The following is a 57,671-nucleotide window of genomic DNA, read 5'->3' on the forward strand; positions in this document are numbered from 1 at the left end:
CCAGTTCCTCGACCTGCTGGGAGTACTCGCGGGCGCGGGGCTGTGACTGGGCCTCGCGTTCGAGGACGATACGGGCCGAGTCGAGTTGGCGGAGCCGGTCACGGCGTCTGACGATCTCCGCGTCCATGTCGCGCACCCGCGTGTCCAGGCCGCGCAGGTGGGAGCGCAGTTCGGCGCGGGCCGCGCGCTCACTGGGCGCCACCTTCTGCAGTCCGGCCCAGGTCAGCGGGTCCGCCCAGGAGCGGCGGATGGTGCCGTCGCGTTCGTAGCGGGGACCGCTGGGAGCACGCTCACCGTCGAAGAAGTCACGGGTGTCGCGCCCCCACAGTCCGCGGAAGCCGTGCACCCAGGGGGTGTCGTCGTCGATGAGGACGGCGTTCCACTCCCGGTCGCCTCCGGGGCCGAGCCGTTCGCCGTCGCCGCGCGCGTAGTCGACGAAGGGGACGCCGATGCCGTGCCGGTTGATGGCGCTGTCTGCCCGGAAGAGGCGCTGGGTGATCCGTCGCCAGAAGCGGACGAGTCCGCGCAGTACCGCGGGGTCGACCTGGATGAGGTAGTCGCCGGCGAGCATCTGGTGCGAGTGCGATCCCGCACCGACGTAGACCACCGGGTGGGGGCCGTCCCGACGCAGCTCGGGGTCGGCCCAGGAGCGGCGCAGGTCGTCACCCTGGTACTCGTGCGAGGAGGCGCCGACCCATACCGGGCGGGTGCCGCCGTCGGGGTTCTCCACCGCGTAGACGGTGACGCGCTCCCAGTCGGCCTCGTGGTCGTTGACCCCGCCGTAGATGGTGCGCCAGTCGTTCATCGCGTAGAAGAACCAGTACTGGAGGATGATGTAGCCGCCCTCGCGGGTGACGCGCCCGTAGTAGGTGGCGCCGCCGTTGTCGACGCGCTCCCGGTAGCGGGTCACCGCGGCGAAGGTGACGCCTCCGGGGACCGCTCCGCGGATGAGCAGTGAGAGCTTCATCAGGATGTCGAGGACGCGGCCGAGCACGCCCACGGCGGCCAGGCGCCCGCTCTTGGGGATCACCGAGCGGGCGATGCCCTTGAACCGGCGGGCCTCCTCGCGCAGCGTCTCCTCCTGCACGAAGCGCAGGTGCTTGTGCCGCCCGGGCCACTCCTCCTCGGCCCGGGCGAGCCTGTCGAGGGTGAGCTCGCCGACCGGGACGATGACGCTCTCGCGTCCGCCGGGCTCCTCGATCCAGAGGCTGCAGTTGCGTACGTAGGCGTCCACGTCGGCAGGGAAGAAGAGTTCCCCCTCGGTGCACATGAGCACCGGTTCGTGGGCGCGCAGGAGTTCGATGTCAGATTTGGCCGCCATGATTCGGACCAAGTTAGTGCATGCGGGGCCGGTGCCGTGCCTGGAAGGGACCCTGGTCGGAGTGGGCCCTGTCATGCCGGTCGACGCCCGGCCCGGGAACCTTACCCTGAAATCACTTGCCAACATGGAAAGTGAGTGCAACTATAGAAAAACATTGACAGAGAGGAATCCTCGAATGCACAGCGAAGAGGCCCAGGACGCCCTGGAGCGGGCCCGGGCGATGCAGGCGAAGGTAGGCCCGAGGGGGCGCTGGTACGCGGTATACGGTTTCGGGTTCGGCCTGACCAGCATGGTGCTCCTGCTGATCATCGGGATCAGCGGCACCGTCACGGGCGTGCTCGTGGGCCTGGCGTTCTACCTGGTCATGCTCACCGCGCTCATCCTCTACAGCCGCCGCCAGCCGGTGCAGCCCCTCGGCTACGCCAAGCTGCACAACTGGGGCACAGGCGTGTGGGCCCCCGTCTACGCCACGGCCGTCGTGGCCGGAAGTATCTTCTTCCAGGGGGAGCCGGCCTGGTGGGTGCCGATGGCGGTGCTGAGCGCGGTCCCCACGTCCGTGGCGGCCCTCGTCGTCCTGCGCCGCAGCAGGAGCGCTCAGTGAACCATCCACGCAGCCGCCTGGACGAGGTCATCCACTCCCCGGTCCGGTTCTCCATCGTCGCGGCGCTGGCCTCGGCCCACCAGATCGAGTTCCGGGTCCTGCGGGACACCGTGGAGGTCAGCGACTCCGCGCTGTCCAAGCAGATCGCGACCCTGGAGGAGGCCGGGTACGTGGTCGTGCACAAGTTCCGCGTGGGGCGGCGCACCCGCACCTCCCTCCTGCTCAGCACGGAGGGACGCAAGGCCTTCGAGCAGCACGTGCGGGCCCTGCGCGACATCGCCTCCGGCGTCGATCTGCCCCCGTCCGCCCCCGACTGATCCTCCGGCGGCCACCGGCCGACGAACCTGCGGTGACACCACGGGAACGAGAACGGCAAGAGTACGGCCGCGCACTCGCGTACGCGGCCTGGGCCCGTCCCGCCGCCCCGAGGGGCGCCGGGACGGGCCCGAGGACCCTCCGGTGCGTGCGTCCGCCCTCCCGGGGGCCGCACCGGAGGGCCGGTTCAGGCGGCCTGCGCCGGCGCGAGGCGGCCGCGCTGCCTGCGCACGGTCCTGGGGACCGCGGGCCCGGCGCCCCGGTCCCCTCGGGCGGCGCCGATCCCGGCGATCACCACCAGTCCCATTCCGACCAGCTGCACGGCGACCGGTGCCTGACCGATGACGACCAGTCCCATCACCAGGGCGACGGCGGGTTCCAGGCTGGAGAAGGTGCTGTAGGCGGTCCGGCTCATCCGCTGCAGGGCGACCATCTCCAGCAGGAACGGCACCATCGGGAAGAGCAGCGCGATGAGCAGCGTGAACATGATGAGCCCGGGGTCGGGGTCGGCGATCGCGGCCGGGGCGCCCAGCGGAGCGGTGACCAGGGCTGCGACGGTCATCGCCAGGGCGAGGCCGTGCACGGCGTTGAACCCGGCGCCGACCCGCTGGGTCAGCACGATGTAGCCGACCACGCAGACCGCCCCGGCCAGGGCGAAGCCGATCCCCGCCAGGTCGAGCTCGCCCTGCCAGGGGCGGGTCAGGCAGACCACGCCGACCACGGCCGCGACGATCCACACCAGTTCGCGGCGGCGACGCATGGCAGCGACGGCTACCACCAGGGTGCCGAGGAACTCGATGGAGGTGGCCGTACCGAGTTCGATTCGGGCCGTCGCCTCGGAGTAGAACAGCATCATCCCCGCGCTCGCTGTGCCCAGGATCACCACGGCCCCCAGCTCACGTGGCTTCGCCGCACGCACGGCCCGCCACAGGGAGCGACCACCGAGCGCTAGGAGGAGCAGCGCGGCCCAGCTCAGCCGGAGCCAGGTGACCGTGGCCGGACTGGCCTGCTCGAAGGCGGTCACGGCCAGAGCGCTGCCCGTGTGCAGCGTGAACATGCCGACGAGCAGCATCAACGGAGCCGGGATCGGGGTCCGGGCACGGCGGAGCGAGGGAAGGAAGGAGCGGATCACCCGACCATTGGACCTACATGGTTCGTTTCTGTCCACGGACTCATGGTTGATGGACCATGTAGTTTTGGTGGATGGATTTCACTCGGCTCCGCCTACTCGTGGAACTGGAACGACTCGGCACGATGTCCGCTGTGTCCGAGGTCACAGGCATGAGTACCTCCGCGGTGTCCAAACACTTCGCCGTCCTGGAGAAGGAGGCGGATGTTCCGCTGATCGTCCCGGACGGGCGACGGGTACGGCTCACCCCGGCAGGACGGCGGCTCGCCGAACACGCCGTGGACATCCTCGCCCGGGTGGAGGCCGCCCAGGCCGAATTCGACGGTGAGACGGCCCCCGTCGGCCGTGTCGACCTGGTGATGTACACGTCAGCGGCGCCGATCGTGCTCCCCGCGGTGCGCCGTCTGAGACGCGACCACCCCGGGATGGACATCCGCCTGACCGAGTACGAGTCGGACCAGGCGCTGGATCTCCTCCAGGACGGGGGCGCGGATCTGGGGGTGGTCTACCAGTACAGTCTGCTCCCCCGGAAATTCCCGGGGACGCTCACGGTTCACCCGGTGGGAAGCGAGGCGCTGCTGCTCTCCCAGCCCTCCGAGGGCGCGGACAGCAGGACGCTCACCCGGCGCCGCCTGCGCGAACTGTCGGAAGCCTCCTGGATCGCCAGCCCCTACCGGGGCGACGAGGAGGCCCTGCTGCAGCGGATGTGCGCCGACGCCGGATTCACCCCCCGGATCACGCACCGCATCGACACGCTGGACCTGTTCGAGGAACTGGTGGCCACCGGGGTCGGCGTGGGCGTGGTGCCCCGCCTGTCGACCACCACACGGCGCGGGGTCGCCCACGCCCCGCTGGGCGAACTGGGCGGGGTCCGCCGGGTCTACCTGGCCGGACGCACCGGCGGCTGGGCCTGGCGGCCGATCCGGCTGGCCGCCGCCTACCTGCACCAGGCCGCTTCGGAGGTGCTCGACGACGTCCCGCCGTCCCCGTTCTGAACGGCGACCGCAACGGTGGTGGGAGAAGTCGCCCCCGACCGGGACGGCCCGGGCCCGGTGCCCGGGGTCAGCCCGCGACGGCGAAGGGGCCCACGGAGGGGACCGGGACCTTGCTGGCGGCCTCGCGAACGGCGGTGAGCAGGGGCTCTGGGGTCGAACCCGCCCGGGACAGGGTGATGATGTGGCGCCGGGCGGTCTCCCGCACCCCGCGGACCACGATCTGGGGCTTGTTCAGCCCGGTCCAGGCCAGCCTCGGCATCAGGGCGACCCCCAGGCCCGCCTGCACCATGGAGAAGACGGCACTGAAGTCGTCGACGGTGTGCACCACCCGGGGCTGGAACCCCGCCTGGTTGGCGGCGGCGGTCACACAGGAGTGCCAGGCCGTACCCGGGGCGGACATGATCCAGTCCTGCGCGGCCAGGTCGTCGGCCAGGTGCAGGCTCGTACGGGTGGCCAGGGGGTGCTGGTAGGGCAGGATCGCATCGAACAGCTCGACCATGACCGGGTCCGCGCGGAAGTCGGGGTCCCCGGTGGCGGGCATGTGCGCGGTGGACATGGTCAGGGCCACGTCCAGCTGGCCCGACCGCACCATCTCGGCGCTCTCCTCGGGCTCGGCCTGCACGACCTCGAAGGTCCAGCCGGGGTGGCTGGTGCGCAGGCGGGCCAGGGCCGGGGCGAGGAGGTCGCTGATGCCGGTGGAGAAGGAACCGACCCGGACCACCCCCCGGTCGCCGTCCGCGTACTCGGCCAGGTCCGCGGTGGCGCGTTCCATCTCCGCGAAGATGACGTGCGCGCGCTTGAGCAGGACCCGGGCGGCACCGGTCAGCAGGAATCGGCGGCCCTGGCGTTCGACGAGGGGGACCCCGGCTTCCCTGGCCAGGGCGGCGAGCTGTTGGGAGACCGCCGACGGGGTGACGTTGAGCGCCTCCGCGGTGGCTGCCACCGTGCGGTGGTGGTCAAGGGCCTGAAGGAGCTGCAACCGCCGAACGTCGATCATGGATCCCAATTTATGGCAGAACGCCCAGGTTTCTAGATGGTTTCGGTCGGATCACCCACTCTTTGTGAGTGATTCCGTGCACACCGTCCAGCCCCCCGCTACCCCCTCGGGAGAACCCCCGAGAGAAACATTCGAAGTTTTTCTCACTGAGAGATGTGGTGTGTGGTTTTTCCTCGTGTCGGACCTGTTCCCGCCGATACCGGCACGTACAGTCAGACTCACAGCTCAACCACGGGCCCGCAGAGTGCGGCCCGCAGGGGATCAGCACCCAATGCTGGTGGAACGGGTGAGAAGAAAATGCAAACTTCGCTGATGACCAAACCTCGTTCAACGAACGTCGGCGTCCTTGGCTTCCGCTACCTCGGAGCCCACGAGGTGGAGGAGCTCGCTGACCTGTGGGGTGCGCTGCACCAGCAGCACACGGTGACCGCCCCGCACCTTGAGGAGATCATCAGCGCGGTGAGCCTGGACGAGTCCTGGCGCCGGCGCCGCGCCCAGTACCTGGAGTGGCTCGCCGACCCCGACACCATGGCCATCCTCGCCGAGCACGAGGGCGACCTGGCCGGATATGCGATGGTCACCATCCGCGAGAACGCCCAGGGCAGCTGGGACCGCGGTGAACGGGTCGCCGTCGTGCAGACCTTCGCCATCGACCCGGAGTACACCGGCTCCGGTGTCGGCTCCAAGCTCCTGGAGGAGGTGCGCCGCCAGCTCGCCGCCATGGGCATCCGGGACATCGAGTTCTCCGCGCTGGCCACCGCCTCCGAGGACATCAGCTTCCTGGAGCAGGAGGGCTTCCGCCCCTTCGTCACCACCATGGTCTGCCGCGTCGACGGCTTCGGCGCCCACGACTGACGGCTGACACCCGGCCGGGAACCGGCTCGAGATCGACCAGGAACCAGCCCCCGTGCGGTCATACCCACGTCCCGCACGGGGGCTTCCCGCTGCCCGGCCCCGGGCGACACACCCCGGCGGCGACGGGCCCCGAGACGCTACGCTCGGCCCGTGGCCTCCTCCGACTCCAGCACCTGCATCTTCCCCGGCTGTACCCGACCCGTGCCCCGCGGCTCCTCCCCCGGGCGCCCTCCCCAGTACTGCGACCTGCCCGAGCACACACGCTGGCGGGCGTGGAAGGAACGCCAGCGGCTGGCCCAGGAGGCGGAGCACGCCGAGGAGGCGGCCCGCGCCGACAGGAACGAGAACACACCCTCCGCGACGACCGGCCGGGAGGCCGAACCCGTCACCACGGCCCGGCTGCGCGCGGACGACCTGCTCACCCGCTTCGCCGTCCAGGCAGAACAACTCAGCGCGACCCTGAACTCGGCCACCGAGGCCTTCACCACCATGACCGACCCGGCAGCCGCCGAGTCCCAGGTCGAGGCGGCCCGGCTCGCCGCCTCCCGCCAGGTCTCGGAGGCCGACTCCGCCCGGTTGGAGGCGGAGAACCGCCGCCGGGAGGCCGAGACGGCCCGCCGTGCGGCGGAGGAGACCACCGCCGCCGCCGTGACCGCGACCCAGGACGCCGAGCGCATGGCCGAGGAGGCCCTGCACCGCCGCGAGGCGGCCGAGGCAGAACGCGACCGGCAGGCGGAACTGGCCCGGGTCGCGGCCGAGGAGCGCGACGCGGCCACCGCCGAGGCCAACGCCGGGCTGGCCGCGGCCGAACGCAGAATCACCGAGACCGCTGACCGTGCCCGCGCGGAACTGGAACGCGAGCGAGCCGAGGCCGAGCGGCGTCTGGAGCTGGCCCGGGCACAGACCGAACGCCTGCGCACGGAACTGGCCGAACAGTCACGCCGACGGGACGAGGCGGAACTGGCCGAACGCGGCGCCCTGGCCCGAGCCGAACGCGCCGAGGAGCAGGGCCGCCGCGACGCCGCGGCCCTGGAATCCGAGCGCTCCCGTCTGGGCACCGAACTGGAGCGCGCCCACCAGCGCCTGGAGTCCGACCGGGCGGCCGCCGAGTCCGAACGCGCCCGTCTCACCGCGGAACTGGACCGTCTGACGGCGGACCGCGAACGCCTGACCGGTGAACTCGACGCCCAGCGCCGCAACGCGGAACTCACCCTGGCGGAGGCCCGCGAGGCCGCGTCCGCCCGCCTGTCGGTGGCCGAGGAGGCCCGGGACCGGGCTCTGGAGCGGGCCGCACGGGCGGAGGCGGCGCTGGAGGAGACATCCGCGCAGGCGGCCGCCGGGGGGTCCTGACCGGAGACGGCCGCGCCCGCCCGGAGACCGACGTCCTGTTCGTCCCGTTCGGCTTAGGATGGGGCCCGTGCGAGATCTGGGAACCACTGGTGAGACCGGCCCGATGAACCTGGGCGAGGACGACTCCGCCAAGGGCCCGGAACGCGTCACCGTGGGTGAGCGGCCACGGCCGCGGGTCGACCTCAGGGCCGTGTTCGGTCTGGAGGCGGGCGCCTGGGCCTGGACGACCGCCGTGCAGGCGACCGTCGCGATGACGGTGTCCTTCGCCCTGGCGGCGCTGGCCTTCGGCCCCCAGGTCGGCACTCTCGCCGCGTTGGGGTCCATGACCGTCCTGTACGAGAAGAAGACCCCCTACTCCTACCGTGCGGCGGCCCTGGCCCTGGTGGGTCTGGGCTTCGTCGCGGCGGTGGCCGTCAACTCCCTGGCCGCGTCCCTCTCCCCGTGGGCGGCGGTGGTCTCCATCGGCCTGACCGCCGGGCTGGCCACCTGGGTCTGTGCGGCCTGGCGGGTGGACAAACCCGGGACGATGTTCTTCGTCCTGGTCGCCAGCATCTCCACGATCGCCCCCGGAGGCCTGGCCGACGTGCCCCTGCACGCGCTGGTCGCCGCCACGGGCGCGGCTGTGGGGTGGGCGGTGTCGATGTCGGGCGCCCCGGTGCGCGCCCGTCACCCCGAGTACCGGGCGGTGGCCGGGGCCTACCGTGCTCTGGCCACACTGCTCCGGGCCGTGGGCAGCCCCGAACTCGACCACGCCCAGCACAGGGCGTCGGTGGCCGTCGCCGAGGCGTGGCGGATCGTGCTCCTGGGACAGACCCGCGGTTACCGCACCACCTCCGAGGCGGCCCGGCTGCGCGCCCTGCTGCGCTGGGTGTCCGACATCCACCTGGCCGCGACCCAGGTGTGCATGACACGGCCCACGGCGCTGCCCGAACAGGCTGCGGAGTTCGCCGACCGGATGGCCCTGGCGGTCGCCGAGCCGGACCGGGCGCCCGACCCGGACTCCCTGGACGAGCTGCGCCGGGGCATGCGCCCGCGGTCGCTGGAGGCACGCCTGTACAACCTGCTGTCGCGGGCCTCCCAGGCCGCGCACCGGAGCGCCCAGGACGACGGGGAGGAGGACGACAAGCGCAGCGCCGACCTGCACGACGACCGCTACCCCGCGCTGTGGGGCTCACTGCGTTCCAGTCTGAGCGCCGACTCCCTGATCCGCCCCACCGCGCTGCGCATGTGGTTGACCGTGACCCTCGCGGGCGCGTTCGGGCTGTGGCTGGGCCTGGAGCACTACTACTGGGTGGCGCTGACCACGACCGCCGTCCTGCAGGGCGGCAACGTGGTGCTGACCCTGAACCGTTCGGTGCAGCGGTCGCTGGGTACCCTGCTGGGTGTGCTGGTCGGGGTCGCACTGCTCACGACCGACCTGCCGCTGGCCGCGGTCATCGTCCTGGCCGGGCTGTTCCAGGGCGGCACGCAACTGGTGGTGGGCCGTAACTTCTTCTACGCCTCAGTCCTGCTGACACCGATGGCGTTGCTGCTGTCCTACACCGCCAACCCCTACCCCGCCGCCGAGCTGGCGGGGTCGAGGATCATCGACACGCTGGTCGGTGCGGCCTTCGGCATGGCGGGGTCGCTGCTGCTCTGGCGCAGGGCGTCGGCGACCCGGCTTCCGCAGGCCATCGCGGGCGTGCTGGAGAGGACCCGCCAGTGCATGATGGCGGTGCTGGACCAGGACGTGGAGCTCACCGAGGAGCGCCGCTACCGGCTGCGCCGGGACATGCGGGCGGCTCTGGTGAGCCTGCGCGGCGTGTACGAGAGCGCGATCGGGGACGTGCCGCGGGCCGCTTCCACCCGCCCGCTGTGGCCGGTGGTGGTGGCCACCCAGCGCATCGGGTACCTCGCCCTGGCGGCGCTGTCCCAGGACCGCAGCCCCGATCCGGCGGGCACGATCACGCTCCAACGGGTGGACCTGGCCTTCCACGAGCTCATCCTGGCGATGGAGGAGCGGCGCACCCCCAGGCTGGGTGCTCTGCCCCGGTTGCCCGCCTACCCGCGGATCAACATGGAGCTGCGTGCGCTGGCCAACTCGATGACCAGCGCGGTGGCTCAGGACGAGCGCTCCGCCCAGCAGGAGGCCGAGCGCCGGGCCCAGCGCGAACGGCGCCGGGCCCAGAAGGACGTGGACGCCGACCTGTAGGCCCCCTTTTTCGCGGTGATCTTGCTACCAGGGGCGATTTCGGCGCCGAAGTTGCCCCTGGTAGCAAGATCACCGCGGTTGGGCCGGTGGTACTAGGCGAGCACGGCGAAGGCCCGGACGGGGAAGGCCGCCATGCCGCGGACCTTGGCGGGGACCGCGTAGAACGAGAAGCCCTCGGCGGGGAGCTGGTCGAGCAGGCACAGGTGCGTGACGATCGGGATGCCCGCGGCGAGCAGGGCGGCCTGCGCCGGGCGGGCGCCCTCGGCCGCGGGAGAGGTGTCGTCGACGCTGACCGAGTCGATGCCGACCAGGGTGGCTCCGGACTCGACCAGGGCCTTGGCCGCCGTCTCGGTCAGGTGGGGGTGGTCGGACCGCCCGTAGGCCTCGGTGCGCCAGTGCCGGTCCCAGCCCGTGCGTACCAGGACGGCGCGCCCGCGCAGGTCCAGACCGGAGAAGGCTTCGGGGCCGATCTGACGGCCCTCGGCCGCGTGGACCACGGCTCCGGGCAGGTCAGCGACCCTCTCCAGGTCCAGGTCGGCCGGGTCCGCCCCGTCCCGGTAACGGTGGGCGGGCATTTCGACGTGGGTTCCGGTCGCCCCGACCATGGTGACCCGTCCGCTGCTGTTCCCGTGTCCGGGAACACCGCCCGCGACGGTGGTGCTCTCCTCGATCACCGGTTCCGGCAGGCCCGGCCAGGTGGTCATTCCGTCGGTGATCTGGTGGCTGACATCGACCAGTTTCGGCATGGCTGTCTTCCTCGCTCGCGTCCGGAGAAGCCTCTGACCCGGGCCAGAGGTCTAGACCATAACCCTAGCGCGTGTGGTGCACGTCACGGCAGGGGTCGGGGAGTTCTCTTCGGCCGCCTCGGCCAGACAGCCACCCGCCGGACCCCGCTAAGCTCGGAGGGCACACCCACGGGTCGAGGCCCCGTCCGGTGCGTGCGAACCCCGCGAGCATCAGCGACCCACCGAGAAGGGGCGACTTCATAGTGTCACTGTACGGAGCAGCCAAGGCCGTCGTCGCGCCCGCCAGCCGCGTGGCGTGGCCGCAGAAGGTGGAGGGCACGCACCACGTCCCCGCGCAGGGCCCGGTGATCCTGGCCGCCAACCACCTGGCGCTCATCGACCCCCTCTTCATCGGGGTGGCCTGCCCCAGACCGGTGCGTTTCATCGCCAAGCAGGAGCTCTTCGACGAGAGCACACTGCCCAGGAAGGCGCTCTCACGGGTGCTGCGGGCGCTGGGCCCGCTGTCGGTGGACCGCCGCCCGGGCCAGAGCTCCCAGGAGGCGATGAACAACAGCCTGGAGGTCATCACCGGCGGAGAGGTCTTCGGGATCTTCCCCGAGGGCACCCGCTCCCCCGACGGCCGCCTGTACAAGGGGCAGACCGGCCTGGCCTGGCTGGCCCTGACGACGGGGGCGCCCGTGGTCCCGGTGGCGCTCGCCGGCACCGGGCGCATCCTGCCGCCCGGCCGCAGGATCCCCTCGCTCAACCGTGTCGGCGTGCGCTTCGGTGAGCCGGTCGACCTCTCCCCCTGGGCGGGGCAGGCCGGACGGGCCAAGCCGCGCCGGGAGGCGACCGACGCCATCATGAGTGCGATCGCCAAGCTGTCCGGCCAGGAGCAGGTGTCCCGGTACGCCGCCTCCGTCAAGGCCGAGCTCGAGCAGCAGTGACTTTCCCCACATTCATCTCGGGGCTGATTCTTCCTTGGCGGGGCGTTGACCCCACACTGAAGGCCCTTCCGGCGGACCCGGATCCGGCCCCCCACCTGGACTGTCGGCGCCGGGCGGACTTCGGGGCGTTTCCCCCCACCCGGCGGGGAGGGCAGAATTCCCTACCCTTATAGTGGGTTTTTCCGGTGGCGACATCGGATAGATTAGGCAAGCCTTACCTATGGCGTCCGACCCTGGCGCGAAGACTTGGAGCTGTGCGATGACGCGACCACTGCGAGTGGGAATCGTGGGTGCGGGCCCGGCGGGAATCTACGCCGCGGACCTGCTCACCAAGGACGAGACCCTGTCCGCGTGCGGCACGTCCGTCAGCATCGACATCCTCGACAAGCTGCCCTCCCCCTACGGCCTGGTCCGCTACGGGGTGGCCCCGGACCACCCCCGGATCAAGCAGATCCAGGGGGCCCTGCACAAGATCCTCGACAAGCCGGAGATCACCTTCTACGGCAACGTCGAGTACGGCGTGGACCTCAAACTGGAGGACCTGCGCCGTCACTACGACGCGGTCATCTTCGCCACCGGCAGCGACCGCGACCGCCAGCTGGACGTCCCCGGCGTCGACCTGCCCGGCAGTCACGGCGCCGCCGACTTCGTCTTCTGGTACGACTCCCACCCCGACGTCAACCCCTCCTGGCACGTCGACGGCACCAGCGTCGCCGTCATCGGCGCGGGCAACGTGGCCGTGGACGTCGCGCGCATCCTGGCCAAGGACGCCGACGACCTGCTGGCCACCGACATCACCGACAACGTCTACGAGGGCCTGCGCGCCAAGCAGATCACCGACGTGCACGTGTTCGCCCGGCGCGGCATCGCCCAGTGCAAGGCCACCCCGATGGAGCTGCGCGAGCTGGACAAGCAGCCCGGCGTCGAGGTCCTGGTCTACGCCGAGGACTTCGAGATGGACGAGGGCAGCCTCCGGGCCTGCGAGGAGTCCAACCAGGTCAAGACCAACGTCAAGGTCCTGCAGAACTGGGCGATCCGGGACGAGCGCGGCGCCGAACGCCGCCTGCACCTGCACTTCCTGCACTCACCCGTGGAAATCCTGGGAGAGGACAGGGTCACCGGCCTGCGGACCGAGCGCATGGAGCTGACCGGCGACGGCAACGTCAGGGGCACCGGCGAGTACGTCGAGACCGAGGTGCAGGCCGTCTACCGCGCCATCGGCTACCTGGGTTCCCCCCTGGCCGACCTGCCCTTCGACGAGGAGCGGGGCGTGGTGCCCAACTCCGGGGGCCGGGTCCTGGACCTGGACGAGGAGCACGTCGACGGGGTCTACGCCACCGGATGGATCAAGCGCGGCCCGGTCGGCCTCATCGGCCACACCAAGGGCGACGCACTGGAGACCGTGACCAACCTGGTCGCCGACCGTGAGTCCTTCACGCCGGCCGCCGAGCCCGACCCGGTCTCCTTCCGGGCCCTGCTCACCGAGCGCGGTGTCCAGTACACCACCTGGGAGGGCTGGAAGCGGATCGAGGCCAAGGAGGAGGAGCTGGGCGCCGAGCGCGGACGCAAGCGCCTCAAGCTGCTCTCCCGCGCGGAACAGACCAGCGTCGCACGCCAGGCCTAGGCCTTCGTGTGAGCTTCCCGGCCGGTCCCGTACCCCTTTGCGGGACCGGCCCCTTGTCTTTACCCGATCTGTGCCTTCTGTCACCGTGAGATTGCGCATGCGGCTGTCTCAGGGTTCGTGGAACAACTCCCCGGACTGATGGGTTAGAGTCACTGTTGGTCGGTGTGGTAGCAAGTGTCCCCCGGGCCTCAACTATTGCCTTCGCGGAATACCGCGTCCGGCACCCGCCCTCCGAGGCGGGCTGATCGGACGGCCAGGAGCCCCGTTGTGCCCCGCGCCGAGAGGCGACCGCCATGCCGACCATCATCCTCGTGCCCCGCTCCCACCGAGGTGGGAGCGGGGCATCGTGGTATCTCCTGAAAACGTAACGAAGGACGGTCAGGCGTGGACGAACGGTCCCCCCGGCAGCCGGATTCCTCCGGGCCGCCCGAGGATTCGGACGGCACAGAGGCACATCGGCCGCGCCCGGAGAACCCCTACCGCATCCCCCAACGGCCTCCCGGGGCCCGCCCCGTGGACACCGGAGACTTCAGGTTCGATCACCCGCGCCCCGCGGACCCCGTGGCGCCCCCCGCTCCCGTACCCGAAGCCCCGCCCGCGGACCCGAACGAGGCACCACGGGGCCCCGGGCAGCAGTGGGGGCAGCCAGCACAGGGCGCCGACCGCGGCTGGGACGCCCCGGAGGGCACCCCGGCCGCAGGCACGCCCGAGCCCTCGGGCGCCTGGGACGCTCCCGGCCGGGGCGACCAGCCGTCCTGGGGCAGTCCCGTCGACCCCTCCGCCGCCCCTGCCCCCGCTGAGGAACCGTGGGGCACCCCCGTGCAGCCCCGGCCCCCGCAGGCCGAGGGCTGGAGCGCGCCCGCCGAGCCGCAGGGCCCGCAGGAGGCCTGGGGCGGCCCCGCCCGCTCCCCACAGGACTGGAGCGCCCCGCTGGAGCCCCAGCCCTCGCACGAGAGCTGGAGCGCACCGGCCGAACCGCAGGGCCCGCAGGAGGCCTGGGGCGGCCCCGCCCACTCCCAGCGCGACTGGAGCGCACCGGCCGAGCCGCAGGGCCCGCCGCCGGGCTGGAACGACCCCGCCGGCGCCCAACCCCCGCAGGAGGGCTGGAGCGCTCCGGGGACCGGCCCGCAGCCCGGCTGGGGGCAGGCCGCCCAGAACCAGGGGAACCCCGGGACCTCCCCCGAAGCTTGGGGCACCCCGTACGCGGGGCAACCCGCCTATGCGGGCGACACGCCCTACCCCGGTACCGCACCCGCGCCTTACGGCGGAACGGAGTCCGGCCCGTACGAACCCGGCCAGGGAGAACCCGGGCCGTCGGCCGGGGAGAACCAGAGCGACAGCTACGGGTTCCTCTACGGCGGCGGTGACCGGGGCGCTCCCTCAGGTCCGCAGGGCCCGGACGGGCCGGACGAGCCCTACGGATACGAGGACGACGCCTACGACCCCGGGCCCCCGCCGCCCCGGCGCAGATCCCGCCGCGGGCTGGTCATCGGCCTGGTCGCGAGCGTGGTCGTGCTGGCGCTGATCGGCGCCGGGGCGGGCTGGTACGTCTACACACTGCCCCAGCCCGAGGAGGCCACGGCCGAGTACGAGGCCGCCTGGGAGGAGCAGGACTACGCACGTCTGGCCGCCGTCACCACCGGTGAGGACGCCGAGACGGTCATGGGAGGGATCGACACCGGTCTGGGCGTCGAGGCCGTCGACGTCGAGGTCGGAACGCCCGTCACGGAGGGCGGCACCGGCAGCGCCCCCTACGAGGTGACCGTGTCCCTGACCAACGCCGACGACTGGGGTTGGGAGGGCGAGCTTCCGCTGCTGCGCGAGGACGGGGAGTGGTGGGTCGAGTTCTCCCCCGAGGTCGCCTTCCCCGGGCTGGGCGAGGGCCAGGTGCTGGCCCGTACCGCGGTGTGGGGCGAGCGCGGCCGGATCCTGGCCGCTGACGGCACCCGGTTGGACACCCCGGACGTGGCCGGTTCCCTGCAGATGATCGTGGGCGCCCTGGGCGAGGCCGACGAGGAGGACGCCGAGCGACTGGGCCCGGCCTACGACGTCGGCGACACCGTCGGTGTGAGCGGGCTCCAGCGCACCTACGAGGAGCACCTGGCCGGCGAGGCCGCGACCACCATCCTGATGGTGGACGCCGCCGAGGCCGAGGACCTGGCGTCCGTGGAGGTCACCGAGGAGAACACGGTCGCGGCCCTGGACGGCTCCGACGGCGCGGACATCACCACCAGCATCGACATGGGCGTCCAGAACGCGGCCGCCAACGCCATCATCAAGGCCGACGACCCCGCCGGTCTGGTGGCGGTGCGCCCCTCCACCGGGGAGATCCTGGCTGCGGTGAACGTTCCCGGCGGGTTCAACCGGGCCTTCGAGGGCCAGTACCCGCCCGGGTCCGCCTTCAAGATCATCACCTACAGCTCGCTGTTGGACAACGGCCTCTCGGTGGACGCCACCATGGAGTGCCCCGAGGAGTACGACCTGGGCGGTTGGCCGTTCCGCAACGCGGGCGGCGCCGAGTACGGCGCGCAGACGGTGACCGAGGCGTTCGCGACCTCCTGCAACACCTCCCTGGTACAGGAGGTCGACCAGTACCTGAATCCGGAGACCCTGCAGGCCAGCGCCGAGCAGTTCGGCATGAACGCCCCGCTGGACATCGGTGTGCCCACCCACGAGCCGAGCTTCCCGCCCGTGGACAGCTCCACCATGATGGGCGCCCAGGGCATCGGCCAGGGCCAGATCCTCACCTCGCCGCTGCACATGGCGACGGTGCCCGCAGCGGTCGCCGACGGTTCCTGGCGACACCCGGTGCTGGTCACCGAACCCGCCCAGGAGGACCTGCCCGGACCCAACCCGATCGGTAACGCCGAGGCGCTGCGTCCGATGATGCGCGCGGTGGTCACCGAGGGCACGGCCAAGGACGTCGCCTTCCAGGGCGAGGTGTACGGCAAGACCGGCAGCGCCGAGTTCGGCACCCCCGAGGAGGACGAGGAACTTCCCACCCACGCCTGGATGGTCGGTTACAAGGGCGATGTCGCCTTCGCCGTCGTGGTCGACGGCGGTGGCGGCGGCGGATCCGTGGCCGGACCGCTGGCAGCCGACTTCACGAACGCGCTCTAGCGGCACCCGGAGCGGTAGCGGCCGGACCGGCCGTCGGGCCCCGCCCGGGAGAGGTGATCTCCCGGGCGGGGCCCTTGTCGTGGGGAAGCGCTCCGGCTATCCGACCGGTTCGGCGGGCTCGGGCGGTCCGTCCGCCGGCTCGCCCTCCGGTGCCGGCCCGGGGACGCTCTCCTGTGAGGTCTCGGCCGGGGCGGGCGCCTCGGGCTGCGGGGCGCTCGGGGTGAGGACGAACAGCATCACCAACAGTCCCGCGGTCACCGCGGCGATCAGGCCGCAGGCGACCCACGGCTTCCAGCTCCGCAGCCCCGGATCAACCGGGGCGTCGGGATCATCGCTCCCGAAGGCCTCAAGGCGGCCGGCAAGGTCCGGCGCGTCCTCGCTGAGCTGCCGCTCGATCTGCGCGAGGACTCTGCGCTCATGCTCTCTCAGGGACATGGAACCCTCCTCAGCCGCAGGGGCAAGGACTGTCGTCACCGGGTGTTCTACAGTCTCCCCCAGGTGGGGCCCGGATATCCAAGCGCGCACAGGATTTCCACTCGTTTTTCGCGAACGGCACCAAAAAGGCACATCTCGTTCCGACATGTGAGAGCCGTGTGTCACCACGATCCGGGCCCCCGGACCCGTAGCGGGGCGCACGGCCCACACCCTGCCCCGACCCGCGCGAGGCCCCGGCTCAACCCGGATAACACTCGACCTCGGAGGCCTTGACCCCCGCCCAGACCGTGTCCCCACGGGACAGACCGAGTTCGGCCAGGGCCGCGGGGGTGATGTCCGCGGCCAGGGAGGGCGGGCCGAGCAGATGCACACGGACCTGGTCGCCGAAGCGTTCGATCCCGTCCACGGTCAGCCGCCACACGTTGCGCGTGCTGCCGTGGGGGTGTTCCGGGTACAGGGCCACCGCACGCGGCGGGAAGGCCACCAGGGCCGGCCCCCGGCAGGGCTCGCGCACCGAAACCCGGACCCGGCCCCCGGGGGCCGGGTCGGCGAGCTCCACCACCTCCCCGGCCCCCTCCCCCCGGAACAGGTTCAGACCCACCAGGCGCGCCACGTAGGAGGTGCGCGGCCGCCGCGCCACCTCGGCGGGTTCGCCCCGCTGCACCACCCGGCCCGACTCGACCACCGCGATGCGGTCGGCCAGCACCATCGCGTCCAGCGGGTCGTGGGTGACCAGCACCGTCACCCCGTCGAAGTCCTCCAACAGGCGGCGCAGGCGGGCCCGGACGTCGATGCGGGTGCTGGCGTCCAGCGCCGCCATCGGTTCGTCCAGCAGCAGCAGCCGGGGGCGTACCGCCAGGGCACGGGCCAGGGCGACCCGCTGGGCCTGGCCGCCGGAGAGCTCTCGCGGGCGCGCGCGGGCGTGGTCGGCCAGGTCCATGTGGTCGAGCAGCTCGGCCGCGCGGGAGCGCGCCTCGGCCCTGGCCGCACCCTGGCAGCGCGGTCCGAAGGCGACGTTGTCCAGGGCGCTCAGGTGCTCGAAGAGCAGATAGTCCTGGAAGACCATGCCGATGGGGCGGTGTTCGACGGCCGTGGTGGTCTCGTCCGATCCGTCCACGAACACGTGTCCCCCGGCGAGGGGTGCCAGCCCGGCCAGGGCGCGCAGTGCCGAGGACTTGCCCGCACCGTTGGGACCCAGCAGCGCGAGGACCTCCCCCGGTTCGGCGGTCAGCGCCACGTCGAGGGTGAAGTCGCCCCGGCGCAGGCGCAGCTCGGCGTCGAGCGCGGGGCCGGCCGTGGACGCGGGAACGGAGGCCCCGGATCGGGTCCCGGAGGCACGCTCCGGCGGCCTCATGCGGCCCTCACCCACCTCTCGCGCAGAGTGGCCAGGACGGCCAGGGACACCAGGAGCAGGACGAGGCTGAGCACGACTGCGGCCTCAGGGTCGCGCTGCATGGCCATGTACACCGCCAACGGCATGGTCTGGGTGGTACCGGGGAAGTTCCCGGCGAAGGTGATGGTCGCGCCGAACTCACCGAGGGCTCGCGCCCAGCACAGCACCGCCCCGGCGGCGATACCGGGAAGGACCATGGGCAGGGTGACCCGGGCGAAGATCGTGACGCGGCTGGCGCCGAGGGTGGCGGCGGCCTCCTCGTAGCGCCGGTCGGCCCCGCGCAGGGCCCCCTCCACACTGATGACCAGGAAGGGCATGGCCACGAAGACCTGGGCGATGACCACGGCGGCGGAGGTGAAGGGCAGGGTCAGGCCGAACCAGGCGTCCAGGTACCGGCCGATCACTCCGTTGCGGCCCAGGACCATCAGCAGGGCCACCCCGCCCACGACCGGCGGGATCACCAGGGGGACGGTGACCAGCGCCCGCACGAGTCGGCGGCCGGGGAACTCGGTGCGGGCCAGCAGCCAGGCCAGGGGGACGCCGAACAGCAGGGAGACGGCGGTGGCCGCGGTGGCGGTGGACAGTGACAGCCACAGGGCCGCCACCACGTCGGGATCGGTGACGCGGGCGCCCATGGCGGGCCAGGGCGCCCGGAGGAGCATCCCCGCGAAGGGGAGGACCAGGAAGAGGACGCCGGCCACTGCGGGGACGAGGAGGATCCAGGGCACCCGCCCCGAGCGGGGGCGCGGGGCGCGTCGGCTCGCGCGCGTCACGACGGCGGTCACGGTGTACCGAACCCCGCCTCCCGCAGGACCGGGGCGCCCTCGGTGGCGACGAACCCGGCCCAGTCGGCGGCCAGGTCCGGGTCGGCGGCTCCGGCGAGGACAGCGATCGGGTAGTCGTTGGCGGCCTCCTCGGCCCCGGGGAACTCCAGGCCCTCGACGCGGCCCCCGGCGGAGGCGACGTCGGTGGCGTAGACCAGGCCCGCGTCGACCTCGTCGAGTTCGACCTTGGTGAGCACCGCCCGCACGTCCTCCTCCAGGGTGACCGGGGTGACCTCCAGACCCGCCGCTTCCAGGGCGGTCGCGGTGGCGGAGCCGCAGGGCACCTCCTGCGCGCAGAAGGCGACCGAGACGTCGTCCTCGGCCAGGTCGGCGAGCCCGCCGACCCCGGCCGGGTTGTCCGGAGGCACGGCGATCCGCAGGGTGTTGGTGGCGAAGACCAGCGCGTCCCCGCCGTGCTCGGCGGCCCAGTCGGCGTCCAGGCCCTCACCGTCGACGACCTGCCCCATGGTGGCGGTGTCGGCGGCGGCGAAGACATCGGCGGGGGCGCCGGAGTTGATCTGCTGGGCGAGTTCGCTGCTGCCCGCGAAGTTGAGGGTGACCGTGACCCCCGGCCGCTCCTGCTCGAAGGAGCCCGCGATCTCCTCGAAGACGTCGATCAGGGAGGCCGCGGCGAAAACGGTGAGCTCCCCGCCGGCCCCGGAACCGTCACCCCCTCCTCCGGCACCCGGGCCGGAGGCGCAGGCTGTCGCCCCCAGGACCAGGGCCGTCAGCGCGGCGGCCCGTCCGCGAAAGGGGCCGTCCGGGCGCGGGCGGCGGCCCCGGATGTGCTCACGCATGCCGGCCTCCGGCGGTCTCGACGACGACGTTGGTGGACTTGACGACCGCCGTCGCCACGGTCCCGACCCGGAGTCCGAGCTCGTCGGCGGCCTCCCGGCTCATCAGGGAGACCACCCGGTGCGGCCCGGCCTGGATCTCGACCCCGGCCATCACCCGGTCGCGGACGACGTTGGTGACCAGCCCCCGGAAGCGGTTGCGGGCGGAGGAGACGCTGCGGCCGGGGTCCTCGTCCGCTCCGGCGCGCATGAAGGCGGCGAGTTCGGCGCCGTCGAGCCGACGGCGCCCGGAGGTGTCGCGCTCGGCGGGCAGCCGACCGGAGTCCACCCAGCGGCGCACGGTGTCGGCGCTGACGCCGAGCAGCTCGGCGGCCTCACTGATCTGAAAGGTCGGCATGGGACGAACCTACTAGTCTCATCTGCGATGACGTCATGGACGTTCTGCTAGCAGATCATAACTTCCTCACGGATTTACTGTGGTTTTTGCCAGACCGCGGACATGCGAACGGGCCCGCCCCCTTCGTGGGGGGCGGGCCCGCAGGTCCCGCTGGAGCGGCGGCCCCGGCCGGACGCCGCCGCTCCGGTGCGGCCCGGGTCAGCTGCGCGGGTCCGCGATCTCGCTGACCGGTCCCTCCGCCCGGTAGTCGTCCAGAGCGGTGACCACGTAACCGGCACCGTCCTCCAGGGGCTCGGTGTCGGTCAGCGTGGAGCCGCCGGTCATCCCGACCAGGTTCTCCGGTGCCAGCGCGGCGCAGTAGGCCTGGTCGTCACCGTCCTCCAGGGCCTGGGCCGCGTCGGCCGGAAGACGGTAGACCGCGTAGAAGCGGGCGTCCTCGATCTGCTGCCACTCGACCTCGACCGTGCCGTCGCCCTCCTGGGCGGAGACGCCGGTGGGCGCGTCGGTCAGGGGCCCCTCGTCCCCGGGCGAGTCGATCACCGGGGGCAGCGCGGGCCCGGCGTAGTGGGTTTCGATCAGGTGCTCGACCGCGCCGCCGTTCTCCCGCAGGCTCCTGATGGAGAAGTAGATGTCTCCGGAGACCTGGTCGAGCTCACCCGAGAAGTCGAGTTGGCTGCTCAGCGCGTCGTCGTCGGTCCAGCCGTCATCACCGAGACGGTAGGCGGCCTGGCCCACGTACAGGTCGACGCCGGTTCCCTCGACCTCGTTGGCCCACCACTCGGTCAGAGCTTCGTAGTCGGCCGTGGCGAAACCCCGCTCCCAGTACAGCTGCGGAGCGACGTAGTCGACGGTGCCCTCCTCGATCCAGGTACGGGTGTCCGCGTACTGGGCGTCGTAGGACTGCAGCCCCGAGCTGGGCGAACCGGTGGGGTCGGTGCTGTCGTTGCGCCAGATGCCGAACGGGGAGACACCGAAGCTCACCCAGGGCTTGGTCTCCTGGATCTGGCCGTGCACGTCACGCATGAGCTGGTTGACGTTCTCGCGCCGCCAGTCGCCGCGGTCGTCGAAGTCGCCGCCGTGCGCCTCCCAGCTGGCGTCGTCGTCGAAGGTAGCGCCGTCCTTCGGGTACGGGTAGAAGAAGTCGTCGAAGTGCATGCCGTCGATGTCGTAGCGCTCGACCACGTCCATGATGACGGAGGTGACCCACTCCCGGACCTCGGGGTTGCCGGGGTCGACGTAGGCCTCGGTGCCGAAGTCGACCAGCCACTCCGGGTTCTGTCTGACGGGGTGGTCGTCGGCGAGGTTCTCCACGTCGGGGTCCTGGAGCCCCACCCGGTAGGGGTTGAACCAGGCGTGCATCTCCAGGCCGCGCTCGTGCGCCTCCTCGACCGCGTACTCCAGCGGGTCGTAGCCCGGGTCGCCGCCCTGTTCCCCGGTGAGGTAGCGGGCCCAGGGTTCGAGATCGGACTCGTACACGGCGTCGGCGGTGGGCCGAGCGTGCAGGAAGACGGCGTTCAGCCCCATTTCGACCGACTCGTCGAGCCACGCGTCGAGTTCGGCCTTCTGCTCCTCGGCGGACAGGCCGGGTTCGGAGGGCCAGTCGATGTTGCGGACCGTGGTGAGCCAGGTGCCGCGCATCTGGCGCTTGTCGCCGTCGGCGGTGCAGGCGGCGGGGGCCGCCAGCCCCTCGCCTCCGGCCACGGGGTCCCCGGCCCCGGAGTCGCTCCCGTTCGCGGAACACCCGGCCAACAGCACCGTGGTCGCGGCGGCGGCCGCCGCCCACCGTGTTCCGGCGCGCGGCGTGGTCACGGCCCGTGCCATCGAACGCATCAACAATTCCCTCCGGCCTGTCCGCGCACCGCCGTCCCCCTGGCGTCGCGCCGCGACCCAGATTAAAGCAAGATGTCAATTTTTGGACACGATCCGACCAATGTGTGGATAACATCGCACAGTGTGATCGCCGGGAATCTTGTCCCAGGTCAGCGAAACACCGCGGGGCGGGCGCCGGAAACGGCCGGGTGCCCCGGCCCTGCCGCCCGTCTCCGGCCCCCGGCGCAGCCCCCGGAGGAGGCGGGGACACGGATCTCCCGGGCCCGCCGTACGCGCCGGACCAGGGGCACGGCGTGCCGGACCGGGACCTAGACTTTCCTGCTGTGAACGCCGTGCTGAGCCCACCGAAACTGTTCGTCCGCACCGTCCCCCTGCGCGACCGCGCCGGCAGCCTCGTCCGTCGGCTGCCCGAGGGAGCGGCCCTGGCCTGGTTGTCCGGGGACGACGGGATCGTGGGCTGGGGCGAGGCGGCACGGTTGGAGCCCGAAGCCGCCCCCGCCGGGACTCCGCCCACCGACAACTCCCGTATCGCCCAGGCGGCCCGCTGGTTCACCGGACTGCTGGAGCACGCCGAGGTCGAGGACGAGGTGGGCCTGCCCGGCACCGGCCTGGTCACCTTCGGCACGTTCACCTTCGCTCCCACCTCCCCGGGGTCGGCGCTCGTCGTGCCCCGGGTACTCGTGGGCCGCCGCGGCGACCGCGCCTGGCTGACCACCGTCACCGACGAGCCCGTCGAGCATCCCGAGGAGCTGCTGCGCCCCGCCACCGAGCCGCGCCCGGTCGGGCCCCTGGAGTGGCGGCCCGGTTCACTGACCCGTCAGGAGTGGATGGACGCGGTCGCCGGGACTGTCGGGCGCATCCGGGCGGGGGAACTGGAGAAGGCCGTACTGGCCCGGGACGCCATCGCCCGGGCGCAGTCCCCCGTGGACGTGCGCGTCCTGCTGGAGCGGCTGCGCACCCGGTTCCCGTCCTGCTTCACCTTCTCCGTCGCCGGCATGGTCGGGGCCACCCCCGAGTTGCTGCTGCGCCGGGAGGGTGACCAGCTCACCTCGCTGGTGCTGGCCGGGACCCGCCCCCGCGGCGAGGACGCCGAGTCCGACCGGCGCCTGGGCCAGGAGATGATGGCATCGGCCAAGGACGTCGAGGAACACGGGCTGGCGGTGGACTCGCTGCGCGCCGCGCTGGAACCGCTCGCCGCGGAGCTGGCCGTCCCCGCCTGGCCGCACCTGCTCGGACTCGCCAACGTCCAGCACCTGGCCACCCGCGTCCACGCCCGCCTCGCCCCCGGGGTCTCGGCACTGGACGCGGTGGCGGCCCTGCACCCCACCGCGGCCGTGGGCGGGACCCCCACCGAAACGGCGATGCGGCTGATCGGTGAGGTCGAGGGGATGGACCGGGGCGGTTACACCGGGCCGGTCGGCTGGCTGGACGGCGCGGGCAACTCCGAATGGGGGATCGCGCTGCGCTGCGCCCGCGTGGACGGTTCAAGCGCGCGCCTGTACGCCGGCGGGGGGATCGTGGCCGGTTCGGACCCCGCCGCGGAGGCCGCCGAGACCGAGTCGAAGTTCCGGGTGATGCGCGAGGCCCTCGCCGACCCGCGGGGCTGAGTGCCCCGGAGACCCCCGGGGGCCGGGGCCGAGGTGGGGCGGACACGGGGTTCCGCGCCCGAAACGGGTTCTTGACATCCTGGAAACACCGCTGCGGCATCTTCGTGCCGTGAACGTCGAACTGGTCCCCTGGGACGACCCCGAGGCCGCCGCGCTGCGCTCCGGACAGCGGCGGGAGATCGCCGAACGGTACGGCACTCCCGACTCCGAGCCCGGAACCCCGCCCTCCGCCGCCGACATCGCCGTGTTCGCGGTGGTGCGCGACGGCGCCGACAGGGCCGTGGGCTGTGGCGGCCTGCGCGACCTCGGTGAGGGAGCCGGTGAGGTCAAACGCATGTACGTGCTGCCCGAGCACCGAGGTTCGGGGGCGGCGGCGGTGTTGTTGAACGCCCTGGAGGAGTGGGCGCGCGATCGGGGGTGGAAGTGCCTGCGGCTGGAGACCGGTGACCGCCAGCCAGATGCGGTGCGCTTCTACACCCGTTCCGGCTACACGCCCGTGCCCGCCTTCGGCGCCTACGCGGACTCCCCCGGTTCCCTGTGCTTCGAGCGGACCCTCTAGCGGCAACTGATTCTCGACTCCGGGGCCGGGAAGAGGACCGGCCCCGGTCCCTCCCCCACGACGGAGAGGACCGGGGCCGGGGCCTGCGCCGGGCCCGTGGGGCCCGACCGGGTCAGGTCACCGCTGTCGCGGCCGGTTCACTGGCCGACGTCGCGGCCGGCCTGGTGCCAGATGCACGCCACGGACGGGCGGGGGAAGTCGCCGTCGGGCCAGGTGCTGGTCGGCGACTCGAAGGTGCCGTTGTCGCCCGGGTGCTGCGGCGCGAGGAAGACGGTCTTGTTGTCCTCGCTGATGAAGGGGCCGCAGGCCTCCGCGCGCACCGGCACCGTGGCGAAGGTCTTGAGCTCGCCGCGGAAGCGGCCCTCGACCGGCATGACGTGCAGGGCGTCGGCCGTGCCCAGCGAGCCGGGCTGGCCGTCGGTGGAGATCCACAGGTTGCCGTGCTTGTCGAAGGCCAGGTTGTCCGGCGACGAGATCGGCATCACCTTGGACTTGTCGAAGCCCGCGTAGTAGGTGTCGTCGTCCTCGGGGTCGCCGCACACCAGCGGCACGTTCCAGCCGAAGGACGTGGCGGCGTTGTCCTCGCCGTCCTCGATGATCTCCAGGATGTGGCCGTAGCGGTTGGGGCCGCGCGGGTTGGGCTCGTCGGCCTGGCCCGGCTCGCGGGCGGAGTTGTTGGTCAGGGCGCAGTAGACCTTGCCGGTGACCGGGCTGGGCTCGAAGTCCTCGGGGCGGTCCATCTTGGTGGCGCCCGCGGCGTCGGCCGCCAGCCGGGTGTGGACCAGCACCTCCTCGACGCTGAAGCCACGGACGAAGCTCTTGGTGGAGTTGCACAGGGCGATCCACTCGCCGGTGCCGTCGAACTCCCCGTCGGCGGGCAGGGCGCCGGAGCCGTCGATCTCCTCGGCCGGGCTGTTGCCGGTGAGCCTGGCGACGTAGAGCGTGCCCGAGTCCAGCAGCGTCAGGTTCTGGCGGCGCGACCCCTCGACGTACCGGCCGTCACTGACGAACTTGTACATGTAGTCGAAGCGCTCGTCGTCGCCCAGGTACACCACGACCCGCCCGTCGGCGGCCAGGATGGTGTTGGCGCCCTCGTGCTTGAAGCGGCCCAGCATGGTGCGCTTGACCGGCTTGGCCTGGGGGTCGAGGGGGTCGATCTCGACGACGTAGCCGAACCGGTTGGCCTCGTTGGGGTGCTTGGACAGGTCGAAGCGCTCGTCGACCCGGTCCCACCGGCGACCGGAGGCACGGGTGCTCAGGCCGTAGCGGTTGGTCTCGGCGGTGCCGGGCGCGTTGCTGAAGTACTGGTGGAAGTTCTCCTCCCCGCTGAGGAAGGTCCCCCAGGGGGTCATACCGCCCGCGCAGTTGTTGAGCATGCCCAGGACCTCGGTGCCCGTGGGGTCGGCCTCGGTCCTGAGCAGGTCGCTGCCGGCGGCGGGGCCCGAGAGGGTCACGGGGGTGGAGGTGTGGATGCGCCGGTTGAAGGAGCGCTCGCCCTCCGACAGCTTCCACTGGCCGGTCCCGCCGACGCGCTCCAGCTCGACCAGGGAGCCGCCGTGCGCGGCCATGACGACGCGGAGCTGCTCGGGGTCGGCGTTGGCTCCGCCGTTCCAGCCCGCGAACATGATGCTCTCGTTGGTGTACTCGTGGTTCACCCAGAGCAGGCCGTGGTCGTCGTCGAGCTGGTGGAAGCCGACGTAGTCGCAGTTGTAGCCGAACTGCTGGGCCTGGGCCTCGGCGGTCTGGGCGTTGACGTCGAACTCGGGGGCGCCGGGCAGGACGGGGTCGCCCCAGCGGATGATGACGTGCTGCTCGTAGTGCTTGGGCACGGTGAGCGCGTCGTCGTTGTTGGGCAGCACGCTCTTGAAGGTGAGGCGGGGCGCGGGGTGGGGGCGGTTCGGGCCGCGCTCGGCCGCCGCCGGGGTGAGGGAGGCCAGGCCGAAGGCGCTGGCCCCGGCGGTCACCGCGCCGGCGCGCAGCGCGGAGCGGCGGGAGAGGACGCCCTGGAAGATGTCGCCGAAGTAGGAGTTGGAGCTGGTGTTGGGCGCGGGGTGGAAACAGGCGTCGCCGCAGCGGTAGTGGCACGTCGCGCGGGATCTGCCGCCGCCCACGAGGTCGAGGAGGGGAAGCCGACGGCGCGGGGTCGCGGATTCGGGCACGCGTTACTCCTTGGGGATCGTGACCGCTCACACGCCCCGGGAGGAGCTGCGGGGCTCCGCCCGGGGTGCGGAGGCGATCGTGCAGGAGGTCTCCTGCCTGGTCGCTCACGACCTTGGCCGAGGTTTCACACGCTCCGGTGAAACCCGGGTGAACGCACCTACAACTCCCCCCACATGTCGGGGGTGCTCACTCCGCACAGTCGTACGAACACTCAACGTGTGACCCTAGGCTGATCCTCGACTACCCCCGGGCTCCCGTCCACCAGCCTCGCCCCGGCGGGTCGCGCTCCGAGCGGCCCCGGGCCTCAGTCGTACGTTCTGCCCAGCAGGGCTCCCTGACCGGACTGCAGCACGTGTGCGGACTCCAGCGGGATCCAGAAGCACTCGAACCGGACCGGTTCCCCGGCCCCGTCGTCGTCCTCGGCGGAGAACCAGCGCCGGGGTACCGGTCCCTCCACCGCCAGCAGGAAGAAGTGTCGGCGCTGGAGCTCGAACCGGTACGGGGCGAGGTCGTGCTCGGCGGTCCCCAGCTCGCGCACCACGCGCAGGCCCGCCGGTCCGGTCTCCTCCCGGGCCTCCCGCAGGGCCGCCTCCTCCGGGGACTCGCCCGGGCGCACACCGCCGCCCGGGACCTGCAGCCCGACTTCCTCCGGCGGGTGGTCGACGTGGCGGAACACCAGCAGCCGTCCCGCACGGACGACGTAGCAGAGCGCCTTGTCGCGGACCGTCCGGACGGTCACACGGCTCCCGTGCTGCGGCCGACGGGGACGATGAGCGGACCGCCGGTGACCGGGTCCTCGGTGACCACGGCCTCCAGGTCGAAGGCCTTCCGCAGGAGTTCGGGGGTGAGCACCTCGGCGGGGCTCCCGCTGGCCACCACCCGGCCCTCGCGCATGGTGATGACGGTGTCGGCGTAGCGCGCGGCCAGGTTCAGGTCGTGCAGCACCATCACGATCGTCCGCCCGCCCTGCCGGTGCAGTTCCTGGACCAGGTCCAGGACGTCGACCTGGTGCACCAGGTCCAGGAACGTGGTGGGTTCGTCCAGCAGCAGCAGGTCCGTGCCCTGGGCCAGCACCATCGAGATCCACGCGCGCTGGCGCTGGCCTCCGGACAGTTCCTGGATCGGGGTGTCGGCCAGCTCCAGCAGGCCGGTCTGTGCGAGGGCCCGGGAGACCGCCTGGTGGTCGTCGCCCGACCACTGCCGGTACCACCGCTGGGACGGGTGACGGCCCCGGGCGACCAGGTCGGCGACGGTGAGGCCGTCAGGGGCGACCGGCTGCTGCGGAAGGACCCCCAGCACCTGTGCCACCTCGCGGGTGGGCACCCGGTGGATGTCGCGGCCGTCGAGCTCGACCACGCCCGACTTCGGACGCATGAGGCGGCCCAGGGCGCGCAGCATAGTGGACTTCCCGCAACCGTTGGGCCCGATCACGCAGGTGATGGTGCCCTCGACGATGTCGGCGTCCAGGCCGTCGACGACGGTGTGGTCGTCGTAGGCCAGGGTGAGGCCGCGGGCGCTCAGCCGGGAGGGTGCGCGGTCGGTGGCGGGGCCCTCGGCCTGAGCGGCTGGACTGGGTGAAGTGGTCACGCTTGGGCCTTTCGGTTGCCGCGGACGAGCAGGTAGATGAGGTAGAGGGCGCCCAGGCAGCCGGTGACCACACCGACCGGGAGCTGGATGTTGGTCAGCAGGTTGCGGGCGATGAGGTCGGCGCCGCAGGTCAGTGTGGCCCCCACCAGGGCGGACAGCAGGACCGGCGGCCTGGGTGCGCGGGCCAGGCGCAGGGCGATCTGCGGGCAGGCCAGGGAGACGAACAGGATCGGCCCGGCGGCCGAGGTCCCGAAGGCGGCCAGCAGCACGGCCAGCACCAGCATCGAGGTGCGGGCCCGTTCCAGGGGCAGGCCCAGGCCCCGGGCCACGTCGTCGCTGTAGGAGAGCGTGTCCAGGGTGCGCGCGGCCACCAGGGCCAGCGGCAGCAGCACAGCCAGGGCCAGGGCGGTGGGCAGGGCGTTGGTCCAGGTCCGCATGGTCAGGCTGCCCGCGATCCACACCATGGCGCGGCCGGTGTCGGTGACCTCGCCGAGGGTGAGCATCCACAGGGTGATGTTCATCAGGACCGCCGACATGCCCACGCCCACCAGCAGCAGCCGGTAGCCGTCGATGCCGCCGCGACGGGCCAGGGCGTAGCAGAGCAGGCCGGAGGCCAGTCCGCTCACGAGGGCGACGGCGGGGATGCCGAAGGAGGCCGTGGTGCCGCTGACGATGCCGTAGCTGCCGCCGAACGCCAGGACCGCGACCACGCCGGCGCTGGCTCCGTGGGTGACGCCGAGCAGGTCGGGGCTGGCCAGGGGGTTGCGCATGATGGTCTGGGTGACGGCCCCGGCCGCGGCCAGGGCGGCTCCGGCCAGCAGACCGACCACCACGCGGGGCATTCGCACCCGCCAGAGCGTGAAGTAGTGCTCGTAGTCGGTGCCGATGATGTGCGCCCACACCTGGCCGGGGGTCAGGACGGTCTCCCCGATCATGAGGTTGAGCCACACCAGCACGGCCATGACCAGTGTCGTCACGGCGCCGGCCAGGACGAAGCGCGGCCGCCACGGGAGCGCCACGGGCCCCAGGCGCAGGACCCGGTACCGCAGTGCCAGGCGGGCCAGGGCGCGCTCGCGGCCGTCGGTGGGGGTGAGGGTGGAGGTCATAGGGAGAGCAGCCTCCGGCGGCGGACGACGTAGATGAAGAACGGGGCACCGATCAGGGCGAGGACCACACCGACCTGGAGTTCGCCCGGCGGGGCGAGGAAGCGGCCGAGCACGTCGGCGGTCAGGAGCAGGACCGCGCCCATCAGGGCCGAGTAGGGCAGCAGCCACCGGTGGTCGGAGCCGGCGACGGCCCGGGCCACGTGCGGCACGATGAGGCCGACGAAGGCGATCGGCCCGCAGGCGGCCACGGTGGCGCCGGTGAGCAGGGTGATGGCGACCAGCCCCGTCAGGCGGGCCCGGCCCACCCGGTGTCCCAGGGCGCGTGCGGTGTCCTCGCCCAGGGCCAGGGCGTTGAGCGCGCCGGCGTTGGACAGGGCGAGGAGGATGCCCACGACCACGAAGGGCAGCAGCTGGGGGATGATGTCGGGGTCGCGGCCCACGAGGGAGCCCACCCGCCAGAACCGGAAGTTGTCCATGGTGGCCCGGTCCAGCAGGACCACCCCCGAGACCACGGAGTAGCACAGCCAGCTGACGGCGGTCCCGGCCAGGGCCAGGGTGATGGGTGTGGGTCCGCGTCCGGGGACGGAGCCGATGGCGTAGACGACGACGGCGGCGAGTGCGGCGCCGCCGAAGGCGAGCGCGGACTGGGCCTGGACTGCGGTGATGCCGGCCAGCGCGATGCCCAGGACGACCGCCAGGGCGGCCCCGAAGGTGACGCCGAGGATGCTGGGGTCGCCGAGGGGGTTGCGGGTGTGGCCCTGCATGAGTGCGCCGCCCAGTCCCAGGCTGATCCCGGCGAGCACGCCCAGGGCGGTGCGGGGCAGCCGGATCTGGTGGACGATGATGTCGGCCTCGCGGTCGGCGGTCCCGGCGAGCGCCTGCCACACGGTTACGGGGTCCAGGGCGCGGGCGCCCACGAGGACGCTCGCGGCCACGACCGCTCCCAGGGCGAGCGCCAGGGCCGCCAGCCCGGCGAGGCGACGTGCGCGTCGGGCCCCGAGTACGCCCCCGCGCAGGTCGGAGGCGTCCGGGGCGGGGGCCGACACGGGGCTCGGGGGCGGCCCGCTGGTGTCGTGCACCGAGGTCTCCCATCATGACGAAGGCCAGGTCAACCTTAGTTAGGTTTGCCTAGCCACACTTTGATGATCTAAGTTTGCCACGTCCCAACCAGGAACCACACATCCGGGGTATGTCCCCCGCTGCTCGCATGCCCCAGATCGTCCCCTAACCGATGGAGTACCTGAGAATGAACGCCTGGACCCCGCTGCGCCGTGCGGGCCTGCCCACCGTCGCGACGGCCGCGGCCGTCGCCCTGCTCACCGCCTGCGGGGCGAGCGGCCCGGCCGAGGACACCTCCGACGGGACCGGAGGTGAGTCCGCCGAGGGCTACCCGATGACGGTCGAGCACCAGATGGGCGAGACCGAGGTCCCGGCGCCGCCGGAGCGCGTGCTGCCGCTGGACGCCGCCTTCGTGGACTCCACCCTGGCCCTGGGCGGCAACGTCGTGGGCTTCACCACGTTCTCCGAGGACGTCACCGAGCTGCCGGACTACCTCCGCAACAGCGAGTGGAACACCGGCACCGCCGACGACGCCGAGCCCGTGGGGCTGCTGTGGGACCTGGACCCGGAGCTGGTGGCCGCCACCGAACCCGACCTGATCCTGTCCGCCGAGGTCCGCCACGGCGACGGCTACGGCCAGTTCACCGAGATCGCGCCCACGGTCATGTCCGAGACCACCGGTGCGATCTGGAAGGACAACCTGCGCCTGACCGCCCAGGCCCTGAACGCCGAGGACCGGGCCGAGGAACTGCTCACCGAGTACGAGGAGCGCGCCGCCGCGATCGGCGAGGAGATCGTGGAGTCCAACGGCGGTGAGGCCCCGACCGTGTCGGTGGCCCGCTTCGCCGGTGACGAGGAGGGTGTGCGCCTGTACACCCCCACGTCCTACGTCGGCGTGATCCTGGAGGACGTGGGCCTGGAGCCCGGCCCCGGCGTGGACACCGGGACCGACGAGATCATCACCTACCACAGCCAGGAGCGCCTGCTCGACCTGGACGCCGACCACGTGTTCGTGGCCACCTACGACGACGGTGGCGCCGACGGTGTCCAGGAGTCCAAGGAGGAGTACCAGTCCAGCCCGCTGTGGAGCGAGCTGGAGGGTGAGATCACCGAGGTCGACGACGGTTACTGGATCTCGGGCGTGGGCCTGATCGCCGCCCACGAGACCCTGGACGACATCGCCGAGATCTTCGGCGTCGACGCCCAGCGCTGAGGTCGGCCCCGCCCGCGTCGGGCCGTGACAGCGACCGGCCCCCAGCGGGCCGCCCCGGGCCCGTGCGGCAGCAGCCGCGCGGGCCCTCGCCCTGCCGTGCGCCGCGCAGGCGGCACGGCGGGCCCACCAACCCGGAGGGAACACATGGAACCGCCCCGCTCCTTCGACCACACCCCGGCCCTGACCCCCGAGCGGATCCCCCGGGCCGTCCGCGAGGCGGCCCGGCGCCTGGCCGCCGACCCCGGGTCGGGCTACGTCTACGACCCCGCCCTGGCCGCGTCCCGGGCCCGTGAGCTGCGCGGTGCGCTGCCCGACTGGGCGCGGGTGTACTTCGCGGTCAAGTCCAACGGCTTCGGGGAGGTGCTGGCACACCTGGCCGAGGCGGTCGACGGCTTCGAGACCGCGTCCCTGCACGAGGCCCGCTCCGCCCTGACGCACCTGCGGGACAGCGCCGGCGGCCACCGCGGCCGTCCGATCGCCGTGAGCGGCCCGGGCAAGTCCCCCGAGATGCTCGCCGGCCTGACCCGCCTTCGGGCCGAGAGCGGCGCCGAGGTGGTCGTCAACGCCGAGAGCGAGCTGGAGCTGTACCGGGCCTCGGCGGCCGCCGAGGCCGCGGGCACGGTGCTGCCGGTGACGCTGCGCGTCAACCCCGAGCGGGTCCCGGTGCGCGGTGCGCTGGCCATGGGCGGCACGCCCTCCCCCTTCGGGCTGCCCGAGCCCCTCGTGGACGGGGCGGTGCGTACCGCCCTCTCCCTGCCCGGCCTGGACCTGATCGGCTTCCACGTGCACGCGGTGAGCGGCAACACCGACGCCGTCGCCCATGCCGCGTACGTGCGCTGGTGCCTGGAGTGGGCCCGGCGGACGGCTGACGCGCACGGGGTGGACCTGCGGGTGGTGGACGTGGGCGGCGGGCTCGGCGTCCCCTTCGAGGAGGAGGACGAGGCCTTCGACGTCAAGGGGTTCGGGGCGGCGCTGGCGGAGCTGCCCGACCCGGGTGTGGAGGTCGTCTTCGAGCCCGGGAGGTGGATCGCCGCCCCCGCCGGGTGGTACGCGGCGCGCGTGACCGACATCAAGTCCGCCTACGGCCTCGACTTCGCGGTCGTGCGTGGCGGGATCAACCACTTCCAGCTGCCGACCTCGTGGGAGATCCGACACAACTTCGCGGTGGTGGCGGAGCCGTCGTGGCCCGAGGGGATGCCCCGGCCCCGGGTGGACGGAGCGTCGGTGACGATCTCGGGCGAGCTGTGCACCCCCGAGGACGTCCTGGCCCGGGACGTACGCGTGGAGGCGCTGCGCGCGGGCGACACCCTGGTCTTTCCCAACGCGGGCGCCTACGGGCACGAGTTCGCGATGCCCGCGTTCCTGGCCCATCCGTCGGCGCCGAGGGTGAGCGTCGATTCCTCCGAGCCGGTGTGATCCGGATCTCAGGCGACGCACCGACCTTGACATGGTTAGGTTAGCCTGGCCTAATTAATTTGTCCCCGATGTTCCCCTCACCCCACCCCGCCCCCACCCCCGGGCGCCCAGCGCGCCGACGACCGAGGAGGCCGCACCATCGTGCCCACCGCACCGACGAGCGCAGCGACCCGCCCCCAGGACACCACGGCCTGGCGCATCGACAACCTCACCGGCACAGACGTCCTGAGCGACCTCGACCCCTGGGTCGAGATCTACGAGGAGGTCTACGCGCACGCCCTGCACCTGCCCGACCACAACGACCCGCCCTTCCGCGAACGCCTGGCCTTCAGCGCGGCCCGCCCGGGTTTCCGCCTCACCTCCTGCCACGCCGACGGAGAGCCGGCCGCGTTCGTCTACGGCTACACGCTGCCCACGACCACGGGCTGGTGGGACGGCTTCACCCCGGCACCGGGCGTCGAGGACGACCTCGCACACGAGTGGCCCGGGCGCACCTTCGGCGTGTGCGAGGCCCTCATCCGCACCCCCTACCGGCGCAGCGGACTGGCCGAGCGCATGGCCCCCTTCCTGCTGAGCGGACGCGACGAGGAACGCGCGGCCGGCCTGGTGGCCGAGACCAACACCCACGCGCTGGAGATCTTCCTGCGCAACGGCTGGCGACAGGTGGGCGACCTCGCCCCGCACGCCGGTTGGCGCCGCCACCACTGCCTGGTCCTGCCGCTGAACGTCTGAGAAACCGACCCACGGAAACCAGGTACCACGCGCCCATGCCGATCACCCCCAGTGCCGAACTGGCCACCCCCAGAGACACCCCGCTCTCTCCCGAAGGACCGCCCCCTCCCCCGCGCCTCGCCGGAGCACCCCGGGGCCCCGCCGCCGTGGCGGCGCTGGTCGACGACGCCATGCGGACGCTGGCCCTGGCCACCACCGAACGCGGCGGCCCCCTGCCCGCCAGCACCCCGCACGAGGTCGACGCGGCGGTCCGCGACGCCCTGGCCGCCACCGGCGCCGCCGCGCTGCCCCGCCTGACCGGGGCCCTCACCGCCGGGGCCGCCGACCCCGCCCACCCGCACTGCGCCGCCCACCTGCACTGCCCGCCCCTGGCCGTGGCCGTGGCCGCCGACACCGTCGCCTCGGTCCTCAACCAGTCCCTGGACTCCTGGGACCAGTCCCCGGCCGCGACGGCGATGGAGACCCAACTCGTCGCCGAACTCGCCGACCTCGTCGGCTACCACGGCGCGGGGGCCGGCGGTGTGATCACCTCCGGCGGCACCGAATCCAACCTCACCGCCCTGCTGCTGGCCCGCGACCACGCGCTGGGCGCCGCCGGCACCGACCCCGGACGCCACGGCGTCGCGCGCGCGGCGGGCACCGCGCGGCCCCGGATCCTGTGCGGCGCCGCCGCCCACTTCTCCGTCCAGCGTTCGGCCGCCCTGCTCGGCCTGGGCGAGGACGCCGTGGTCCCCGTCGAGGTCGACGCCGGGCACCGGATGCGGGTCGAGGACCTACGCGCGGCCCTGGAACGCGTACGCGCCGACGGCGACCTGCCCGTCGCGATCGTGGCCACCGCCGGGACCACCGACCTGGGCGGTATCGACCCCCTGCCCGCGATCGTCCGCCTGGCCCGCGAGTTCGACGTGTGGCTGCACGTGGACGCCGCCTACGGAGGCGGCCTGCTCTTCTCCCGGCGCCTGCGCCACCTGCTCACCGGCATCGAGGGCGCCCAGTCGATCGGCATGGACCTGCACAAACTCGGCTGGCAACCGGTCGCCGCAGGTGTGCTACTCACCCGTGAGCGCGCCCTGTTCGCCCCGCTGTCCCGCTCGGTGGACTACCTCAACCCCACCGACGACGAGGAGTCCGGTTACCCGAGCCTGCTCGGCTACTCCCTGCGCACCACCCGCCGCGCCGACGTGTTCAAGATCGCCGTGACCCTGCGGACCCTGGGCGCGGACGGGCTGGGCGCCATGGTCGAGGCCTGCCACGACCTGGCCCGCTCCGCCGCGGCCCAGGTCACCGCCGACCCCCGGCTCGACCTGGCCCAGGAACCGTCCCTGACCACGGTGGTCTTCCGCTACCGGGCCGGGGGCGACGCCGAACACGGCGACCGGGTCAACGCCCGGCTCCGCCGCAGCCTGCTCGAGCAGGGCCGCGCCGTCGTGGGCCGCACCCGCATCGAGGGCCGGGTGTGGCTCAAACTCACCCTGCTCAACCCCGACACCACCCCCGACGACACCGCCGCGCTGCTCGCCCTGGTCGCCGACGCCGGCGACGCCGAGCAAGCCCGTCCCCAGGAGTCCCGTTGACCAGTGCACCCTCCCCCGGCGACGGCCACGTGCACGACCTCGTGGGCGTGGGCCTGGGCCCGTTCAACCTGGCCCTGGCCGCCCTCGCCGACGCCGTCCCCGACCTGTCCGCACACTTCCTGGAGGCCCGGACCTCCTTCTCCTGGCACCCGGGCCTGCTCCTGGAGGGCGCCCGGCTCCAGGTCCCCTTCCTCGCCGACCTGGTGAGCCTGGTCGACCCCACCAGCCGCTGGTCGTTCCTGTCCTACCTGCGCGCACACGACCGGCTCTTCCCGTTCTACTTCTCCGAGAACTTCCACGTGCCCCGCCGCGAGTACGACGACTACTGCCGCTGGGTGGCCCACAGCCTGGACTCGTGCACCTTCGACGCCCGCGTCAGCGCCGTGCGCCACGACTCCGGCGTACTCACCGTGGACCACCTCGACGCGCACGGCCGGCGCTCCAGCGTGCGCACCCGCGCCCTGGTCCTGGGCATCGGCACCGAGCCGGTCCTGCCCGGGCCCCTGCGCGCCCTGGAGGGCGACCGGGTCTTCCACGCCGCCCACTACCTGGACCGCGCCCCCGCACTGGCCGGGGCCGGCGACGTCACGGTGATCGGATCCGGCCAGTCCGGCGCCGAGGTCTTCCTCGACCTGCTGCGCTCGGCCGCGCACCGCGACACCGCCGTGCACTGGCTGACCCGCTCGCCCGCCTTCGCCCCGATGGAGTACTCCAAACTGGGCCTGGAGCACTTCACCCCGGACTACACCCGCTACTTCCACGCCCTGCCCCAACCGGTCAAGGACCGGACCGTGCCCGAGCAGTGGCAGCTGTACAAGGGCATCAGCGCCGACACCATCTCCGAGATCCACGACGTGCTCTACGAACGCGGCATCGCCGGCGCCCCCACCGGAGCCAGCCTGCGCGCCCACTGCGAACTGCGGGCGGCCCGGCGCGCGGCGGACGGCTACGAGCTCACCTTCGTCCACCGCGAGCAGGACCGCGAGTTCACCGTGCGCACCGACGCCGTCGTGGCCGCCTCCGGCTACGCCCAGCGCGACCCCGACTTCCTGGCGCCCGTCGCCGAGTTCCTGCACACCGACGACCGCGGCCGACCGGTCATCGGCGCCGACCTGCGCCTGTCGGCCGACCCGGCGCTGGAGGCCCCCATCCACGTGCAGAACGCCGAACTGCACACGCACGGCGTCGGCGCACCGGACCTGGGGCTGGGCGCCTGGCGCGCGGCCACCATCCTCAACAGCGTCGCCGGACGCACCGTCCACCGACTGCCCGAACGCACCGCCTTCACCTCCTTCGGCGCGCCCGCGCCCGGGGCCGGACGGTGAACAACCCCTCCTTCCGCCGCCTGTACCTGCTCGTCGTCGTCATGCACGTGGTCTCGGACGTGGCGCTGAGCCCGTTCTACCCCCAGCTGTTCGAGCGCCTGTTCGGCGTCACGGACGTGGCCGCGACCGGTACCTACATCTGGGTGTGCCGGGTCACCGCCCTGACCGCGATGCCGTTGTGGGGGCTGGTTGCCCGCCGCCTGACCATGGCCTCGCTGGTCACCTGGGGGCTGGTGGCCGCCGCCGTGCTGGAGGTGGCGATCGCGCTCTCACCGACCTTCACCGCCTTCACCGCGCTCTCGGCCGTCCAGGTGGCGGTCACCATGTCCTTCGCCCTGGCCTACCCGGCCTTCGTGGGCAGCGGCGGCGACCGGCTGCGCGACGTGACGGTCTACGCCTACGTGATCAACGTCGGCATCGTGGGGGCCACGGTCCTGGGCGCGGCGATCATCGCCCTGCCCGACCCCCGGTGGGGCATCGCCTCGTGCGCGCTGCTCTACCTGGCCCTGGCCGTGCTGTGCCACCGCCACCTGCCCCGGCGCGCCGCCCCCTCGGCCGAGGCCGGAACCCCGGCCGCTCCCGACACCCGGGCCGGCACCGGAGCCGCGCCCTCCACCCGACCGGGCGCACGGACGCTGGCCGCGCTCGCGGCGGTGTGCGCCGCCGTGCTGGCCGCCGAGACCGCCCGCCTGGTCGTGCGCCCCTTCTTCACCGTGTACGCCGAGGAGACGGGGGTCGACCCCGCCCTGTCCGCCGGGCTGTTCCTGCTCCCGCAGCTGACCGTCCTGGCGGTGCTCCCCCTGGCCGGCAGGGCCCACGCCCTGCTGGGGCGGGCGCTGCTCCCGGCAGCGTGCGCGCTGGCTGCGGCGGGCCTGCTCGTGCAGTTCCTGGCGCCGGGACTGGGCCTGCTCGCCCTGGGACGGGTGGTCTTCGGCGCGGGCCTGGGCCTGGGACACGTCGCCCTGGACCTGCGGGTGTTCGCGGTGACGCGGGCCCGCGGCCCGGCCTTCGCGGCCGTGGAAACCGTCCGCGTCAGCGCCACACTGCTCAGCCCGGTCCTGGCCACCGGGCTGGCCTCCGCCGGACTCGGGCTGCCGCTGGCGGCCGGCGCGGCGCTGTTCGCCGTACTCTCGCTGCTGCTCATCGCACTTCCCTCGGCACCGGGCGCGCCCCGCACGAACGCCCCCGACCCCGCCCCGGCCCCGGCCGACCCGTCATCGCACCACCCGTCACACCCGACACCTCCCGCGCCGAGCGCGCGGGCCCGTGAGGAGAGGGACCAGCATGTCTGAGACCGCAACGCCCCCCACCGCCGACGTCTGGCGCCGGGCGGGCCGCCGCCTGCTCGCCCACATGGTCGGCGAGATGGCCTACGAGGAGATGATCACGCCCCGGGGCGAGGGCGCCGACCGCTGGACCCTGGCCGTGGACGACGGGACCGCCTACGCCTTCACCGCGCGCCGGGGCGGGTTCGGTTCCTGGCACGTGGACCCCGACTCCTTCACCCGCACCACCGACCGGGGGGCGAAGGACGCCTGGGACCCCACCCTGTTCGTCACCGACGCCCAGAAGACCATCGGGCTGCCCGGTGACTCCCTGGCCGAGGTCGTCCGCGACCTGCTGGCCACGCACACCGCCGACGCCCGACTGCTCCAGGCCGTCCCCGACGCGGAGGCCCTGGCCGACCTGCCCTACGAGGACCTGGAGGGCTACCAGACCGGCCACCCCTGCATCTTCGTCAACAAGGGCCGTCTGGGCTTCTCGGCCGCCGACGCCGAGCGCTACACCCCCGAGGCGCGCGGCGCCTTCCAGCTGGTGTGGATCGCCGTCCACCCCGACCTGGCCCGCTTCCAGTCCATGGCCGGCACCGACCGCCCGGGCCTGCTCCGGGAGGAACTCGACGACGACCAGCGCACCGGGTTCGCCCGGCGCGTGCGCGAGGCGGGCGGCGACCCCGACACCTACCAGTGGCTGCCCGTCCACCCCTTCCAGTGGGACGAGGTCATCGCCCCGCTCTTCGCCGCCGAACTCGCCCTGGGCCGCCTGGTACGGCTCGGAACCAGCCGCGACCGGTACCGCCCCTTCCAGTCCATCCGCACCCTGATGAACCTGGACCGGCCCGACCGGCTCAACGTCAAGGTGCCGCTGATGATCCGCAACACCCTGGTCTGGCGCGGCCTCTCTGGCACCCAGACCGGCTGCGCCCCGCACACCAGCACCTGGCTGCGGACCCTGGCCGAGCGCGACCCCTACTTCGCCGAGACCGGGGTGATCATGCTCGCCGAGCGGGCCTCGGCGACCGTGCCCCACCCGGTCCTGGACCGGCTGCCCCAGGCCCCCTACCGCTTCCACGAGCTGCTGGGCACCATCTGGCGCGAGCCGATCCACCGCCACCTGGCCCCCGGCGAGCGGGCCCGCACCATGGCCTGCCTGCTGCTGGAGGGCTCCGACGGGCGCGCCCTGGTGGCCGAGCTGGTCCAGCGGTCGGGGCTGGAGCCCGTGGAGTGGCTGCGCCGCTTCCTGGGCGCGCTGTTCCCGCCGGTGCTGCACTACCTCTACCGCTACGGCGCCTCCTTCACCCCGCACGGGGAGAACGTCGTCCTGGTCTTCGACGAGCACGAGCGGCCCGCCCGCATCGCGCTGAAGGACTTCGGGTCCGACGTCGAACTCCTGCCCTTCGACCTGCCCGAGTACGCCGAGATCCCCGACCGCGTGCGCGCCCAGCTGCACCGTTGGGAGCCGGGCGAGCTGGCCCACTCGGTACTCTCGGCGATCTGCGCCGGTCACCTGCGCTTCCTCGCCGACATCGTCCGGTGCCAGCTCGGCGTGGACCCCGACCAGCTGTGGGCGCTGGCCCGCGAGCAGGTGCTGGCCTACCAGGAGCGCTTCCCCGAACTGGCCGAGCGCTTCGCCTGGTTCGACCTGCTGGCGCCGCGCGTGGGCCGGGTCGCGTTGAACCGGGAGCAGCTCATGGGCGGCGGCTTCCACGAGCGCGCCGAACGCGACGCCGAGTTCGACGTCATGCACGGCCAGGTCGACAACCCGCTGGCCCCGCGATGACCACCACGCCCCTTTCCCCGGAGACACCACCCATGCCCACCACCGTCCCCGCCGAGCTCACCGCCGAGCACTTCGGCCGCGCCAGTGACCGCCTGGTCGCCAAGATGCTGGCCGAACTGTGCTTCGAGTACGCGCTGCGCCCCGTCCCCGACGGCCCGGGAGGGGCCGCGCCGCAGGCGCCCGTCGAGGGCGGGGGGCACCGGTGGCGCGCCCCCGTCGCCCCCGGAGCCGTCTACCTCTTCGAGGGCCGACGCACCACCATGGACGGCTGGCTCGTGCACCCCGGCACGGCCCGGCGCGAGGCCGCCGACGGCTCCGTCACCCCCGCCGCGCCCTTCACACTCCTGCGCGACCTGGGTTCGGCCGGGCTCATCGACCCGGCGGTGGAGGCCTTCACCGTGGGGGAGCTGACCGCCACCCTCAGCGCCGACTGCCGACTGGCCCAGAGCCGCACCGGCGCCGCCGAGCTGGCCGAACTCCCCCACGCCGAGCTGGAGGGCCACCAGAGCGGGCACCCGTGGATCTTCGCCAACAAGGGCCGGGTCGGTTTCTCCGGCCGCGACCGGGCACAGTTCCCGCCCGAGGCCCGCCGTCCCCTGCGCCTGCCGTGGATCGCCGTGCACCGCTCCCTCGCCGAGCACCACGGCGTCCCCGGCCTGGACCAGGACGCCCTGATCGCACGGGAGCTGGACCCCGCCGAGGTACGGCGGTTCACCGGGAGCCTCGACCGGGGCCGCCCCCAGGGCACACCCGCCGCGGAGTACGTGTGGCTGCCGGTCCACCCCTGGCAGTGGGACGAGGTGGTCGTGCCGCTGTTCGCCGCCGAACTCGCCGCCGGGCTCATCGTGCCCCTGGGCGAGGCCGGCGACGACTACCTGCCCCAGCAGTCCATCCGCACCTTCACCAACCTCTCCCGACCCGACCGGCACAACGTCAAGGTGTCGCTGGCCATCCTCAACACGATGGTCTACCGGGGCATCCCCACCGAGCTGTGCCGGGCCGCGCCCGCCAGCACCCGGTGGGTACGCGCCCTGCACGCGGGTGACGCCTTCCTGTCCGAACGCTGCCGGGTCATCCTGCCGGGCGAGGTCGCCGCCGTGGCCGTGCGCCACCCGGTCCTGGAGGACATCCCCGACGCCCCCTACCGGCACCGGCAGCTGCTCGGCGCGCTGTGGCGCGAACCCGTCACCGCCCAGCTGGACGAAGGGGAGCGGGCCCGCACCCTGGCGGCGCTGCTGCACGTGGACGGCCAGGGGCGGGCCTTCACCGCCGAACTCGTCCAGCGCTCCGGGTTGGCGGCCGAGGAGTGGCTGCGCGCCCTCCTCGCAGCGGTCCTGCCGCCCGTACTGCACCTGCTCTACCGCTACGGGCTGGCGTTCAACCCGCACGGCGAGAACGCCATCGTGGTCTTCGACGGCCGCGACCGGCCCGCGCGGCTGGCGGTCAAGGACTTCGTCGACGACATGAAACTGCTGGACACCGACCTGCCCGAGTACGCCTCCCTGCCCCGCGAGGCGCTGGGTGTGCTCATGCGCTTCGACGCCGCCGAGCTGACCTCCTCGGTCGCCAAGTCCCTGCTGGTCGGGCACTTCCGATACCTGGCGCCGCTGCTCCAGGACCACCTGGGGGTGGCCGAGGAGCGCTTCTGGGAACTGGTCCGCGCCGAGGTGCTGCGCTACCAGGAGGAGTTCCCGGAGCTGGCCGAGCGCTTCACGCTGTTCGACCTGCTCGCGCCCGAGTTCGAGCGGGTCTGCCTGAACCGGGAGCGGCTGCTGGGCGGCGGCTACCACGACCGCGCCGAACGCGACGCCGAGTTCCACCTGGACGCGCCGGCGATCCCCAACCCCCTGCACCGACCCGCCCGGGAGGCCGCCGCGTGAGTGACCTGATCGGCGACGGCCTGCCGCCCCTGACCGAGACCCTGCCGCCCTCCCCTCCTCCGCCGCCCTTCCCGGTCCCCCTGGACCGGCTGGGCGCCGACGCCGCCTCGGGCGCGATCACCGACGTGATCGTCGCCCTGCCCGACGTGCAGGGACGGGTCCAGGGCAGCAGGGTGCGCCCGGGCGACTTCACCGACCGGATCATCCGGGACGGCTTCGGGGCCTGCCTGTACCTGCTGGCCACCGACGTGGAGATGGAGGCGCGGCCGGGGTACGCCACCGACCCGTGGGGCGGGGGTCTGGGCGACTTCGACATCGTGCCCGACCTGTCCACCCTGCGTTACCTGCCCTGGGACCCGGGGACGGCACTCGTCCTGGGCGACGCGCACGGCGCCGACGGGGCGCCCGTGGCCGTCGCGCCCCGCCAGGTGCTGCGGACCCAGCTGGACCGGCTCGCCGAACGCGGATGGCGGGCCCTGGCCGGAACTGAACTGGAGTTCCTGGTGTTCCGGGACGACTACCAGAGCGCGTTCGAGTCGCACTACCGCGGTCTGACCCCGGCCACGCGGTTCAACTCCGACTACGCGGTGCCCGAGGTCACCGAGATCGACCCGCTCATGCGGCGCATCCGCACCGCGATGGAACGCACCGGCATGACGGTGGAGTCGGCGCGCGGGGAGTGCCACCCGGGCCAGTACGAGATCGTGTTCCGCTACGACGACGCGCTGCGCGCCTGCGACAACCACGTCGTGTACAAGGCGGGTGCCCGTGCGCTGGCCGCCCAGGCCGGGGTGGCGCTGACCTTCATGGCCAAGTACGACGAGGGCGAGGGCAACTCCTGCCACGTGCACCTGTCCCTGCGCGACGAGGACGGCGACCCGGTCTTCGCCGACGACGGGACGGGCCGGTACGGGATGTCGAAGTACATGGAGCACTTCGTGGCGGGCCAGCTCGCCTGCATGCGGGACTTCGCGCTGGTGTACGCCCCGAACGTGAACTCGTTCAAGCGGCTGTCCCCGCAGGCCTACGCGCCCAGCGGCATCGCCTGGGGGCTGGACAACCGGACCTGCCCGGTGCGGGTGGTGGGCTCGGGGGAGTCGGCGCGGATCGAGTTCCGGGTGCCGGGCGGCGACGCCAACCCCTATCTGGCGGTGGCGGCGATCATCGCCTCGGGGCTGTACGGCGTCGAGCAGGCGCTGCCGCTGCCCGAGCCGACGGCGGGCAACGCCTTCGACCAGGAGACGCCCCGGCTCCCGGCCTCCCTGGAGGAGGCGGTGCTGGCGTGGGAGGGCAGTGAGATCGCCCGCGCCTGCTTCGGACCGGACGTGGTGCGGCACTACGCCGCCGCGGGTCGCGCCGAGTTGGCGGCGTTCTCGGCCACGGTCACCGACTTCGAGCGCCGCCGACACTTCGAACGGGGCTGAGGAGCCCGCCCGTCTCCCGCCGGAAGCCGTCCCGGCGGGAGACGGTGCCTCACGCGACCGCCGCGTCCACCGCCCCCTGGATACGGCGGCGCAGGATCGCGCTGTCGGCCCGCGTCGTGCACACCTCCACGAGGCGCAGGCCCTCGCCCAGAAGCGCCTTGGGCAGGTCGGTGGCCCACTCCACGCGGGTGTAGGGCAGGTCCGCCACGGCGGCCACCCGCTCCATCGACACCCCGTGCGGGGTCCCGAAGACCCGCTCGAAGTCGGGGTGGCCCGCCTGCTCCAGCCCCGAGAAGATCCCGCCCCCGTCGTTGTTGACCACGACCACCGCCAGGTCCGGGCGCGGCTCACCGGGACCGATGATCAGGCCGTTCTGGTCGTGCAGCACCGCCAGGTCGCCGAGCAGGGCGTAGGAGCGCCCCCCGCCCTCGGCCTGGTGGGCCAGGGCCGCCCCGACCGCCGTCGACACCGTCCCGTCGATCCCGCTCACACCCCGGTTGCCCAACAGGCGCACCCCGCAGCGGGCCCCCATCGTGGCGTCGAGGTCCCGGATAGGCATGCTGGACCCGGCGAACAGCAGCGAACCGGCACCCAGCTGGGAAACCAGGTCACGGGCCAGACGTGGTTCGGAGAGCGCCTCGTCGGCGTCCAGCACCCCGTCGACCGCGGCCCGGGCGGCGGCCTCCGCGCGCGCCCACTCCCGGGACCACCCGGTACGCCGCGGGCCGTCCGGGTCCGCCCCGGCCGGCGGCGCCACCGACGCCACCACGTCGGTGGCGGTCCGTGCGGGGTCGGAGAAGTCGTTGGCCAGACTCGCCGCGGGGTCGCCCACCGCGCCCGCGGTCACCACCACGTGCCGTTCGGCGCTGCGCAGGAAGGCCAGGATCTGCCGGGAGAGGTTGGGGCGGCCCACGCTCACGACCAGTTCGGGGGCGTGCGCGGCGGTGAATCCGGGCGAGGCCAGCAGCTGGCGGTAGGCGGAGACCGCTCCGGCCCGGCGGGCGTTGGAGGTGGGTTCGGCGAGCAGGGGCCAGCCGGTCAGCTCGGCCAGGGCCAGGAAGGGCACCGGGTCGTAGTCGCCGTCACCGCACACGATGACGCCCCGCTCCACGTCGGGCAGGGTGAGAGGGGCCGGTTCGGTGGCGGGCCCGGAGCGGGAGATCCACGGTCGGCCGTCCGGCCGACCGTCCAGGGGGGCCGTCCAGGTCGGTGCGTCCGTGGTCTCGTCCGGGGTGAGCGGCTCGCGGAAGGCCACGTTGAGGTGGACCGGGCCTGGGCGGCCGCCGATGGCCGCCGCCCAGGCGCGGCAGCTCAGGGAACGCCAGTACGCCACCATCCCCGGGGCGGGGTCGGGGGTGCCGACCTCGGTGAACATGCGCACCGCGGCGCCGTACAGACCGATCTGGTCCGCGGTCTGGTTGGCCCCGGTGCCGCGCAGCTCCGGCGGCCGGTCCGCGGTGAGCACCAGCAGCGGGACCGCGCTCTCGTCAGCTTCCATCACCGCCGGGTGGAAGTTGGCGGCCGCAGTCCCGGAGGTGCACACCACCGCCACCGGCCGGCGCGAGGCCCGGGCCAGCCCCAGGGCGAGGAAGGAGGCGGAACGCTCGTCCACCCGAACGTGGACCCGGATCCCGGGGTGGGCGACCAGGGCCAGCGCCAGTGGGGTCGAGCGCGACCCGGGCGCGACGACGGCCTCGGCCAGCCCGCAGCGGGCCAGTTCGTCGACGAGGACCCGCGCCAGGGCGGTAGACGGATTCATCTAAGTCTTTCGTTCGTCAGGGTATGTACCAGTATCACCATGCGATCCGACCCGACCGCACGGCCCCGGGACCTTCCAGTGAACCCCGTTCGGCGCTGAACAGCGAACGAACCCGGCTGTGATCTCCTGCCCATCCGCCCGGTCGCACGTCACCGCGGCCCGGGCGGCTCCGCTCCCGCGGCCCGGGCCTGCTCGGCCCGCGCACGCCAGGATCCCGGGTCGACCTCGACCGACCGCAGCGCCCCCTCGTCCACGACCGCCGGGCGGACCGGCAGGAAGCCGCCCTCGGGCAGCAGCGGCTCGGCCGTGACATCAGCGGTCAGCATCTGCATGGTCGCCAGGCCGCAGGCGTAGGGGAGCTCGGGCAGGGCGGCCGCCAGGGCCACACCCGCGGCCAGCCCCACCGACGTCTCCACGGCGCTGGAGACCACCACCGGCAGACCGCAGGCCTCGGCGACCCGCAGCGCGGCGCGCACACCCCCCAGCGGCTGGACCTTGAGCACCACGATGTCAGCGGCCCCGGAGGCGCGTACCCGCAGGGGGTCCTCCGCCCGCCGGACGGACTCGTCAGCGGCGACCGGAACGTCCACCCGGCGGCGGACCGCGGCCAGCTCGTCCAGGGTCGCGCAGGGCTGCTCCACGTACTCCAGCCCGAACCGGTCCAGCTCGCGGGTCATCCGCACGGCGGTGTCCACGTCCCAGGCGCCGTTGGCGTCCACCCGCACCCGGCCCGAGGGGCCGATCGCGGCGCGGACCGCCTCGACACGGGCGACGTCCGCACGCCAGTCCTGCCCCCGCTCGGCCACCTTGACCTTGGCCGTGGCGCAACCGCCGTCGGCCACGATCCGCGCGGCGCGCTCGGGGTCCACCGCGGGCACGGTCACGTTGACCGGGACACGGTCGCGCAGCGGCTCGGGCCAGCCCAGGTGGGCCGCCTCATGGCAGGCCGCCCACCAGCGGGAGGCCTCGCGCGGCCCGTACTCGGCGAAGGGCGAGAACTCGCCCCACCCGGCGGGGCCGCGCACCAGCATGCCCTCACGGACCGTGACGCCCCGGAAGCGGTTGCGCAGGCCGATCGCGAAGGCCCGCCCCCCGGCGGGTGCCCCCGCCGGGTCGGGCTCCGAGGTCCCGGTCACGGGCGGCGCGGGAACTTGTCGAACTCGGGGCTGCGCTTCTCCTTGAAGGCGTCCCGGCCCTCCTGGGCCTCCTCGCTCATGTAGTAGAGCATCGTGGCGTCACCGGCGAACTGCTGCATCCCGGCGGCTCCGTCGCTCACCGCGTTGATCGCGCCCTTGACCATGCGCAGTGCCAGCGGGGACTTCTCCAGCATCTCCCGGGCCCACTGCACGGTCTCCTTCTCCAGGTCCGCCAGCGGCACGACGGTGTTGACCATGCCCATGTCCAGCGCCTCCTGGGCGCTGTACTGGCGGCACAGGTACCAGATCTCGCGGGCCTTCTTCAGACCCACGGTCTCGGCCAGCAGCCAGGAACCGTAGCCGCCGTCGAAGGAGCCGACCTTGGGGCCGGTCTGCCCGAACTTGGCGTTGTCGGCCGCGATGGTCAGGTCGCAGCAGACCTGGAGCACGTTGCCGCCGCCGATGGACCAGCCCGCGACCATGCAGATCACCGGCTTGGGCAGACGGCGGATCTGCACCTGGAGGTCCAGCACGTTGAGGCGGCCGATGCCCTGCTGGGCGACGGCGTCGTCACCGATGTAGCCGTCGTCGCCGCGGATCTTCTGGTCACCGCCGGAGCAGAAGGCCTGGTCGCCGGCTCCGGTGAAGATGATCACACCGACACCCGAGTCGTCCCGGGCGATGTTGAACGCCGTCTGGAGCTCGAACAGCGTCTGGGGACGGAAGGCGTTGTGCCGCTCTGGGCGGTTGATCGTGATCTTGGCGATGCCCTCCGCGGTCTCGTAGATGATGTCGGAATACTCGCCCGACCGCTGCCAGTCGATCACGCTGCTCACGGCTTCTACTTCTCCTCACGGGGATGGGGACGGTGCGGACGCCCGCGGGCGTTGTGACCGCCGCGTCCAAGCGTCAACCCTACGCATTCTGCCAGGCGAGCCGGGACGGACGGGCACACCCCCGCCCCGGCCCCGCGGAACCGCCCGCTTCCCGCCCGGCGTACGCTGGGGCACCGTGGCACAAGCGAGCGAACACCGGTCCCAGGCCCCCTCCCCCGAGGACGGGCGCGCCCTCCAGGCAGTACGCGGCCTGGCCCCCGAACACCTGAACCGGCTGCTCGCGGCCGCGTTGGAGGGCACCGGCCCCGCCCTGCTGCCCGTCCCGGACGGCACCCCCGACTCCCGGACGGCCGAACTCCTCACCGCCATGCGCCCCTCCTCGTTGCGCACACCCGAGGGGGTCACCGCCCTCGACGGCGGTGTTGCGGCGGACCCCGGTACGGCGCTGGTCGTCACCACCTCCGGCTCCACCGGCCGACCCAAGGGCGTGGAGCTGTCCGCGGACGCCCTGCGGGCCTCCGCCCTCGCCTCCGTGGCCCGGATCGGCGCCCGCCCCGGTGACACCTGGCTGTGCGTCCTGCCCGCCGGGCACATCTCCGGCATCCAGGTGATGATGCGCGCGCTGGTCACCGGGACCGGGGCCGTGCACGCGGCCTTCGACACGGACTCCCTCATGGAGTCGGCGCGCCGGCTGCGCCCGCACGTGTCCCTGGTCCCCACCCAGTTGCGCCGTCTGCTGGCCGCGGGCGCCGACCTGTCGGTGTTCGGCACGATCCTGCTCGGGGGCGCGGCGGCCGAACCCGCGCTGCTGGCGGCCGCCCGGGCCGCGGGCGGCCGTGTCGTGACCACCTACGGGATGAGCGAGACCTGCGGCGGGTGCGTGTACGACGGTTTCCCCCTGGACGGGACCCGGGTCCGAATCGCCGGTTCCGCCACCGGCGGGTCCGGGCGGGTCCTGCTCAGCGGCCCGACACTGCTCACCGGCTACCGGCTGCCCCCGGGCGCGGCGGTGGAGGACACCTGGGCCGCGGACGGCGACGAGGCGGGACTGGCCCTGGACGGTGCAGGACGACGCTGGCTGCACACCAACGACCTGGGCCGGGTGGACGCCGAGGGCCGCCTGCACATCCTCGGCAGGATGGACGAGGTGGTCAACACCGGCGGCCACAAGGTAGTACCCGGCCAGGTGAACGCCATCGTCTCCGAACACCCCGCCGTGGCGGAGTCCGTGGTGGTGGGCCGCCCGGACACCGAGTGGGGCGAGCGGGTGACCGCGGTCGTGGTCCCCGTCGACCCGGAGGATCCGCCGACGCTGGAGGGGTTGCGCGACCGGGTGCGCGACCGGCTGCCGTCCTACGCCGCTCCCCGGGAGCTGGACCTGCGTCCCGCCCTGCCGATGCTGGCCTCCGGCAAGCCGGACCTGGTGGCACTGCGCCGACCGGCCGGTTGAGGGCCCGCGGCCCGGTCCCGCCCCCGCACCGCCCCTGGGGCAGAACCGCCCCTGGGGCAAAGCGGCGTTTACCGGTGCGGTCCGCACACGTGGGACCCTGACCGCAGCGGGTGCCGTTCCCAGAGCCGTCGGCACCTGTCGGTACCGGCGAGGCCCGGGGGCACCCCCCGTTCTCCGGCGGGCCCGCGGGCACAGCCCCGGGTGGGTCTGTCCGGAAGGCGGGGAACTTACCGAACCTCCCTGGCGTCTACCTGAGTATCCGGTTTCTTCGGCCCCTCTCCCAAGGAGGTCCGCGGTTGGCGGCAGCCATCGGTCCACGCGTCCGCTCCCCTGCGCCCTCCCCCGTGTCCGGAACGCCTGCCGCGCAGCGGTCCGAGCACCGAAGCCGAGCGCTTTCCTTTACCCGCACGGGTCAGCATTCCGCTACTCATGGAACAGTGATCTATGCCACCCTCGCCGATATCCAATCGAGACGGGGAACATTTGACTCTCCGACACGTTGGACATATTGGCGCGTCCAGTCGGCGGTAACCCTCCGCCACGTGCCACATGTCCTGGAAGGGAGGGAGGTGCCCACATGACGAGCACTGCCCTGGCCGCTTCGAGCCACGAGGCCGACGCCCCCGTCGGCGGCGCTCCGGACGAGGACCGCACCGCCAACGTGGCCCTGGCCGACCTGATCGCCCAGGGGCGCGCTCAGGGACACCTGTCCCTCTCCGAACTACGTACCGCTTTCTCCGCGGCCGGAGTCACCTCCAGTGACGGCCGCTCCATCCTGCGTGAACTCACCGAGAACGGGGTCCGACTCGCCAACGGGGGCGAGGACTCCGCGATGGTGGCCGACTCTGACGCCGAGGACGACGTGCTGGAAAACACTCTGATCGCGACGGTGCCCGACACCGACGAGGTACCCCAGGCCACATCCGGCAAGGTCGCACCGCGCAAGGGCCCCTCCACCCGGAGGAAGGCCCGCTCGACGCGGCGCACCAAGAAGGCCGAGACCGCCCAGGCCACCACCGATCCGGAAACCGGTGAGGCCGACCTCGACGACCAGTCACCCGCCATGGGCGACTCGGTCCACACCTACCTCAAGGCCATCGGGCGGCGTCAGCTGCTCACCGCCGAGCAGGAGGTCGACCTGGCCAAGCGGGTCGAGGCCGGGCTCTACGCCGAGTACCGGCTCGGGCTGCACGGCGAGGTCGACGAGACCGTCGATATGGCCGACGTCGAGCGCGATGAGCTCGAATGGGTGGCCGAGGACGGCCGCAAGGCCAAGTCGCACATGCTCGAGGCCAACCTCCGCCTGGTCGTGTCCGTGGCCAAGAAGTACAGCGACCGCGGCATGTCGCTGCTGGACGTGGTCCAGGAGGGCAACCTCGGCCTGATCCGCGCCGTGGAGAAGTTCGACTACACCAAGGGCTTCAAGTTCTCCACCTACGCCATGTGGTGGATCCGCCAGGCCATCCAGCGCGGGTTCGCCGACTCCGCGCGCACCATCCGCCTGCCCGTGCACGTGCTTGAGCTGCTCAGCAAGGTGAGCCGCCTGGAGCGCGACATGCACCAGGCCCTGGGGCGTGAGCCCACGCCCGAGGAGCTGGCGCTGGAACTGGACAAGACCCCGACCCAGATCGAGGAGCTGCTACGGGTCACCCGCCAGCCGATCAGCCTGGACTCGACCATCGGTGAGGACGGCGAGACCCGCATCGGCGACCTGATCGAGGACGTGGACGCCTCGGAGGCCTCCGAGGTGGTCGACCGCCAGCTCATGGCCGACCAGCTGCGCAACGCGCTGTCGGACCTGGAGCCGCGCGAGGCGACCATCATGTCCCTCCGGTTCGGGCTGATGGACGGACGGCCGCGGACCCTCGACGAGATCGGCAAGCACCTGGGGCTCACCCGGGAGCGGATCCGGCAGCTGGAGAAGCAGTCGCTGTCCAAGCTGCGCCACCCCAGCCGCGCCCAGCAACTGCTGGACTTCGCCAGCTAGGGTCCGCCGGACGCGAGCCACGGTAGGGAGCCGTTCCCCGCGGGGAGCGGCTCCACCGCTGTCCGGGGGCGGGCCCGGGATCAGGGAGAACCCCGGTTCTCCCCTGGTATCGCCCGCCGTCGCTGTCCCCTCTCCGCCGCCGGTGCGACCATGGGCAGATGACGAACAACCCCCCGCGGCAACAGGAAGAGATCGCCGCAGCCCTGCGGGCCAGCCGTGAACTGGGCCCCGAGTACGACGAGGCGATGGCCGCCTCCCTCGTCGAACGCGTCGACGACACCATCGAGGAACGCGTCAAACACCACGTGGCGCGCCAGGCGGGCGCCAACGACACCGGAAGCAGCCGGGGGCTGCCCGCCAACAACGTGCGGATGGTGCTGTCCCTGGTCTGCCTCGGCATCAGCATCCCCTCGACCGCGATCGGCGCCGCGATGGCGGGCGCGGGCGGGATGTTCATCGTCTGGGCGGGGCTGATCGCCTTCTACCTGATCTCCGTGAGCGGCCTGCGCCGTTGAGCCGGGGACGGCCGGTACGGGGCTGACGGGACACCGCCGGGGCTCCGGGAGCACCGCCGAACGGCCGCCCCCGGAAGCCGGACGGAACCGCGGGGTCCGCCCCTCCCCGCCCGGCTCAGCCCTCCAGCGCGGCGCGCAGGATCTCCACGGCCTCCTCGTGATCCAGCCCCACCCGGGTGATGACCTCGGCGTAGGCCCTGGCCGCGGCCAGGGCCTCGGCGCGCTGGTCGTCCCCGGCAGCGGCCACAAAGGTGCCGGAACGGCCCCGTGTCTCCACCACCCCGGCCTGTTCGAGTTCCCGGTAGGCGCGGGCGACGGTGTTCACCGCGACCGAGAGCTGGCCCGCCAGCGCACGGACCGTGGGAAGCCGATACCCGACCGGCAGGTCCCCGTTGGCCGCCGCGATCGCGACGACGGCCCTGATCTGTTCGTAGGGCGGTACCTTCGACGTTGGATCAATGCGGATGAAATCCGCCATGTCCTTCTTCGCTCCCCACGTGACTTGCCGGTTCTCCGCCCGGAGTCCGGGCAGGTACCAAACCTACGCCCACCCGTCGCCCACCACCAACCCTCAACCGACACGCTCACGCGCGCAGCATCCCCACACCCGTCGCCCACCACCAACCCTCAACCGACACGCTCACGCGCGCAGCATCCCCACACCCGTCGCCCACCACCAACCTCCAACCGACACGACCAGGCACACGGAGAAGCCCCACGGGGCGGACCCGTGGGGCTCAGGAGGGGCCGGTGCTCACCCGACCGGGCGGGGCACCCCCGGAATACCGTGCAACCGGTGAGTCTCCCGGGCGGTGAGCAGCCGCTCGGCGACCTGGGTGGCCTGCTTGACCTCGGGCCGGGCCAGGCGCTTACGGCGCTGGATACGGTCACCGTAGCCCTTGACCCCGACCAGGACGCGCTCCTGCGCGTAGGCGGCGCGCATCGCCTCGGTCAGCGCCTCGTCCAGCTCCACGCCGCGGTCGTGGACCTCCTCGACCGGGGCGCCCCTGTCCCGCGCCTCGTCCAGGGCCCGCTCGGCCTCGGCCACCGACCTCAGGAACAGGGGCAGGCGCTCGGCCAGCTCCCGGTCCCGGGCGAGGTGTGTCCGCGCCTTCGTCCTGTCCTGCTTGGCAAGTCGCATGTGCGCTCTCCGTGGGGAGTACCGTCAGCCGTGTCGAGGCAACCCTATGGGTGACGTAGATCATCTGGCGAGCCGGGCCGTGAGTCGGTGCTGGCGTCGCGCCGACGCAACTGCCAGCTTTACACCGTCGGCCCCCACGTCCCCCGGAAGGCAGCAGAGTGAGCAGGAACTACGCCGGTCTCAGCCGTGAACGCATCATCATCGAGGCCCTCCACATCATCGCCGGGCGAGGGCTGGGCGGGCTGTCCATGCGCCGCCTGGGCGACGCCCTGGACGTGGAGGCCATGGCGATCTACCACCACTTCCCCAGGGGCAAGGAGCAGCTGTTCAACGCGATCGCCGCCTACGTCACCACGGCGCGTGTGGTCAGCGGACTGACCGAGGGGCAGGGCCCGCCCGAGGAGGAGCCGGGTTCGGAGGAGGCCCCCGCGGAGGCGGCCGAAGCCGACGACCGCCCGTGGGACGAGCGCCTGACCACCTGGGCCGAGGCCTACCGCGCCCGCCTGCTCACCTACTCCGGCGCGCTGTCCCTGCTGATGCACCGTGCGCCGCACACCCTGGGCGAAGAGGACACGCGGGCGCTCCTGCACACGGCCTTCACCGAAGCCGGTCTGGCCGGGACGGACGTGCCCCGGGCCTGCGACGCCCTGCACTCCTACTGCCTGGGGTCGGTGGCCCACCAGGTCCGGCACCGGGGGCAGGAGGACTCACCCGAAGAGGCCGAAGCCCTGGCCCGGTTCCGCTTCGGCCTGCGCGCCCTCCTCGGCGGACTCTCCGGCTGACCGGGCCGGGGCACCACGGGGACGCCGTCGGACCGCGGCCCGGCGGCCGACCCGTCCTCCGTCCGGTCAGGCGATCCCCCCGGCCTGCATCCGCACCCGTTCGGCGCGTAGTTGGCGGGCCTCGTCCGGGTCCAGCACCGGAGCCGCGGTCAACAACTGCCGCGTGTACTCACTGCGCGGACTCTCGTACACCGAGTCACTGTCCCCCATCTCCACCACCTCACCCTTACGCATGACCGCCACCCGATCACTCACCTGACGCACCACCGCCAGATCATGAGCCACGAAGATGTACGTCAACCCGAAGTCATCCTGCAACTCCGACAACAACCGCAACACCTGATCCTGCGTGGACACATCCAACGCCGACACCGGCTCATCACAGATAATCAACTTCGGCTTGAGAATCAACGCCCGCGCGATCGCGATCCGCTGACGCTGACCCCCCGAGAAAGCGTGCGGGAACCGGTTGTAGTGGTGCGGCTCCAACCCCACCCGCTCCAACAACTCCTGCACCCGGGCCCGAACCTTCCTCCCGTCCCGCTCCCCCTGCACCTTCAACGCCGTACCGATGCTCTCCCCGATCGTCAACCGCGGATTCAACGACGAGTACGGGTTCTGGAACACCATCTGCACGTGCTGACGCAACGGACGCAACTCCCGCTCCGCCATATGCGTGATGTCACGACCCTCGAACTCCACCGACCCCTCGGTGGGCTCCAACAACCGCATGATCATCCGCGACAGGGTGCTCTTACCCGACCCGGACTCACCCACCACACCCAGGGTCTCCCCCTTGTGCAGATCGAAACTGACCCCGCGCACCGCCCAGAAATCAGACGACCGGCCCCACGTACCACCGCGGACCCGGAACCGCTGCGCCACATCCCGCACACGCAACAACGGCTCACCCAGCCCCTCCCCCGGCTCCGCACCGGAGACGGCGGAGGTCCTCGCCTCGTCAGCGCGCTCCCGGCCGGCCTGGGCGGCCTCCGTCGCCCCCGCGGGCTCCGCCGAGCCGCCCGGGACCCCACCGGAAACCCGCCGGTCCCGTTCGGCCCGGTCGGCGCGGTCCTGGGCGCGGCGCTCGGCCCGGGAGACCTCCACCCGCGGCACCGCCGCCAAAAGGGCCTGGGTGTAGGGGTGCTCGGGCTCGGAGAGCACCCTGCGCACCCCGCCCCGCTCCACGGCCTGGCCCTGCTTCATCACGATGACCTCGTCCACCGAACCGGCCACCACGGCCAGGTCGTGCGAGACCAGGATCAGCGCCATGTCCAGCTCGCGGCGCAACTCGTCCAACAGATCCAGGATCTGGGCCTGCACGGTGACGTCCAGGGCCGTGGTCGGCTCGTCCGCCAGCAGCACCTTGGGATCGCACATCAGACCCATCGCGATCAGCACGCGCTGGCGCATACCGCCGGAGAACTCGTGCGGATAGGAGTTGATCCGGGTGGCGGGCTCGGGGATACCCACCCGCTCCAGGGACTCCACCGCCCTCTGCCGGGCACGGGCCCGGGACACCTGCGGTCGGTGCACCCGCAGCGCCTCGACCAGCTGGTTGCCGATCGTGTACTGCGGGTGCAGCGACTGCATGGGGTCCTGGAAGACCATCGCGATGTCGTTGCCGCGCATCGAACGCAGCTTCTTGTCGCTGGCGGCCACCACATCGGTGTCCACGACCTCGATGGCGCCGGTGATCCGGGCACGGCTCCCCCGGTGCAGACCCATCAGGGCCAACGAGGTCACACTCTTACCCGAACCCGACTCACCCACGATGCCCAGGGCACCGCCGGCGGGCACCTCGAAGGAGAGGCCCTTCACCGCGTGGACGTCACCGTCCATCGTCGGGAAGGTCACCCGCAGGTTCTCCACGCGCACGACCGCGCCGGAGGCGGCCGGGGGCGAAGGGGATTCGGTCATCGGGGACGCCTCTCTCAGTTGTGGATGCGCACACGCGGGTCGATGAGCGGGTACACCAGGTCCACGATCAGGTTGCAGATGACGATGAAGAACGCGCCGAACAGGGTCACGCCCAGAATCACCGGCAGGTCGCTCTGGGTGATGGCCTGGACCGCGTACCGGCCGATCCCGTTGAGGGAGAACACCTGTTCCGTCAGGACTGCGCCGCCCAGCACCAGGCCCAGGTCCAGACCGAAGATCGTGACGATGGGGGTCAGGGTGGGGCGCAGCGCGTGCTTGAGCACGACCTTGTACTCGCTCAGGCCCTTGGCCCGCGCGGTGCGGATGTAGTCCTCGTTCAGGGTCTCCAGCATCCCCGCCCGGGTCTGCCGCGCGTACATGGCCGCGTGCAGGAACGCCAGGGTCAGCCACGGCAGGATCAGCCCCTGCGCCCAACCGAACGGATCCTCGGTGAAGGGCACGTAGCGCGGGGTGGTGAACAGCCCCCAGGCGTGGACCAGGAAGGCCAGGGTCAGCAGTCCGGTGAAGAAGATCGGCAGGGAGACCCCCGCCAGGGCCACCGCCATAGCCAGGCGGTCGAAGACGCTGCCCTTCCACACCGCGGAGACCACCCCCACCGCGATACCGCCGACCAGCCAGATGATCCCCGCTCCCAGGGCCAGCGAGGCCGTCACCGGCAGCCGGGCGACGATCTCGGGGAAGACCTCCTGGTAGGTCTGGAAGGAGTACCCGAAGCAGGGGGCGGAGCACTCGATCGTGTCCCGGCCGAACTGGTACTGGGCGCCGAGGAAGATGCCCCGGACGAACTCCCAGAACTGCACGGCGATCGGCTGGTCCAGGCCCAGCCGCGTGATGGTGGCCTGGATCGCCTCCGGGGTGGGGGCCCGGCCCACGTACATCGTGGCGAGCTGCTCGGTGGTCCGGCCCGCCCACCTGGGCACCACGTAGAAGATGGCGAAGGTGACCATGGTGACCACGGCCAGGAGCAGCAGACCGGCGCCCAGGCGGCGCAGGATGTAGGTCAGCAAGGCGCGTGCTTCCTGTCTTCGGTCGCACCTCGCGTGGCGCCGGTACGCCACGCCCGGCGGCGGGATGGGTGATCCGACGGGTACCGCAACGGCGAACACCCGCCCGGGACGCACACAGTAACGCAGAGTACTGAGACGATCACGTATGTGGGCGGTATGCGCGTCGGACCACGCACCGCCGGGAGCCCGTTCCCGGGGCCCGGCCCCGACCGGAGCCGGCAGCCGGCACGGGGATGACAGTGCCCTCGACCCGTGGCATGGTGATCGGCAGTCCAGGCACGACCGTTCCGAACGAAGGCCCCCTCTTGCTCCCCTCCTTTGTCCGTGTGCCCCTGCTGGGCGCGGCCCTGTCCGCCCTTCTCCTGCTCCCCGTACCGGCGGCCGCCGCCGGACCGGCCCCCGCCGCACCCGTGCCCTCGCACGCCGCGTGGATGGCCGGGGTGCCCGACGGCACCGGCCTGTCGGCCCTGTCCGTTCCCGGCACGCACGACAGCGGCGCCTGGCGCGGCACGGTGTGGTCACGCACCCAGGACCTGACGATCTCCGGGCAACTCGACTCCGGAGTGCGCTTCCTCGACGTGCGCACGCGCCACTACCGCGACTCCTTCCCCATCCACCACGGTTCGGAGTACCTGCACCTCAACTTCACCGACGTGGTCCGCGACGTCAGCGCCTTCCTGGCGCAGAACCCGACCGAGACCGTGCTGGTGCGGATGAAGAAGGAGCACACCGAGGAGGAGAACACCCGAAGCTACGAACAGACCCTGAACCACTACATCGAGGAGAACCCCGACACCCGGGACCTCCTGGCCGAGCACCTGTGGGTGCCGCCGCGGCAGGGCGGCTCCTACGTGCCCGACCTGGGCGAGGTCCGGGGCCGCATCGTCATCGTCCAGGACTTCTCCGCCGCACGCGACTACGGGATCCGCTGGAACGGCCCCTCGGTCGACCTCCAGGACGACTACCGGGTGCCCACGCTCTTCGACATCCCCGCCAAGTGGGAGAAGGTCCGCGACCACCTGGACGCGGCCGCCGCGGGCCCGGACGAGGTCCTGTACGTCAACCACCTGAGCGGCAGCGGAGCGCCGTGGGCCAACCCGCGCGAGGTCGCCTGGGGCGCACTGGGCATCAGCGGCGTCAACGACCGGGCCGCCGGCCACCTGCGCGGCTCCCGGGCGCCCCGCACGGGAGTCGTGGTCATGGACTTCCCCAGCCAGGAGCTGACCGACCTGGTCCTGGCGCACAACCCGGGGGTGTAGGTACCGCACCGGTGGACTCCTGCCCGGTGCCCCGGGTCAGGTGCCCGGGGCACGGGAGAGGGCAGTGACCGGGGAACGCGCCCCGCCCCGAGGGGGAACCCGGTCACTGCCCCGCGGCAGACGCCGCTCTGCCCGCTGTCCCCTAGTCCTCCGTGGTTCCCAGGGCCATGTAGTCGTACATCGAGTAACCCGCGTGGTAGTAGACGTTGGTCAGGTTCGCGGGCCGGTAGAGGACCGTCCGTTCGAACACGGCCGGCAGGATCGCGGCCTGCTCCATCGCCCGCTGGTCGATCTGGGTGTAGATCGAGGCGCGCTCGTCCGCGTCATCCACGGAGACGACCTCGTCGAACCACTCGTTGATCTGCTCGTCGTCCAACTCGGAGATGTTGGAGTTCCCGGCGTCCTGGATGGCGTCGCCGTCCAGGATCTTGCTCATGAACCCGTAACCGCTGGCCCAGTCCGGCGCCCAGCCGTACACGGTCAGACCCAGGTCGTTCTCGTGCACGAAGGCGGGTGAACCGGCCTGGGTGTTGGTGTAGGTGTCCGAGGGGTACTGCTTGATCTCCGTCTCGATGCCCACCCGGGCCAGGGCCTGCTGGACCGCCTCGGCGGTGCTCACGTCGGCGGGACGGTCGGCGCGTGCGCCGATGGAGGTGGAGAAGCCGTCCGGCTCGCCGCACTCCTCCAGCTTCTCCCGGGCCATGTCCAGGTCGCCATTGTTGTCCTCGGAGGGGTACAGGTCGATGCTCGGGTCCGCGCCGGGCAGCGAGCCGGGCATGATCTGGGTGGCGATGTCACCACCGGTGTCACCGCCCCAGGCGCGTTGGAGCGCGTCCCGGTCGGCCGCGTACATGACGGCCTGGCGGCAGGCCAGGTCGTCGAGCGGCTCGATGACGGTGTTGACGTTGAGGTAGCGCAGGGTACTGGTCTGCGGGTTGTCGACGTTGTGGCGCTGGCCCTCGTCGGTGATCAGGGTGCCCTTCATCGCCGGTCCGACACCGGTACCGCCGAGGTCGACGTCGAGTTCGCCGTTGACGAGCCGCTGGTCGATCTCGTTCTGGTCGACGCCCAGCTGCACCTCGATGCGGTCCGGCAGGGCCCTGCGGGTGGGGTCGGTGGAGGCGTCCCACTCCTCGTTGCGCTCCAGGTTCAGCGAGACCCCGGGACGGTACTCGCCGTCGAACTTGTAGGGCCCCGAGGAGACCACGTCGCTCTGGTACTGCTCGCCCCGGTCGGCGTCGGGGGGCACCGGCGCGGTCTGCGGCTGGATGAGCACGTACGGGAACTCCGAGAAGCTCTTGTTCAGGTGGAAG

48 protein-coding genes (2 of these 48 cut by a window edge) are annotated in these 57,671 nt (G+C 72.4%); 25 read left to right on the forward strand and 23 right to left on the reverse strand.

Translation table 11 applies throughout. The features are described from left to right. A protein-coding gene (locus IE195_RS11810; RefSeq protein WP_191270654.1) for a hypothetical protein crosses the window boundary here: on the reverse strand, positions 1 to 1,321 show its 5' portion. Its footprint begins 482 nt before the window's first position; 1,321 of the gene's 1,803 nt are visible here — the first part of the coding sequence; it begins with the start codon at positions 1,319 to 1,321; its stop codon lies off the left edge, out of view. Positions 1,322 to 1,496: 175 nt separating this feature from the next. On the opposite strand from IE195_RS11810, the gene IE195_RS11815 reads away from it, so the two are divergent. Then, complete coding sequence (locus tag IE195_RS11815) at positions 1,497 to 1,922, forward strand: hypothetical protein (RefSeq protein ID WP_191270656.1); 426 nt, start codon at positions 1,497 to 1,499, stop codon at positions 1,920 to 1,922. Next, positions 1,919 to 2,239 carry a winged helix-turn-helix domain-containing protein gene (locus IE195_RS11820; protein WP_191270658.1) on the forward strand — a complete coding sequence of 107 codons (321 nt, stop codon included), beginning with the start codon at positions 1,919 to 1,921 and terminating at the stop codon, positions 2,237 to 2,239. The genes IE195_RS11815 and IE195_RS11820 overlap by 4 nt, the downstream gene beginning before the upstream one ends. Positions 2,240 to 2,424: 185 nt before the next feature. Here the strand turns inward: IE195_RS11820 and IE195_RS11825 are convergent, their stop codons facing one another. Beyond that, entirely contained in the window at positions 2,425 to 3,369 is a 945-nt protein-coding gene (locus tag IE195_RS11825; protein ID WP_191270660.1) for an EamA family transporter, read from the reverse strand. A gap of 71 nt (positions 3,370 to 3,440) precedes the next feature. Between IE195_RS11825 and IE195_RS11830 the strand changes: the two genes are divergently transcribed. Further along, a complete protein-coding gene (locus tag IE195_RS11830) occupies positions 3,441 to 4,361 on the forward strand; it encodes a LysR family transcriptional regulator (protein ID WP_191270662.1) in 921 nt (306 codons plus the stop codon). Positions 4,362 to 4,428: 67 nt separating this feature from the next. Here IE195_RS11830 and IE195_RS11835 read toward each other — a convergent pair whose 3' ends face one another. After that, positions 4,429 to 5,358 (reverse strand): LysR family transcriptional regulator, encoded by a 930-nt coding sequence (locus IE195_RS11835; protein ID WP_191270664.1) that lies wholly within the window; start codon positions 5,356 to 5,358, stop codon positions 4,429 to 4,431. A gap of 312 nt (positions 5,359 to 5,670) precedes the next feature. On the opposite strand from IE195_RS11835, the gene IE195_RS11840 reads away from it, so the two are divergent. From IE195_RS11840 to IE195_RS11850, 3 genes are all read left to right on the forward strand, one after another. After that, positions 5,671 to 6,213: a GNAT family N-acetyltransferase gene (locus IE195_RS11840; protein WP_191270666.1), complete on the forward strand. Its 543-nt coding sequence runs from the start codon at positions 5,671 to 5,673 to the stop codon at positions 6,211 to 6,213. A gap of 150 nt (positions 6,214 to 6,363) precedes the next feature. Then, positions 6,364 to 7,563 (forward strand): coiled-coil domain-containing protein, encoded by a 1,200-nt coding sequence (locus IE195_RS11845; RefSeq protein WP_191270668.1) that lies wholly within the window; start codon positions 6,364 to 6,366, stop codon positions 7,561 to 7,563. Positions 7,564 to 7,666: 103 nt separating this feature from the next. Further along, a complete protein-coding gene (locus IE195_RS11850; RefSeq protein ID WP_191271555.1) occupies positions 7,667 to 9,754 on the forward strand; it encodes an FUSC family protein in 2,088 nt (695 codons plus the stop codon). 92 nt (positions 9,755 to 9,846) lie between these two features. Here IE195_RS11850 and IE195_RS11855 read toward each other — a convergent pair whose 3' ends face one another. Next, entirely contained in the window at positions 9,847 to 10,500 is a 654-nt protein-coding gene (locus IE195_RS11855) for a cyclase family protein (RefSeq protein WP_191270670.1), read from the reverse strand. 242 nt (positions 10,501 to 10,742) lie between these two features. On the opposite strand from IE195_RS11855, the gene IE195_RS11860 reads away from it, so the two are divergent. The 3 genes from IE195_RS11860 (at position 10,743) to IE195_RS11870 (ending at position 16,170) form a co-directional block, all read left to right on the forward strand. Then, positions 10,743 to 11,426 carry a lysophospholipid acyltransferase family protein gene (locus IE195_RS11860; RefSeq protein WP_191270672.1) on the forward strand — a complete coding sequence of 228 codons (684 nt, stop codon included), beginning with the start codon at positions 10,743 to 10,745 and terminating at the stop codon, positions 11,424 to 11,426. Between the two features lie 277 nt (positions 11,427 to 11,703). After that, positions 11,704 to 13,050, forward strand: a complete 1,347-nt coding sequence (locus IE195_RS11865; protein WP_191271557.1) for an FAD-dependent oxidoreductase — start codon at positions 11,704 to 11,706, stop codon at positions 13,048 to 13,050. Between the two features lie 561 nt (positions 13,051 to 13,611). After that, positions 13,612 to 16,170, forward strand: coding sequence for a penicillin-binding transpeptidase domain-containing protein (locus IE195_RS11870; RefSeq protein WP_373295657.1), 2,559 nt, complete (start codon positions 13,612 to 13,614; stop codon positions 16,168 to 16,170). A gap of 96 nt (positions 16,171 to 16,266) precedes the next feature. Here IE195_RS11870 and IE195_RS11875 read toward each other — a convergent pair whose 3' ends face one another. From IE195_RS11875 to IE195_RS11900, 6 genes are all read right to left on the reverse strand, one after another. After that, complete coding sequence (locus IE195_RS11875; RefSeq protein WP_191270677.1) at positions 16,267 to 16,605, reverse strand: DUF3040 domain-containing protein; 339 nt, start codon at positions 16,603 to 16,605, stop codon at positions 16,267 to 16,269. A gap of 238 nt (positions 16,606 to 16,843) precedes the next feature. Continuing rightward, entirely contained in the window at positions 16,844 to 17,959 is a 1,116-nt protein-coding gene (locus IE195_RS11880; protein ID WP_191270679.1) for an ABC transporter ATP-binding protein, read from the reverse strand. After that, positions 17,956 to 18,771 carry an ABC transporter permease gene (locus IE195_RS11885; protein WP_229826179.1) on the reverse strand — a complete coding sequence of 272 codons (816 nt, stop codon included), beginning with the start codon at positions 18,769 to 18,771 and terminating at the stop codon, positions 17,956 to 17,958. The genes IE195_RS11880 and IE195_RS11885 overlap by 4 nt, the downstream gene beginning before the upstream one ends. Positions 18,772 to 18,779: 8 nt before the next feature. Then, the gene (modA, locus tag IE195_RS11890) at positions 18,780 to 19,619 is read right to left on the reverse strand and encodes a molybdate ABC transporter substrate-binding protein (protein ID WP_191270683.1); all 840 of its coding nucleotides are present in this window, start codon (positions 19,617 to 19,619) and stop codon (positions 18,780 to 18,782) included. Then, a complete protein-coding gene (locus IE195_RS11895; RefSeq protein ID WP_191270685.1) occupies positions 19,612 to 20,013 on the reverse strand; it encodes a TOBE domain-containing protein in 402 nt (133 codons plus the stop codon). Before IE195_RS11895 ends, modA begins: the two co-directional genes overlap by 8 nt. A gap of 198 nt (positions 20,014 to 20,211) precedes the next feature. After that, positions 20,212 to 21,843, reverse strand: a complete 1,632-nt coding sequence (locus IE195_RS11900; RefSeq protein ID WP_191270687.1) for a glycoside hydrolase family 10-like protein — start codon at positions 21,841 to 21,843, stop codon at positions 20,212 to 20,214. A gap of 323 nt (positions 21,844 to 22,166) precedes the next feature. Between IE195_RS11900 and IE195_RS11905 the strand changes: the two genes are divergently transcribed. Both IE195_RS11905 and IE195_RS11910 read left to right on the forward strand, forming a co-directional pair. Continuing rightward, positions 22,167 to 23,450 carry an isochorismate synthase gene (locus tag IE195_RS11905; protein WP_191270689.1) on the forward strand — a complete coding sequence of 428 codons (1,284 nt, stop codon included), beginning with the start codon at positions 22,167 to 22,169 and terminating at the stop codon, positions 23,448 to 23,450. A gap of 109 nt (positions 23,451 to 23,559) precedes the next feature. Beyond that, positions 23,560 to 24,009: a GNAT family N-acetyltransferase gene (locus IE195_RS11910; protein ID WP_191270691.1), complete on the forward strand. Its 450-nt coding sequence runs from the start codon at positions 23,560 to 23,562 to the stop codon at positions 24,007 to 24,009. Positions 24,010 to 24,146: 137 nt separating this feature from the next. Here the strand turns inward: IE195_RS11910 and IE195_RS11915 are convergent, their stop codons facing one another. The 5 genes from IE195_RS11915 to IE195_RS11935 form a co-directional block, all read right to left on the reverse strand. Then, entirely contained in the window at positions 24,147 to 26,168 is a 2,022-nt protein-coding gene (locus tag IE195_RS11915) for a PhoX family protein (protein ID WP_191270693.1), read from the reverse strand. A 305-nt stretch (positions 26,169 to 26,473) separates the two neighbouring features. Continuing rightward, positions 26,474 to 26,908 (reverse strand): NUDIX hydrolase, encoded by a 435-nt coding sequence (locus tag IE195_RS11920; RefSeq protein ID WP_191270695.1) that lies wholly within the window; start codon positions 26,906 to 26,908, stop codon positions 26,474 to 26,476. Continuing rightward, positions 26,905 to 27,756: an ABC transporter ATP-binding protein gene (locus tag IE195_RS11925; protein ID WP_191270697.1), complete on the reverse strand. Its 852-nt coding sequence runs from the start codon at positions 27,754 to 27,756 to the stop codon at positions 26,905 to 26,907. The genes IE195_RS11920 and IE195_RS11925 overlap by 4 nt, the downstream gene beginning before the upstream one ends. Next, entirely contained in the window at positions 27,753 to 28,862 is a 1,110-nt protein-coding gene (locus tag IE195_RS11930; RefSeq protein ID WP_191270699.1) for a FecCD family ABC transporter permease, read from the reverse strand. Before IE195_RS11930 ends, IE195_RS11925 begins: the two co-directional genes overlap by 4 nt. Further along, the gene (locus IE195_RS11935) at positions 28,859 to 29,941 is read right to left on the reverse strand and encodes a FecCD family ABC transporter permease (RefSeq protein WP_191270701.1); all 1,083 of its coding nucleotides are present in this window, start codon (positions 29,939 to 29,941) and stop codon (positions 28,859 to 28,861) included. Before IE195_RS11935 ends, IE195_RS11930 begins: the two co-directional genes overlap by 4 nt. Positions 29,942 to 30,108: 167 nt before the next feature. Between IE195_RS11935 and IE195_RS11940 the strand changes: the two genes are divergently transcribed. From IE195_RS11940 to IE195_RS11980, 9 genes are all read left to right on the forward strand, one after another. Continuing rightward, positions 30,109 to 31,134 carry an ABC transporter substrate-binding protein gene (locus IE195_RS11940; RefSeq protein WP_191270703.1) on the forward strand — a complete coding sequence of 342 codons (1,026 nt, stop codon included), beginning with the start codon at positions 30,109 to 30,111 and terminating at the stop codon, positions 31,132 to 31,134. A gap of 144 nt (positions 31,135 to 31,278) precedes the next feature. Beyond that, complete coding sequence (locus tag IE195_RS11945) at positions 31,279 to 32,550, forward strand: type III PLP-dependent enzyme domain-containing protein (protein ID WP_191270705.1); 1,272 nt, start codon at positions 31,279 to 31,281, stop codon at positions 32,548 to 32,550. A gap of 141 nt (positions 32,551 to 32,691) precedes the next feature. Beyond that, on the forward strand, positions 32,692 to 33,282 hold the full coding sequence (locus IE195_RS11950) for a GNAT family N-acetyltransferase (protein WP_191270707.1): 591 nt from the start codon (positions 32,692 to 32,694) through the stop codon (positions 33,280 to 33,282). A 35-nt stretch (positions 33,283 to 33,317) separates the two neighbouring features. Beyond that, positions 33,318 to 34,856, forward strand: a complete 1,539-nt coding sequence (locus IE195_RS11955; protein WP_191270710.1) for a pyridoxal phosphate-dependent decarboxylase family protein — start codon at positions 33,318 to 33,320, stop codon at positions 34,854 to 34,856. After that, a complete protein-coding gene (locus IE195_RS11960) occupies positions 34,853 to 36,181 on the forward strand; it encodes a lysine N(6)-hydroxylase/L-ornithine N(5)-oxygenase family protein (protein ID WP_191270713.1) in 1,329 nt (442 codons plus the stop codon). Before IE195_RS11955 ends, IE195_RS11960 begins: the two co-directional genes overlap by 4 nt. After that, positions 36,178 to 37,473, forward strand: coding sequence for an MFS transporter (locus IE195_RS11965; RefSeq protein WP_191270715.1), 1,296 nt, complete (start codon positions 36,178 to 36,180; stop codon positions 37,471 to 37,473). Before IE195_RS11960 ends, IE195_RS11965 begins: the two co-directional genes overlap by 4 nt. Then, on the forward strand, positions 37,466 to 39,241 hold the full coding sequence (locus IE195_RS11970; protein WP_191270718.1) for an IucA/IucC family protein: 1,776 nt from the start codon (positions 37,466 to 37,468) through the stop codon (positions 39,239 to 39,241). The genes IE195_RS11965 and IE195_RS11970 overlap by 8 nt, the downstream gene beginning before the upstream one ends. A gap of 32 nt (positions 39,242 to 39,273) precedes the next feature. After that, positions 39,274 to 41,121: an IucA/IucC family protein gene (locus IE195_RS11975; protein ID WP_191270720.1), complete on the forward strand. Its 1,848-nt coding sequence runs from the start codon at positions 39,274 to 39,276 to the stop codon at positions 41,119 to 41,121. Then, positions 41,118 to 42,545: a glutamine synthetase family protein gene (locus IE195_RS11980; RefSeq protein ID WP_191270722.1), complete on the forward strand. Its 1,428-nt coding sequence runs from the start codon at positions 41,118 to 41,120 to the stop codon at positions 42,543 to 42,545. The genes IE195_RS11975 and IE195_RS11980 overlap by 4 nt, the downstream gene beginning before the upstream one ends. Positions 42,546 to 42,594: 49 nt before the next feature. Here IE195_RS11980 and menD read toward each other — a convergent pair whose 3' ends face one another. The 3 genes from menD to menB all read right to left on the reverse strand — a co-directional run bounded on the left by menD (position 42,595) and on the right by menB (position 46,276). Next, a complete protein-coding gene (gene menD, locus IE195_RS11985; RefSeq protein WP_191270724.1) occupies positions 42,595 to 44,304 on the reverse strand; it encodes a 2-succinyl-5-enolpyruvyl-6-hydroxy-3-cyclohexene-1-carboxylic-acid synthase in 1,710 nt (569 codons plus the stop codon). Between the two features lie 149 nt (positions 44,305 to 44,453). Next, positions 44,454 to 45,440, reverse strand: coding sequence for an o-succinylbenzoate synthase (locus IE195_RS11990; RefSeq protein WP_191270726.1), 987 nt, complete (start codon positions 45,438 to 45,440; stop codon positions 44,454 to 44,456). After that, positions 45,437 to 46,276 (reverse strand): 1,4-dihydroxy-2-naphthoyl-CoA synthase, encoded by an 840-nt coding sequence (gene menB / locus IE195_RS11995; RefSeq protein WP_191270728.1) that lies wholly within the window; start codon positions 46,274 to 46,276, stop codon positions 45,437 to 45,439. Before menB ends, IE195_RS11990 begins: the two co-directional genes overlap by 4 nt. Before the next feature lie 175 nt (positions 46,277 to 46,451). On the opposite strand from menB, the gene IE195_RS12000 reads away from it, so the two are divergent. From IE195_RS12000 to IE195_RS12010, 3 genes are all read left to right on the forward strand, one after another. Beyond that, positions 46,452 to 47,726, forward strand: a complete 1,275-nt coding sequence (locus IE195_RS12000; protein ID WP_191270730.1) for an AMP-binding protein — start codon at positions 46,452 to 46,454, stop codon at positions 47,724 to 47,726. Between the two features lie 577 nt (positions 47,727 to 48,303). After that, positions 48,304 to 49,713, forward strand: a complete 1,410-nt coding sequence (locus tag IE195_RS12005; RefSeq protein ID WP_191270732.1) for an RNA polymerase sigma factor — start codon at positions 48,304 to 48,306, stop codon at positions 49,711 to 49,713. A gap of 158 nt (positions 49,714 to 49,871) precedes the next feature. After that, complete coding sequence (locus tag IE195_RS12010; protein ID WP_191270735.1) at positions 49,872 to 50,228, forward strand: hypothetical protein; 357 nt, start codon at positions 49,872 to 49,874, stop codon at positions 50,226 to 50,228. Positions 50,229 to 50,343: 115 nt separating this feature from the next. On the opposite strand, the gene IE195_RS12015 is transcribed toward IE195_RS12010, so the two are convergent. Then, entirely contained in the window at positions 50,344 to 50,706 is a 363-nt protein-coding gene (locus IE195_RS12015; protein ID WP_191270737.1) for a GntR family transcriptional regulator, read from the reverse strand. 276 nt (positions 50,707 to 50,982) lie between these two features. Next, positions 50,983 to 51,369, reverse strand: a complete 387-nt coding sequence (locus tag IE195_RS12020; RefSeq protein WP_191270739.1) for a hypothetical protein — start codon at positions 51,367 to 51,369, stop codon at positions 50,983 to 50,985. A 158-nt stretch (positions 51,370 to 51,527) separates the two neighbouring features. Here IE195_RS12020 and IE195_RS12025 point away from each other — a divergent pair, with 158 nt between their 5' ends. Then, the gene (locus IE195_RS12025) at positions 51,528 to 52,151 is read left to right on the forward strand and encodes a TetR/AcrR family transcriptional regulator (RefSeq protein ID WP_191270741.1); all 624 of its coding nucleotides are present in this window, start codon (positions 51,528 to 51,530) and stop codon (positions 52,149 to 52,151) included. A gap of 66 nt (positions 52,152 to 52,217) precedes the next feature. Here IE195_RS12025 and IE195_RS12030 read toward each other — a convergent pair whose 3' ends face one another. Both IE195_RS12030 and IE195_RS12035 read right to left on the reverse strand, forming a co-directional pair. Then, positions 52,218 to 54,071: an ABC transporter ATP-binding protein gene (locus IE195_RS12030; RefSeq protein WP_191270743.1), complete on the reverse strand. Its 1,854-nt coding sequence runs from the start codon at positions 54,069 to 54,071 to the stop codon at positions 52,218 to 52,220. A gap of 14 nt (positions 54,072 to 54,085) precedes the next feature. Further along, complete coding sequence (locus IE195_RS12035) at positions 54,086 to 55,099, reverse strand: ABC transporter permease (protein ID WP_191270745.1); 1,014 nt, start codon at positions 55,097 to 55,099, stop codon at positions 54,086 to 54,088. A 305-nt stretch (positions 55,100 to 55,404) separates the two neighbouring features. Between IE195_RS12035 and IE195_RS12040 the strand changes: the two genes are divergently transcribed. Continuing rightward, positions 55,405 to 56,358 carry a phosphatidylinositol-specific phospholipase C gene (locus IE195_RS12040; protein ID WP_229826180.1) on the forward strand — a complete coding sequence of 318 codons (954 nt, stop codon included), beginning with the start codon at positions 55,405 to 55,407 and terminating at the stop codon, positions 56,356 to 56,358. 142 nt (positions 56,359 to 56,500) lie between these two features. Here IE195_RS12040 and IE195_RS12045 read toward each other — a convergent pair whose 3' ends face one another. Then, positions 56,501 to 57,671: the 3' portion of an ABC transporter substrate-binding protein gene (locus IE195_RS12045; protein ID WP_191270747.1), read on the reverse strand. 641 nt of this gene lie beyond the right edge of the window; the window shows 1,171 of its 1,812 coding nt (coding positions 642-1,812); its start codon lies off the right edge, out of view; its stop codon occupies positions 56,501 to 56,503.

It is taken from the genome of Nocardiopsis terrae (genome assembly GCF_014651695.1).
Classification (GTDB): Bacteria; Actinomycetota; Actinomycetes; order Streptosporangiales; family Streptosporangiaceae; genus Nocardiopsis; species Nocardiopsis terrae.

Excerpts from the sequence above, each read along its gene's own strand:
- IE195_RS11815 (WP_191270656.1), top strand. The coding sequence starts at position 1,497 with ATGCACAGCGAAGAGGCCCAGGACGCCCTGGAGCGGGCCCGGGCGATG.
- IE195_RS11830 (WP_191270662.1), top strand. The coding sequence starts at position 3,441 with ATGGATTTCACTCGGCTCCGCCTACTCGTGGAACTGGAACGACTCGGC.
- IE195_RS11835 (WP_191270664.1), bottom strand. The coding sequence starts at position 5,358 with ATGATCGACGTTCGGCGGTTGCAGCTCCTTCAGGCCCTTGACCACCAC.
- IE195_RS11840 (WP_191270666.1), top strand. The coding sequence starts at position 5,671 with ATGACCAAACCTCGTTCAACGAACGTCGGCGTCCTTGGCTTCCGCTAC.
- IE195_RS11850 (WP_191271555.1), top strand. The coding sequence starts at position 7,667 with ATGAACCTGGGCGAGGACGACTCCGCCAAGGGCCCGGAACGCGTCACC.
- IE195_RS11855 (WP_191270670.1), bottom strand. The coding sequence starts at position 10,500 with ATGCCGAAACTGGTCGATGTCAGCCACCAGATCACCGACGGAATGACC.
- IE195_RS11875 (WP_191270677.1), bottom strand. The coding sequence starts at position 16,605 with ATGTCCCTGAGAGAGCATGAGCGCAGAGTCCTCGCGCAGATCGAGCGG.
- IE195_RS11880 (WP_191270679.1), bottom strand. The coding sequence starts at position 17,959 with ATGAGGCCGCCGGAGCGTGCCTCCGGGACCCGATCCGGGGCCTCCGTT.
- modA (WP_191270683.1), bottom strand. The coding sequence starts at position 19,619 with ATGCGTGAGCACATCCGGGGCCGCCGCCCGCGCCCGGACGGCCCCTTT.
- IE195_RS11895 (WP_191270685.1), bottom strand. The coding sequence starts at position 20,013 with ATGCCGACCTTTCAGATCAGTGAGGCCGCCGAGCTGCTCGGCGTCAGC.
- IE195_RS11900 (WP_191270687.1), bottom strand. The coding sequence starts at position 21,843 with ATGCGTTCGATGGCACGGGCCGTGACCACGCCGCGCGCCGGAACACGG.
- IE195_RS11930 (WP_191270699.1), bottom strand. The coding sequence starts at position 28,862 with ATGACCTCCACCCTCACCCCCACCGACGGCCGCGAGCGCGCCCTGGCC.
- IE195_RS11940 (WP_191270703.1), top strand. The coding sequence starts at position 30,109 with ATGAACGCCTGGACCCCGCTGCGCCGTGCGGGCCTGCCCACCGTCGCG.
- IE195_RS11945 (WP_191270705.1), top strand. The coding sequence starts at position 31,279 with ATGGAACCGCCCCGCTCCTTCGACCACACCCCGGCCCTGACCCCCGAG.
- IE195_RS11955 (WP_191270710.1), top strand. The coding sequence starts at position 33,318 with ATGCCGATCACCCCCAGTGCCGAACTGGCCACCCCCAGAGACACCCCG.
- IE195_RS11970 (WP_191270718.1), top strand. The coding sequence starts at position 37,466 with ATGTCTGAGACCGCAACGCCCCCCACCGCCGACGTCTGGCGCCGGGCG.
- IE195_RS11975 (WP_191270720.1), top strand. The coding sequence starts at position 39,274 with ATGCCCACCACCGTCCCCGCCGAGCTCACCGCCGAGCACTTCGGCCGC.
- menD (WP_191270724.1), bottom strand. The coding sequence starts at position 44,304 with ATGAATCCGTCTACCGCCCTGGCGCGGGTCCTCGTCGACGAACTGGCC.
- IE195_RS12005 (WP_191270732.1), top strand. The coding sequence starts at position 48,304 with ATGACGAGCACTGCCCTGGCCGCTTCGAGCCACGAGGCCGACGCCCCC.
- IE195_RS12010 (WP_191270735.1), top strand. The coding sequence starts at position 49,872 with ATGACGAACAACCCCCCGCGGCAACAGGAAGAGATCGCCGCAGCCCTG.
- IE195_RS12015 (WP_191270737.1), bottom strand. The coding sequence starts at position 50,706 with ATGGCGGATTTCATCCGCATTGATCCAACGTCGAAGGTACCGCCCTAC.
- IE195_RS12020 (WP_191270739.1), bottom strand. The coding sequence starts at position 51,369 with ATGCGACTTGCCAAGCAGGACAGGACGAAGGCGCGGACACACCTCGCC.
- IE195_RS12030 (WP_191270743.1), bottom strand. The coding sequence starts at position 54,071 with ATGACCGAATCCCCTTCGCCCCCGGCCGCCTCCGGCGCGGTCGTGCGC.